Origin of the sequence: Streptomyces sp. NPDC097640 (assembly GCF_040302705.1) — a bacterium.
In the GTDB taxonomy this organism is placed as follows: Bacteria; Actinomycetota; Actinomycetes; order Streptomycetales; family Streptomycetaceae; genus Streptomyces.
Map to the genome: position 1 here is coordinate 1 of NZ_JBEOSB010000029.1, position 54,620 is coordinate 54,620.

Annotated in this window: 53 protein-coding genes (1 of these 53 running past the window's edge); 26 read left to right on the forward strand and 27 right to left on the reverse strand. The window is 72.8% G+C overall.

Going from position 1 to position 54,620, the window contains the following annotated elements; all coding sequences use genetic code 11:
• Positions 1–312 precede the first annotated feature (312 nt).
• From ABTY62_RS35785 to ABTY62_RS35800, 4 genes are all read right to left on the reverse strand, one after another.
• Complete coding sequence (locus tag ABTY62_RS35785) at positions 313–987, reverse strand: DUF4232 domain-containing protein (RefSeq protein WP_352133578.1); 675 nt, start codon at positions 985–987, stop codon at positions 313–315.
• A 387-nt stretch (positions 988–1,374) separates the two neighbouring features.
• Positions 1,375–1,506: a hypothetical protein gene (locus ABTY62_RS35790; RefSeq protein ID WP_352133579.1), complete on the reverse strand. Its 132-nt coding sequence runs from the start codon at positions 1,504–1,506 to the stop codon at positions 1,375–1,377.
• Positions 1,507–1,517: 11 nt separating this feature from the next.
• Positions 1,518–2,795, reverse strand: a complete 1,278-nt coding sequence (locus ABTY62_RS35795; protein WP_352133580.1) for a sensor histidine kinase — start codon at positions 2,793–2,795, stop codon at positions 1,518–1,520.
• Positions 2,792–3,448 carry a response regulator transcription factor gene (locus ABTY62_RS35800; protein WP_352133581.1) on the reverse strand — a complete coding sequence of 219 codons (657 nt, stop codon included), beginning with the start codon at positions 3,446–3,448 and terminating at the stop codon, positions 2,792–2,794. Before ABTY62_RS35800 ends, ABTY62_RS35795 begins: the two co-directional genes overlap by 4 nt.
• A gap of 169 nt (positions 3,449–3,617) precedes the next feature.
• On the opposite strand from ABTY62_RS35800, the gene ABTY62_RS35805 reads away from it, so the two are divergent.
• The 5 genes from ABTY62_RS35805 (at position 3,618) to ABTY62_RS35825 (ending at position 8,082) form a co-directional block, all read left to right on the forward strand.
• The gene (locus ABTY62_RS35805) at positions 3,618–4,166 is read left to right on the forward strand and encodes a hypothetical protein (protein WP_352133582.1); all 549 of its coding nucleotides are present in this window, start codon (positions 3,618–3,620) and stop codon (positions 4,164–4,166) included.
• Positions 4,166–5,338, forward strand: a complete 1,173-nt coding sequence (locus tag ABTY62_RS35810; protein WP_352133583.1) for a peptidoglycan-binding protein — start codon at positions 4,166–4,168, stop codon at positions 5,336–5,338. The genes ABTY62_RS35805 and ABTY62_RS35810 overlap by 1 nt, the downstream gene beginning before the upstream one ends.
• Complete coding sequence (locus ABTY62_RS35815) at positions 5,335–5,991, forward strand: ABC transporter ATP-binding protein (RefSeq protein ID WP_352133584.1); 657 nt, start codon at positions 5,335–5,337, stop codon at positions 5,989–5,991. Before ABTY62_RS35810 ends, ABTY62_RS35815 begins: the two co-directional genes overlap by 4 nt.
• Complete coding sequence (locus tag ABTY62_RS35820) at positions 5,991–7,259, forward strand: ABC transporter permease (RefSeq protein WP_352133585.1); 1,269 nt, start codon at positions 5,991–5,993, stop codon at positions 7,257–7,259. Before ABTY62_RS35815 ends, ABTY62_RS35820 begins: the two co-directional genes overlap by 1 nt.
• Before the next feature lie 130 nt (positions 7,260–7,389).
• Positions 7,390–8,082 carry a hypothetical protein gene (locus ABTY62_RS35825; protein WP_352133586.1) on the forward strand — a complete coding sequence of 231 codons (693 nt, stop codon included), beginning with the start codon at positions 7,390–7,392 and terminating at the stop codon, positions 8,080–8,082.
• A gap of 25 nt (positions 8,083–8,107) precedes the next feature.
• Here ABTY62_RS35825 and ABTY62_RS35830 read toward each other — a convergent pair whose 3' ends face one another.
• Complete coding sequence (locus ABTY62_RS35830) at positions 8,108–8,740, reverse strand: hypothetical protein (RefSeq protein ID WP_352133587.1); 633 nt, start codon at positions 8,738–8,740, stop codon at positions 8,108–8,110.
• A 106-nt stretch (positions 8,741–8,846) separates the two neighbouring features.
• On the opposite strand from ABTY62_RS35830, the gene ABTY62_RS35835 reads away from it, so the two are divergent.
• A complete protein-coding gene (locus ABTY62_RS35835) occupies positions 8,847–9,806 on the forward strand; it encodes a D-2-hydroxyacid dehydrogenase family protein (protein ID WP_352133588.1) in 960 nt (319 codons plus the stop codon).
• A 265-nt stretch (positions 9,807–10,071) separates the two neighbouring features.
• Here the strand turns inward: ABTY62_RS35835 and ABTY62_RS35840 are convergent, their stop codons facing one another.
• Genes ABTY62_RS35840 through ABTY62_RS35850 form a run of 3 tightly spaced genes read right to left on the reverse strand, consistent with a single transcriptional unit; the run spans position 10,072 to position 13,224 of the window.
• A complete protein-coding gene (locus ABTY62_RS35840) occupies positions 10,072–10,851 on the reverse strand; it encodes a hypothetical protein (protein ID WP_352133589.1) in 780 nt (259 codons plus the stop codon).
• Complete coding sequence (locus ABTY62_RS35845) at positions 10,844–12,301, reverse strand: ABC transporter permease subunit (protein ID WP_352133590.1); 1,458 nt, start codon at positions 12,299–12,301, stop codon at positions 10,844–10,846. The genes ABTY62_RS35840 and ABTY62_RS35845 overlap by 8 nt, the downstream gene beginning before the upstream one ends.
• Positions 12,298–13,224: an ABC transporter ATP-binding protein gene (locus ABTY62_RS35850; RefSeq protein ID WP_502997588.1), complete on the reverse strand. Its 927-nt coding sequence runs from the start codon at positions 13,222–13,224 to the stop codon at positions 12,298–12,300. Before ABTY62_RS35850 ends, ABTY62_RS35845 begins: the two co-directional genes overlap by 4 nt.
• A 132-nt stretch (positions 13,225–13,356) precedes the next feature.
• Here ABTY62_RS35850 and ABTY62_RS35855 point away from each other — a divergent pair, with 132 nt between their 5' ends.
• Together ABTY62_RS35855 and ABTY62_RS35860 are read left to right on the forward strand one after the other, a co-directional pair.
• On the forward strand, positions 13,357–14,622 hold the full coding sequence (locus ABTY62_RS35855; RefSeq protein WP_352133592.1) for a sensor histidine kinase: 1,266 nt from the start codon (positions 13,357–13,359) through the stop codon (positions 14,620–14,622).
• A complete protein-coding gene (locus tag ABTY62_RS35860; RefSeq protein ID WP_352133593.1) occupies positions 14,619–15,320 on the forward strand; it encodes a response regulator in 702 nt (233 codons plus the stop codon). The genes ABTY62_RS35855 and ABTY62_RS35860 overlap by 4 nt, the downstream gene beginning before the upstream one ends.
• 10 nt (positions 15,321–15,330) lie before the next feature.
• On the opposite strand, the gene ABTY62_RS35865 is transcribed toward ABTY62_RS35860, so the two are convergent.
• Positions 15,331–15,696: a PH domain-containing protein gene (locus ABTY62_RS35865; RefSeq protein ID WP_352133594.1), complete on the reverse strand. Its 366-nt coding sequence runs from the start codon at positions 15,694–15,696 to the stop codon at positions 15,331–15,333.
• Between the two features lie 111 nt (positions 15,697–15,807).
• On the opposite strand from ABTY62_RS35865, the gene ABTY62_RS35870 reads away from it, so the two are divergent.
• Entirely contained in the window at positions 15,808–16,278 is a 471-nt protein-coding gene (locus tag ABTY62_RS35870) for a GNAT family N-acetyltransferase (RefSeq protein WP_352133595.1), read from the forward strand.
• Between the two features lie 43 nt (positions 16,279–16,321).
• Here the strand turns inward: ABTY62_RS35870 and ABTY62_RS35875 are convergent, their stop codons facing one another.
• From ABTY62_RS35875 to ABTY62_RS35885, 3 genes are read right to left on the reverse strand one after another with little or no spacing between them, the layout of a single operon-like run.
• The gene (locus tag ABTY62_RS35875) at positions 16,322–17,767 is read right to left on the reverse strand and encodes a DUF1996 domain-containing protein (protein ID WP_352133712.1); all 1,446 of its coding nucleotides are present in this window, start codon (positions 17,765–17,767) and stop codon (positions 16,322–16,324) included.
• A gap of 48 nt (positions 17,768–17,815) precedes the next feature.
• Positions 17,816–18,502, reverse strand: coding sequence for a response regulator (locus tag ABTY62_RS35880; RefSeq protein ID WP_352133596.1), 687 nt, complete (start codon positions 18,500–18,502; stop codon positions 17,816–17,818).
• On the reverse strand, positions 18,499–19,842 hold the full coding sequence (locus ABTY62_RS35885; protein WP_352133597.1) for a sensor histidine kinase: 1,344 nt from the start codon (positions 19,840–19,842) through the stop codon (positions 18,499–18,501). The genes ABTY62_RS35880 and ABTY62_RS35885 overlap by 4 nt, the downstream gene beginning before the upstream one ends.
• 218 nt (positions 19,843–20,060) lie before the next feature.
• Here ABTY62_RS35885 and ABTY62_RS35890 point away from each other — a divergent pair, with 218 nt between their 5' ends.
• Both ABTY62_RS35890 and ABTY62_RS35895 read left to right on the forward strand, forming a co-directional pair.
• Positions 20,061–20,762 (forward strand): ABC transporter ATP-binding protein, encoded by a 702-nt coding sequence (locus ABTY62_RS35890; RefSeq protein ID WP_352133598.1) that lies wholly within the window; start codon positions 20,061–20,063, stop codon positions 20,760–20,762.
• Complete coding sequence (locus tag ABTY62_RS35895) at positions 20,759–23,146, forward strand: ABC transporter permease (protein WP_352133599.1); 2,388 nt, start codon at positions 20,759–20,761, stop codon at positions 23,144–23,146. Before ABTY62_RS35890 ends, ABTY62_RS35895 begins: the two co-directional genes overlap by 4 nt.
• A gap of 582 nt (positions 23,147–23,728) precedes the next feature.
• Here the strand turns inward: ABTY62_RS35895 and ABTY62_RS35900 are convergent.
• Positions 23,729–23,950, reverse strand: a complete 222-nt coding sequence (locus ABTY62_RS35900; RefSeq protein WP_352133600.1) for a hypothetical protein — start codon at positions 23,948–23,950, stop codon at positions 23,729–23,731.
• 282 nt (positions 23,951–24,232) lie between these two features.
• On the opposite strand from ABTY62_RS35900, the gene ABTY62_RS35905 reads away from it, so the two are divergent.
• Positions 24,233–25,084, forward strand: coding sequence for a helix-turn-helix domain-containing protein (locus ABTY62_RS35905; protein WP_352133713.1), 852 nt, complete (start codon positions 24,233–24,235; stop codon positions 25,082–25,084).
• An 11-nt stretch (positions 25,085–25,095) separates the two neighbouring features.
• The gene (locus ABTY62_RS35910; protein ID WP_352133601.1) at positions 25,096–25,290 is read left to right on the forward strand and encodes a DUF397 domain-containing protein; all 195 of its coding nucleotides are present in this window, start codon (positions 25,096–25,098) and stop codon (positions 25,288–25,290) included.
• 289 nt (positions 25,291–25,579) lie between these two features.
• Here the strand turns inward: ABTY62_RS35910 and ABTY62_RS35915 are convergent, their stop codons facing one another.
• The 6 genes from ABTY62_RS35915 to fxlM all read right to left on the reverse strand — a co-directional run bounded on the left by ABTY62_RS35915 (position 25,580) and on the right by fxlM (position 33,236).
• Entirely contained in the window at positions 25,580–26,638 is a 1,059-nt protein-coding gene (locus tag ABTY62_RS35915; RefSeq protein WP_352133602.1) for a hypothetical protein, read from the reverse strand.
• A 67-nt stretch (positions 26,639–26,705) separates the two neighbouring features.
• Entirely contained in the window at positions 26,706–27,536 is an 831-nt protein-coding gene (locus ABTY62_RS35920) for a thiopeptide-type bacteriocin biosynthesis protein (RefSeq protein ID WP_352133603.1), read from the reverse strand.
• 19 nt (positions 27,537–27,555) lie between these two features.
• Positions 27,556–28,800 carry a lanthionine synthetase C family protein gene (locus ABTY62_RS35925; protein WP_352133604.1) on the reverse strand — a complete coding sequence of 415 codons (1,245 nt, stop codon included), beginning with the start codon at positions 28,798–28,800 and terminating at the stop codon, positions 27,556–27,558.
• A complete protein-coding gene (locus ABTY62_RS35930; protein WP_352133605.1) occupies positions 28,797–31,706 on the reverse strand; it encodes a lantibiotic dehydratase in 2,910 nt (969 codons plus the stop codon). Before ABTY62_RS35930 ends, ABTY62_RS35925 begins: the two co-directional genes overlap by 4 nt.
• An 84-nt stretch (positions 31,707–31,790) precedes the next feature.
• Positions 31,791–31,964, reverse strand: coding sequence for an FxLD family lanthipeptide (locus tag ABTY62_RS35935; RefSeq protein WP_352133606.1), 174 nt, complete (start codon positions 31,962–31,964; stop codon positions 31,791–31,793).
• Positions 31,965–32,030: 66 nt separating this feature from the next.
• Positions 32,031–33,236, reverse strand: a complete 1,206-nt coding sequence (gene fxlM, locus ABTY62_RS35940; protein ID WP_352133607.1) for a methyltransferase, FxLD system — start codon at positions 33,234–33,236, stop codon at positions 32,031–32,033.
• Positions 33,237–33,484: 248 nt separating this feature from the next.
• Here fxlM and ABTY62_RS35945 point away from each other — a divergent pair, with 248 nt between their 5' ends.
• Together ABTY62_RS35945 and ABTY62_RS35950 are read left to right on the forward strand one after the other, a co-directional pair.
• Entirely contained in the window at positions 33,485–34,267 is a 783-nt protein-coding gene (locus ABTY62_RS35945; protein WP_352133608.1) for an aminotransferase class IV family protein, read from the forward strand.
• 3 nt (positions 34,268–34,270) lie between these two features.
• Positions 34,271–35,188 (forward strand): formylglycine-generating enzyme family protein, encoded by a 918-nt coding sequence (locus tag ABTY62_RS35950; RefSeq protein ID WP_352133609.1) that lies wholly within the window; start codon positions 34,271–34,273, stop codon positions 35,186–35,188.
• A 409-nt stretch (positions 35,189–35,597) separates the two neighbouring features.
• On the opposite strand, the gene ABTY62_RS35955 is transcribed toward ABTY62_RS35950, so the two are convergent.
• On the reverse strand, positions 35,598–36,776 hold the full coding sequence (locus ABTY62_RS35955; protein ID WP_502997584.1) for a serine/threonine-protein kinase: 1,179 nt from the start codon (positions 36,774–36,776) through the stop codon (positions 35,598–35,600).
• 154 nt (positions 36,777–36,930) lie between these two features.
• Between ABTY62_RS35955 and ABTY62_RS35960 the strand changes: the two genes are divergently transcribed.
• The 3 genes from ABTY62_RS35960 to ABTY62_RS35970 all read left to right on the forward strand — a co-directional run bounded on the left by ABTY62_RS35960 (position 36,931) and on the right by ABTY62_RS35970 (position 39,880).
• Complete coding sequence (locus ABTY62_RS35960) at positions 36,931–37,557, forward strand: TetR/AcrR family transcriptional regulator (protein ID WP_352133610.1); 627 nt, start codon at positions 36,931–36,933, stop codon at positions 37,555–37,557.
• A gap of 86 nt (positions 37,558–37,643) precedes the next feature.
• Complete coding sequence (locus ABTY62_RS35965) at positions 37,644–38,825, forward strand: acyltransferase family protein (RefSeq protein WP_352133611.1); 1,182 nt, start codon at positions 37,644–37,646, stop codon at positions 38,823–38,825.
• A gap of 104 nt (positions 38,826–38,929) precedes the next feature.
• Complete coding sequence (locus ABTY62_RS35970) at positions 38,930–39,880, forward strand: ion transporter (protein WP_352133612.1); 951 nt, start codon at positions 38,930–38,932, stop codon at positions 39,878–39,880.
• On the opposite strand, the gene ABTY62_RS35975 is transcribed toward ABTY62_RS35970, so the two are convergent.
• The 3 genes from ABTY62_RS35975 to ABTY62_RS35985 form a co-directional block, all read right to left on the reverse strand.
• Entirely contained in the window at positions 39,831–40,088 is a 258-nt protein-coding gene (locus tag ABTY62_RS35975) for a twin-arginine translocase TatA/TatE family subunit (protein ID WP_352133613.1), read from the reverse strand. The genes ABTY62_RS35970 and ABTY62_RS35975 overlap by 50 nt on opposite strands.
• Positions 40,089–40,148: 60 nt before the next feature.
• The gene (locus ABTY62_RS35980) at positions 40,149–41,036 is read right to left on the reverse strand and encodes a hypothetical protein (RefSeq protein ID WP_352133614.1); all 888 of its coding nucleotides are present in this window, start codon (positions 41,034–41,036) and stop codon (positions 40,149–40,151) included.
• Positions 41,037–41,154: 118 nt separating this feature from the next.
• The gene (locus ABTY62_RS35985; protein WP_352133615.1) at positions 41,155–41,730 is read right to left on the reverse strand and encodes a TerD family protein; all 576 of its coding nucleotides are present in this window, start codon (positions 41,728–41,730) and stop codon (positions 41,155–41,157) included.
• 139 nt (positions 41,731–41,869) lie between these two features.
• On the opposite strand from ABTY62_RS35985, the gene ABTY62_RS35990 reads away from it, so the two are divergent.
• Together ABTY62_RS35990 and ABTY62_RS35995 are read left to right on the forward strand one after the other, a co-directional pair.
• On the forward strand, positions 41,870–42,286 hold the full coding sequence (locus tag ABTY62_RS35990; protein ID WP_502997585.1) for a BlaI/MecI/CopY family transcriptional regulator: 417 nt from the start codon (positions 41,870–41,872) through the stop codon (positions 42,284–42,286).
• A 3-nt stretch (positions 42,287–42,289) separates the two neighbouring features.
• On the forward strand, positions 42,290–43,237 hold the full coding sequence (locus ABTY62_RS35995) for a M56 family metallopeptidase (protein ID WP_352133616.1): 948 nt from the start codon (positions 42,290–42,292) through the stop codon (positions 43,235–43,237).
• 33 nt (positions 43,238–43,270) lie between these two features.
• On the opposite strand, the gene ABTY62_RS36000 is transcribed toward ABTY62_RS35995, so the two are convergent.
• Both ABTY62_RS36000 and ABTY62_RS36005 read right to left on the reverse strand, forming a co-directional pair.
• Positions 43,271–43,726: a tellurite resistance TerB family protein gene (locus tag ABTY62_RS36000; protein WP_352133617.1), complete on the reverse strand. Its 456-nt coding sequence runs from the start codon at positions 43,724–43,726 to the stop codon at positions 43,271–43,273.
• 90 nt (positions 43,727–43,816) lie between these two features.
• Positions 43,817–44,851, reverse strand: coding sequence for a sporulation protein (locus ABTY62_RS36005; RefSeq protein ID WP_352133618.1), 1,035 nt, complete (start codon positions 44,849–44,851; stop codon positions 43,817–43,819).
• A gap of 280 nt (positions 44,852–45,131) precedes the next feature.
• Between ABTY62_RS36005 and ABTY62_RS36010 the strand changes: the two genes are divergently transcribed.
• Genes ABTY62_RS36010 through ABTY62_RS36020 form a run of 3 tightly spaced genes read left to right on the forward strand, consistent with a single transcriptional unit; the run spans position 45,132 to position 48,438 of the window.
• The gene (locus tag ABTY62_RS36010) at positions 45,132–46,535 is read left to right on the forward strand and encodes a hemolysin family protein (RefSeq protein WP_352133619.1); all 1,404 of its coding nucleotides are present in this window, start codon (positions 45,132–45,134) and stop codon (positions 46,533–46,535) included.
• Positions 46,532–47,554, forward strand: coding sequence for a hemolysin family protein (locus ABTY62_RS36015; protein ID WP_311728504.1), 1,023 nt, complete (start codon positions 46,532–46,534; stop codon positions 47,552–47,554). The genes ABTY62_RS36010 and ABTY62_RS36015 overlap by 4 nt, the downstream gene beginning before the upstream one ends.
• A gap of 47 nt (positions 47,555–47,601) precedes the next feature.
• Entirely contained in the window at positions 47,602–48,438 is an 837-nt protein-coding gene (locus tag ABTY62_RS36020) for a sulfite exporter TauE/SafE family protein (protein WP_352133620.1), read from the forward strand.
• Here the strand turns inward: ABTY62_RS36020 and ABTY62_RS36025 are convergent.
• Positions 48,413–50,635 carry a serine/threonine-protein kinase gene (locus tag ABTY62_RS36025; RefSeq protein ID WP_352133621.1) on the reverse strand — a complete coding sequence of 741 codons (2,223 nt, stop codon included), beginning with the start codon at positions 50,633–50,635 and terminating at the stop codon, positions 48,413–48,415. The two genes, ABTY62_RS36020 and ABTY62_RS36025, sit on opposite strands and share 26 nt — an antisense overlap.
• Positions 50,636–50,925: 290 nt before the next feature.
• On the opposite strand from ABTY62_RS36025, the gene ABTY62_RS36030 reads away from it, so the two are divergent.
• The 3 genes from ABTY62_RS36030 (at position 50,926) to ABTY62_RS36040 (ending at position 54,158) form a co-directional block, all read left to right on the forward strand.
• Positions 50,926–52,002, forward strand: a complete 1,077-nt coding sequence (locus tag ABTY62_RS36030; RefSeq protein WP_352133622.1) for an ABC transporter substrate-binding protein — start codon at positions 50,926–50,928, stop codon at positions 52,000–52,002.
• A gap of 78 nt (positions 52,003–52,080) precedes the next feature.
• Complete coding sequence (locus ABTY62_RS36035) at positions 52,081–53,079, forward strand: FecCD family ABC transporter permease (protein ID WP_352133623.1); 999 nt, start codon at positions 52,081–52,083, stop codon at positions 53,077–53,079.
• 14 nt (positions 53,080–53,093) lie between these two features.
• Positions 53,094–54,158: a FecCD family ABC transporter permease gene (locus ABTY62_RS36040; RefSeq protein ID WP_352133624.1), complete on the forward strand. Its 1,065-nt coding sequence runs from the start codon at positions 53,094–53,096 to the stop codon at positions 54,156–54,158.
• Here the strand turns inward: ABTY62_RS36040 and ABTY62_RS36045 are convergent.
• Positions 54,135–54,620, reverse strand: partial view of a hypothetical protein gene (locus tag ABTY62_RS36045; protein WP_352133625.1) — the 3' portion only. Its footprint extends 51 nt past the window's final position; 486 of the gene's 537 nt are visible here — the last part of the coding sequence; the start codon falls outside the window, past its right edge; its stop codon occupies positions 54,135–54,137. The two genes, ABTY62_RS36040 and ABTY62_RS36045, sit on opposite strands and share 24 nt — an antisense overlap.

The following is a 54,620-nucleotide window of genomic DNA, read 5'->3' on the forward strand; positions in this document are numbered from 1 at the left end:
CATGCCATTGCCGGCCGGGCTGCCGGTGAGCACCAGGTCGCCGGGCAGGAGCTGCGCCTCGGCGGCCGTCGCCGTGATCATGACGGGGGGCGCCCCGGGCCGGGACGACCGCTGTGTGGTGCCGCGGAAGCCTGTCCGATCACCGCGGTTTCACGGGTGCCGGGTCCAGGCGGGCCCGGCGAAGCGGGCCAGCGCGCGCTCGACTTGGGCGGCGGACTCCCGGAGGCTGCCGTCTCCCGTCACTACCGACGTGAAGGTCGCGGAGAAGTCCGCCTGGGTGAGCAGCCGGTTCTCGGGCGGACTTCGCGGTGCTCAGTTGGCTATGCCGACGGGGTGGACCTGGATCTTGTCGTCGTACGGGCCGGCCAGCTTCAGCGCATCCGCGGGCCACTCCAGGGACACGCTGTGGGTCTCGTTCGGCGGCGTCACGATGATGTTGGTCGGGGACGCGAGGCTGTCACCACTGAAGTCGACCTCGTAGGAGATGCTGAAGGTGGCGGTGTCACCGGGCTTCAGGTCGGTGATGCGGGGCTGCTCACCGCCGCGGTCGACAGGGGCGGACGTGCCGTCGATGTCCTTCAGGTCGACGCCCGCGAAGCCCGTCGCCGAGCAGGTCTTCGCGCCCTTGTTGGTCATCTGAACGGTGACCTCACCCACCTCCTGGTCGGGCGAGCTGTCCACAGCCTCCATGATCAGGTCGCTCGTGCGGCAGAACTTGCTCTTCCCCCCGCCGTTTGCCGCACCGTCGGCGGCGTCCTGCCCGCCGCCCGCCTCCGAGCCTCCCTTGTCCTTGGCGTCGGACCCCTGCGCACCGCCGGAGGAGCCCGAGGAGCTGCTGGACCCGGCCGGGGCCGTGTCGGCCGGGCCCGCGGACTTCGCGTCACCGTTGCAGGCCGTCAAGGTCAGCGCGGCGGCCGCGGTCAGGACCGCGGCGGCAACGCGGAAGGAGCGGCGGCTGGCGATGCGGGCGGTGGTGTTGGAGCGCATTTCGGGTCCCCCAAGGGCGGTTGGTGTCGTCGTCTGCTCGGTACGACAACCACTCTGGCCGGGCCCACTACCGCACCACTGCCGCCCCACTAACATCCCACTAACACGACAGTGACCAGGCGAAAGACGCCACCATGAGACGGCGAAGCGCCGGCGGCCGCCTTACGCGGACCGCCGGCTGGCGCGCGGCGAGCTCGGTCTGGCTGGCCGTGTATGTCTCCGGCCGCCGCCGTACGTCTCCGGGATGACATACGGCGGCGAGCCGGCGGCAGTGGAACCACCCCTCGTACAGCGCGACCACCATCGACAACGACATCGCGGTCCTGACGCTGCCCAGCCCCATCAGCGCCAAGCCCGCCCCCATCACCACCTCCAACGACACCGCGTCTACGGCTGAGGCCGCACCAGCTCCACCAGCCAGGACATCTCCTGCTCGGTCACGGCGACATCACCGGCGACGGCAAGGCCGACCTGGCGGGCGCCCTCGCCGTTCCAGACCGCGGCGGAGCCCTGCCGCACCGACGGGCCGGCTACGGGGCCTCGTCCGCCACCTCGGCCGCCTCCGCGTGGGCGGGCAGGGTGACCGTCACGGTCAGGCCGCCGCCCTCGCGGGGGCGGGCCGTGACGTCGCCGCCGTGGGCGCGGGCGATGGAGCGGACGATGGACAGGCCGAGGCCCGCGCCCTTGGCGGTGACCAGGCGGTCGGTGCCGAGGCGGCGGAAGGGCTCGAAGAGCGCGGGGAGCTCGTAACGGGGCACGGCCGGGCCGGTGTTGCCCACCTCGACCTCGACCCGGCCGTCGTCGCGGGCGCGGCAGGCGACCCGCACCCAGCCGCCCCCGTCCGGGGTGTTGTGGCGGATGCCGTTCTCGACGAGGTTGTGCACCAGCCGTTCGAGCAGCAGCGCGTCGCCGGTGGTGGGTGCCGGGGCGGTCTCCTGCTCCACCGTGATCCCGGCCCCTTCCGCCTCCGCCGCGGTCTGCCCGGCCACGTGGTCCACGATGTCGGACAGATCGACCGGCAGCCGCTCGGTGATCTCGTTCTCCGAACTGGCGAGCAGCAGCAGCCCGGTGATCAGCCGCTCATGGCGGGCGTTGATCTCCAGCAGGTTCTCGCCGAGCTGCCTGACGTCCTCGGAGGCGGTTCTGCGGTGCATGGCCACCTCGACCAGGGCCCGCCCGAGGGTGAGCGGGGTGCGCAGCTCGTGCGAGGCGTTGGCGACGAAGCGGCGCTGGCCGTCGAAGGACCGGTCGAGCCGTTCGACCATCGTGTCGAAGGTGTCGGCGAGGTCCTTGACCTCGTCCTCGGGCCCGCGCAGGGCGATCCGCTCATGCAGGCCGCGGTCGGCGGCCGGGGCGCTCGCGATACGGCGGGCGGTGTCGGTGACCCGGTGCAGCGGAGCCAGCACCCGGCCGGCGGCCAGCCAGCCGAAGCCGGCCGCCACGCCGCCGACGACCAGGAGGGCGAGCCCGCCCTGGGTGATGAGCGAGGTGGTGGCGGCGGCGTTCACCCGGTCGCGTTCATCCTTCACCCACTTCTGCGCCGACGTGTCGGTCAGGACATCGCCGTCCCCGGTGATCACCTCATTCCGGGGCGGGCCCGCGGCGGGGTCGTCGGTCTGCACGCTGCGGGCGTAGATCTTCAGGCCGCCGCCGCCGGCGAGCTGCTGGTTGAACAGCGCGTACGTGACGCCGAGCAGCACCACGCCGGCGGCGAGGAACAGCCCTCCGTAGATCAGGGTGAGCCGGGCCCGCAGGCTGATCCGGCGCGGCAGGAACCGGCGCGGCAGGAATGTCAGGCGGCGCTTCATGCGATCCGGTACCCCACGCCCGTGACGGTCTCGACGACCGGCGGCCCGCCGAGCTTGCGGCGCAGCTTCAGCACGGCCAGCCGTACCGCCCCGGTGAACGGGTCGGCGTGCTCGTCCCAGGCCTTCTCCAGCAGCTGTTCGGCGGAGACCGCGCTCCCGTCGGCCCGCAGCAGCTCGGTCAGCACGGCGAACTCCTTCTTCGACAGCGGTACGTAGCGCCCGTCCCGGAACACCTTGCGGCGGGCCGGGTCCAGGGTGATCCCGGCCCGGCGCAGCACCGGCGGCGCCGCCGGGCGGCTGCGGCGGCCCAGGGCCTGGACGCGGGCGGCGAGTTCGGCGAAGGCGAAGGGCTTGGTGAGGTAGTCGTCGGCGCCGAGGGTGAGCCCGGCGACGCGGTCGGCGACCTCGGCGGCGGCGGTGAGCATCAGCACCCGCGCCGTCGCCCCGGCCCCGGCCAGCTCGCGGCAGACGTCGTCGCCGTGCACCCCGGGGAGGTCCCGGTCCAGGACCACCACGTCGTAGTCGTTGACGGTCAGCCGCTCCAGCGCGGCGGTGCCGTCGTACGCGACGTCGACCGCGTGCGGCTCGTCGCGCAGCCACTCCGTGATCGCGTCGGCGAGCAGGGGTTCGTCCTCGACCACCAGCACCCGCATCCGTCCCCTCCCCTTCCTGCCAGCAGCCCCCTGCGGGCGAGGCCATCGTGCCCGGTCCGGTGTTTCCGCGCCGTTAGGAGCCACCCGCGGCCGCCGGAAACGTGGGGGAAACGCGGTCTGCTCTTGCATCCCTCTCGTACGTACCGATCGAGCAGAAGGAGACGACGCCATGAGCAGGCGGATCCTCGGCATGGCGGCGGCCGTGCCACTGGCGCTGACCCTCGCCCTGTCCCTGACCGGATGCGGCTCCGGCAGCGGCGGCGACGACAAGGTGGCCTCGGCCGACGGCGCGAAGAAGGACGACGGCGGCAGCTCGGCGCCGAGCATGGACCCGCAGGAGATGGGGGCCAAGTTCGCGCAGTGCATGCGCGAGCACGGCATCGACATGGAGGACCCGGAGCCCGGCCAGGGGATCAGGATCGACATCCCGCCCGGCACCGCGAAGGGGACGGTCGAGAAGGCCCAGGAGGCCTGCCGCGAGTACGACCCGGTGCAGAACGGGGGCGGCCGCAAGCCGGACGCGAAGGCGCAGGAGAGCATGCGCAAGTACGCCAAGTGCATGCGTGAGAAGGGTGTGGAGAACTTCCCGGACCCGCAGACGGGGGGCGGACTCCAGCTCGACGGCTCGGTCATGGACGACCCCGACTTCTCCAAGGCGGAGAAGGCCTGCAACAAGTACATCGGTGGCGGCGGCACTCTCAACCGGAACGACGGCTGATGAGGGACATCGCCGTGGACAGCGTGCGGGGCCGGGACTCGGACCGGGAGCCGCAGTCGGAGGCGGCGCGCACCTCGGTCCCGGAGCCCGCGCCGCGCCGCCGCAAGGGCCGCCGCCGCGGCATGAAGGCCGCCCTCGCCGTTCTGGTGCTGGTGGCGGGCGGCGCCGTCGCCGCCCTCGGCCCGGTCGGCCGCGGCTCGGGCGACAAGGCCGCGACCGAACTGCCGCCGAGCACCGCCGAGGTGACCCGCCGGACGCTCCAGGACACCCAGAGCGTCGACGGACAGCTCGGCTTCGGCCCGGCGACCACCCTGTCCGCCCGGCGGCCCGGCACGGTCACCGAGGCGCCCGAGGCGGGGGACCGGATCACCCGTGGTAAGGCGCTGTACGAGGCGGACGGGCGCCCCGTGACGCTGATGTACGGCTCGACGCCCGCGTACCGCGCACTGAAGACGGGCAGTGAGGGCGCGGACGTACGGCAGCTGGAGCGGAACCTCAGCGCACTCGGCTACTCGGGCTTCACGGTCGACGACGAGTACACGGCCACCACGGCCGAGGCGGTCCGCGCCTGGCAGGAGGACCTGGGCCTGCCGGAGACCGGGACCGTGGAGCTGGGGAGCGTGGTGTTCGCGCCCGGCGCGGTCCGCGTGGACAGCGTGGCGGCGCGCAAGGGCGACACGGTGGCCCCCGGCGGCAAGGTGCTGTCGTACACCGGCACCGATCAGGCCGTCACCGCCGAGCTCGACCCCGCCGACCAGCAGTTGGCGAAGGAGGGGAGGGACGTCGAGGTCGTGCTGCCGGGCGACCGGACCGTCAAGGGCACCGTCAAGGACGTCTCCACGGTGATCGAGCCGGGCAACGGGCAGGGGGAGGAGGCGAAGACGAAGGTCGAGGTGGTCGTCGCGCTGGGGGACGCGGCGGCCCGGAAGGCCGCCGAGGCCTACGCGCTGGCCGCCGTGCACGTCGACTTCACCTCCGAAACCCGTAAGGACGTGCTCACCGTGCCGGTCGGCGCCCTGCTGGCGCTCGCCGAGGGCGGCTTCGGCGTGGAGGTCGTCAAGGGCTCGACCAGCACGTACGTCCCGGTCACCACCGGCCTGTTCGCCGACGGCCGGGTGGAGATCTCCGGGAAGGGGATCTCCGAGGGCACGAAGGTGGGGGTACCGAAGTGATCTCTCTGACGGATGTCACCAAGACCCACCCGGGCGGGGTCACCGCGCTGGACGGCGTCAGCCTGGACATCGGGCATGGCGAACTCGTGGGCATCGTGGGCCCGTCCGGCTCCGGCAAGTCGACGATGCTCAACATCCTGGGCACCCTCGACCGGCTCACCAGCGGAAGCGTGCTCATCGACGGATACGACATCGGCGCACTCTCCGACGCCAAGGTCTCCGCGCTGCGGGCGACCCGCATCGGCTTCGTCTTCCAGCACTTCCACCTCGCCACCGGCACCTCGGCGCTGGACAACGTCGCCGACGGGCTCCTGTACTCCGGGCTGGCAGCGGGCGAACGGCGCCGCCGCGCCGCGCTGATGCTGAACCGGGTCGGCCTCGGCCACCGGGTGCACCACCATCCGCACGAGCTGTCCGGCGGCGAGCGCCAGCGCGTCGCCATCGCCCGCGCGGTGGTCGGCGAACCCGCGCTGCTGCTGGCCGACGAGCCGACCGGGGCGCTCGACTCCCACTCCGGGGCCGAGGTGATGCGGCTGCTGCGGGAGCTGCACGCCGCGGGCACCACCGTCGTGATCATCACGCATGACTGGGAGATCGCGGACAGCCTGCCCCGGCAGGTGCGGATGCGCGACGGGCGGACGGTGTCGGACTGATGGCCACGGACACACACCCGGAGCGTACGGAGCGTACGGATCGCCCCGGCCGTACGGACCGGCGGCGCGCCGACGCCCTCCGCCCCGCCCGGCTGCGCCCCCGCGACGTGGTCAAGGTCGGCGCGGTGGGCCTGCGCACCCGCCCCATGCGGGCCTTCCTCTCCGCGCTGGGCATCGCCATCGGCATCGCGGCGATGGTCGCGGTGGTCGGCATCTCGTCCTCCTCCCGCGCCGATCTCGACCGCACCCTCGCCGCGCTGGGCACCAACCTGCTCACCGCCTCGCCCGGTTCGACGATGTCCGGCGGCCAGGCCCGGCTCCCGGAGACCGCGGAGCAGATGGTGGCGCGGATCGGCCCGGTGCACTCGGTGTCGGCCGTCGGCAAGCTCCCCGGCGCGAAGGTCTACCGCACCGACAAGATCCCCGAGGCCGAGACCAACGGCATCGCCACCTACGCCGCCCGCACCAGCCTGCGCGCCGCCATCGGCGCCGAGCTGCGCAGCGGCACCTGGCTCAACGCCGCCACCAGCCGCTACCCGGCCGTCGTCCTCGGCGCCACCGCCGCGGAACGGCTGGGGATCGGGCAGGTCGGCCCCGACACCCAGGTCCTGATCGGCGGCCGGTGGTTCACCGTCGTCGGCGTCCTCGAACCCGCCCCGCTCGCCCCCGAGCTGGACACCGCGGCCCTCGTCGGCTGGGCCGAGGCCGAGGCCGAGCTGTACTTCGACGGGCGCCCCACCACGATCTACACCCGCTCCGAGGAGTCCGCGGTGGAGTCCGTGGCCTCCGTTCTGGGTGCCACCGCCAACCCCGAGGCGCCCGGCGAGGTCGAGGTCTCCCGCCCCTCCGACGCCCTCGCCGCCCAGCAGGCGGCGGGCGAGGCGTTCACCGGGCTGCTCCTCGGCCTCGGCGCGGTGGCGCTGCTCGTCGGCGGCGTCGGGGTGGCCAACACGATGGTCATCTCCGTGCTGGAACGCCGCGCGGAGATCGGGCTGCGCCGCTCCCTGGGCGCGACCCGGGGCCAGATCCGCGGCCAGTTCCTCGCGGAATCCCTGCTCCTGTCCGCCCTGGGGGGAGTTGGCGGGGCGCTCCTGGGCGCCGGGGTCACCGCCGGCTACGCGCTGTCGCAGGGCTGGCCCGTCGAGGTCCCGCCGTGGGCGCTGCTCGTCGGCCTGGCCGCGACCCTCGCCATCGGCGGCCTGGCCGGCCTCTACCCGGCGATCCGCGCCTCCCGGCTCTCCCCGACGGAGGCCCTGGCCACGCCCTGAACGGACATGCCGTGAACGGGCCGAGCCGCCCGCCCGGTGCCCACGCGGGGCCGGGCGGGCGGCTCACGGCCGTGTCGGTCCGGCATGGTTGGATGGCCGACTGGACGAGGTCCGGGGCAAGGAGGGGGCGTTGAACCTGTCACGGCGCTCGTACGCGCTGATCGCGGCGCTGGTCGTGGGCATGCTCACCCTGGTGTACATGGGCACCCGCGCCTCAGAGGACGCGGCTGGCGAAGGCGTACCGTGGCGCGCCGACGACCCCTGCATGAAGGACGCGCCCCACCCCGGGGTCTGGGATGAGAAGGAGCCACGGCTGCTCACGCTCAGCCACGGATACTCCTCGAAGTCCCCGATGGGTGGGGGCGACATGCACTTCACCATCGGGGCGAGCATCAACGTGGGCCGCCACCCGCTCGTCCTCCACACGCCCCTCGCACGCGGCGGGGTCTCGGTCCGCTTCTGCGCCCCGTACGGGAAGGGCGTGATGGCGGAGGCCAAGGGGCTGTCTCCGAAGTCCGTCGAGACACCCGCCGACAAGGACGGCGCGATACGCGTCACCCGCGAGGAGCCGCTGCACTTCATGGTCGAGCTGCCGCCCTCGGCGCTGCGGAACGGCTACTCGATGTCCGACCTCATGGACTCCACCCCACCCCGTAGCAACGACGCGGCCGACTATCCGGTCCTTGTGCTGACCGTCTCCGACCCCGGCCTGGACGCCCCGCTGGTGGCGGTCTCCTTCAAGCCGGACCCCACCCCCACCGCGCAGGCGCTCGGCGCGTCGCCGGCCGTACGGAGGGTGATGGCCGCGCGGCGGCCGGGGTGACCCCGGCCGGGCGCGCGGGCATGCCTCAGGACTTGGCGTCCTCGGGCTCAGCCTTCTCGGGCTTGGCGTCCTCCGGCTTGGCCTTCTCGGGCTTGGCGTCCTCGAAGTAGGCGTCCAGAACCGCGTCGAGTTCCGTCGTCCACTCCTTGAGCACCTTCTTGGACGACGCCGCGACATCGGCCGTGTACCAGCGGCGGGCGGTCGTGTAGACGGTGACGGAGAACCGGCGTCCGAACCGCGGGGTGTCGATCTCGACCGCGCCGATCTCGCTCCAGTCGAACTCGGCCGTCTCGCCGTCCAGCCGGAGGGTGACGCCGCCGCGGCGTGCGGCGATCGAGCCGCGGTGGTCGGAGGCCTCGAAGACGGGGCCGCCGGCCTCGTCCTCATCCTCGTCGGCCGTCTCTTCGTCCGCGTCGGCGTCCGCGGTCTCGGCCTCGGCGTCGGCTTTGGTCTCGGCCTCCGCTTCGGCTTCGGCTTCCGCGTCGGCTTCCGTCCCAGCCTCGGCTTCGGCGTCCTCGAGTGGCTCTTCTGCCTTCTCCGCCTTCTCCTTCGGGGGTTCCTCCTCCGCTGGGCGTGGGGCCGTGAGGCCGGGGATGTACGCCGGATCGAACCCGGCGGCGGGCACGGGCGGGGTGCTCGGTCCTATGCGCTGCTCCACGGCGGGCAGTATGGCCGATAAACCTGTGCCGGGAACAGTCTCACCGGCCGTGCCCGGACAACGAAACGGACAAGATGACGCGGAGAGCCGCGGTAAGGGAGCGGGGATGAAGCTGCGCTGTGCGGTGCTCGACGACTTCCAGGGGGCGGCCCTGACCAGTGCAGACTGGGCCCCCGTCCTGGACCGGGTGGAGGTCGTGAGCTTCACCCGGCACTTCGGCACCGAGGACGAGCTGGCCGCGGCTCTGGCCGACTTCGACTTCGTCGTCACCCTTCGGGAGCGCGTCGCCTTCCCCGGCTCGCTGTTCGCCCGGCTGCCGAGGCTGAAGCTGCTGATCGCCTCCGGCATGCGGAACTCGGTCATCGACTACGCGGCGGCCGAGCGCCACGGCGTGACGGTCTGCGGCACGGCCAGCTCCCAGGCCCCGCCGGTCGAGCTGACCTGGGCGCTGATCCTCGGCCTGGCCCGGGGCCTGGTCGCCGAGAACACCGCGCTGCGCACGGGCGGGCCCTGGCAGAGCACGGTCGGGGCGGATCTGCACGGCCGCCGGCTGGGGCTGCTGGGCCTGGGGAAGATCGGCAGCCGGGTGGCCGCGATCGGGCTGGCCTTTGGGATGGAGGTGACGGCCTGGAGCCAGAACCTGACGAGGCGGCGGGCCGACGAGGTGGGCGTGGCGCTCGCCGGTTCCAAGGAGGAGCTGCTGGCCTCCAGCGACGTGGTCTCCGTCCACCTCGCGCTGAGCGACCGCACCCGCGGTCTGCTGGGCGCGCCCGAACTGGCCCTGCTCAAGCCGACCGCGTACCTCGTCAACACGTCCCGGGCCGCCATCGTCGACCAGGACGCGCTGATCGACGCCCTGCGGCGGGGCGCGTTCGCCGGGGCGGGGGTCGATGTCTTCGACGTCGAGCCGCTCCCGGCGGACCACCCCATGCGCACGGTGCCCCGGCTGCTGGCCACCCCGCACCTGGGCTATGTCTCCCGGGACAACTACCGCAGGTACTACGGGGAGGCCGTCGAGGACATCCAGGCCTTCCTCGCCGGCTCCCCCGTACGCGTCCTGGGGTAGGCCGTGTCCGGCGGCCAGGCGGCGGAGCCGCACATTGGTGCTGTTCCCCACCCCGCCCCTTCCCTCAACCGGGGCTTCGCCCCAGACCCCGGGCGCCAGGGGCGAAGCTCCCCCACGCGGCGGAGCCGCACATCGACAGGGGCCGGGAAGGGGCGGGGTGGGGGCTGCGTCGGTTTGCTGCTCCGCAGCGTGGCCGCCGCAGGCGTCAAGATCCGCCGGACACCCCCTGGGCGCCACCAGCCCGCTCCGCGCCCACCCGCCCCCCTCACGCGTCGCGGAAGCGCAGCGCCGCCCAGCCCAGGGCCACCGCCGCCCCCGCCCAGGCGGCGAGGACGCCGAGGCCCGTCCAGGGGGCGAGGGGGGCGGTGCCGGTGCCCGGGAGGGTGGTCTGGACGGCGAGTCCGGCGCTCATCGGCGAGACCTTCTGCACCACATGAAGCGCGTGCGCGGACATCGGGACGACCTTCGTGGCCAGAAACGGCCCGTACAGCAGGGCCGCCGTGACCCCGGAGGCGACCCCGCCGTGGCGGAGCACCGCGGCCACCCCGGCGCCCAGCAGCGCGACCAGCGCCAGGTACAGCAGGGTGCCGGCGGCCGCCCGCCACACCGCCGGGTCGGACAGGGCGGCCGCGCCGTAGCCCTGCCCGGCCGACACGGCCCGCCCGGCCAGCAGCGACCCGAGCACCCCGGGGGCGCCGGCGCCGAGCACCGCCGCGGCGACGACGGCGGCCTTCGCGGCGAGGACGCCGGTCCGTCCCGGGTGCGCGGCCAGGGTCGTACGGATCACTCTCGGCTGGTACTCGGAGGCGACCAGCGCCACCCCGACCGCGACGGCGGCGAGTTGCGCGAAGTAGACGCCCGACAGGGCGAGCGCCGCCGGGTCCGCCGGGGTGGCGCGGGGGCGCCCCTGGCCCGCGGCGGTGAGCGCGGTCGCGCCCGCCATGACCGCGGCCAGGGCCGCCAGCGTCCACAGCTGGGACGGCACCGTGCACAGCTTGGTCCACTCGGCGCGCAGGGTCCGCCCCGCGCGCCGCGCCTCACGCATCACGCCTGCTCTGCGCCCAGAACGCGGCGCCGAGCGCCACCGCCGTGTATCCGCACAGGACGGCGAAGCCGCCCCAGGGGCCGGCCGGGTCGCCGAGCAGGTGCATGGTCTGGCGGATGGCCAGCCCCGCGATCGGCGTGGCCCGGTTGACCCAGTTGTTGACGTCGACCGAGCTGACCTGGGCGACGATCGGCACCACCAGGAACACCCCGAAGAGCAGGATCACCGCCCCCGCCGTACGGCGCAGCAGCACGCCGACGCCGAGCGAGAACAGCGCGACCAGGGCCAGCGTGGCCGCCGTGCCGACGACCGCGCGCAGCACCGTCGGGTCGCTGAGGGAGGGGTCGGGGTGGATCGGCGGGCCCATGCCGTTGCGGCGCTGGATCGGCCGGGTGAGGAGGAGGGCGGTGACGGCCGCGGCGAGCCCGGTGACGAAGACGGTGCCCGCCAGCACGACGGCCTTGGCGGCCAGCACCCGGGCGCGGCGCGGGGAGGCGCCGAACGTCGTGCGGATCGTGCCGGTCCGGTACTCGGAGGTCATGGCGAGCACGCCCAGCGCGATGGCCGCGATCATCCCGAACTGCGCCCCGGAGAGGCTGTCCTTGACCCGGTCGAAGCCGTGGAGTTCGCTGCCGACGCCCGCGATCCCGATGCGGCCGAGGTCGCCGCTGCCGGTGACGGTGAAGGTGTCCCCGGCGCGCCGCAGGGTGCCGGGGCTCTCGGACGCGGTGCGGATCTCGGCGGGCGGGCCATTGGTCACGGGTGCCTCGGCCACGTCCGTCAACGTCCAGTCGTCCGGCGCGGAAGCCCCCGCCGGGGCCAGAGTGACGTGGTCGAACACGGCCTGGCCGGTGGTGGGGCGGAAGCCGCCCACGATCTCGCCGGGGCCCACCAGCCGCTCGTGCATGCGCCCGTGGGAGGCCACGAACAGCCCCGCCTGGGCCCGCGCCGGCAGTGCGCCGGCGGTGAGCGTGCCGACCTTCCGCCAGGCGCGGCCGTCGGCGGACTCGTACCCGGTGATCTCGCGCCCCGCGCGGGTCAGCCGCAGCCAGACCGGGGCGGCCGTGTCGCCGTCGCCGTCGCCGGTGGCCTCGGTCTTCGCGTCGGCCAGCATCCGTACGCCGTGGTCGGGGGTGACCATCAGGGCGACGTACGAGGAGCCACTGGCTGTGGACGCCTTGATGACGACGCCGGACTTGGCCCAGGGGGCGCTGTCCTTCTGCCGTGCGACGCGCGCGGTGACGCTGCCGTCGCCGCTGAGTTCGCGGTGCACGAAGCTGAAGTGGTCGACGGTCTGCGGGGCGTCGTTGGCGTTGCCGTGGCCGCCCTGCGCGGAGAGATAGCCGATGAGCACGGTGAAGGAGAAGACGGCGAGCAGGGCGACGGCGGTGCTGCGCACCGACATCAGCTTCGTCCACTCGGCCCGGACGGCCCGGACGGCGCGGATCACGAGGCCTCCTTCTTCGCCGCGAACTCGCCCGCACCCCGGGTCAGTTCCAGATAGGCCTCCTCCAGCGAGGCGCGGTGTTCGGACACTTCGGAGAACGACAGCCCGCCCTGGGTGAGCAGGGCCACCACCCGCTCGGCGGGCAGCCCGTCCACGGTGAGCCGGTCGGGCCCCAGGACCGCCACCTCGGCCCCGGCCCCGGCCAGCGCCGTCACCGCCTCCGCGCGGCGCGGGGTGCGCAGCGTGACGCGGCCCCGGGACGCGGCGGCCAGCAGCGACGCCACATCGGTGTCCGCGAGCAGCCGGCCGCGGCCTATGACGATCAGGTGGTCGGCGGTGTCCTCCAGCTCGCTCATCAGGTGGCTGGAGACCAGCACGGTGCGCCCCTCGGCGGCCAGCGAGCGCAGAAAGCCGCGGATCCACTGGATGCCCTCGGGGTCGAGCCCGTTGACCGGCTCGTCCAGGATCAGCACCGGCGGATCGCCCAGCAGCGCCGCCGCGATGCCGAGCCGCTGCCGCATGCCGAGCGAGAAGCCCCCGGCCCGGCGCCGCGCGGCGGAGGCGAGGCCGACCAGTTCCAGCACCTCGTCGACGCGCCGGGCGGGCAGGCCGTTGTACCGGGCCAGCCACAGCAGATGGCTGCGCGCCCGGCGGCCGGGGTGGACGGCCTCGGCGTCCAGGAGCGCCCCGACGACCTTCAGGGGCTCGCGCAGCGAGGCGTACGGGCGGCCGCCGACCAGGGCGGTGCCCCCGTCCGGGGCGTCGAGCCCCATCACCATCCGCATGGTCGTCGACTTTCCCGCGCCGTTGGGCCCGACGAAGCCGGTGACCAGGCCGGGCCGCACCGTGAACGTCAGCCCGTCCACGGCCGCCGTGGGCCCGTAGCGCTTCCGCAGGTCACGGGCCTCGATCGGGAGGCCCTTCATGGTTGTTGCCATGTCCAGGGACGCTACGCAGCCGGGGGCGGCGGGCCGTCACGCCCGCGGGGAGTCTTTCCGGGCCGCGCATCCCCCGCGCGGGTGACGGCAGGGCGCGCCGACCGCCGCATAATGACCGGCGTGACGTGGAGAAAGCCCCGGACCGGTGCGGCGGATGCGGCAGGTGCGGCCGGTTCGGCGGCGCGTGCCGGTGCGGCGCGTGCCGCGGCCGGGCGCGGGGCGGCGGCGGTACGGCGGCTCGGCCGCGCCCCGGATCTGCCGCTCGTGGCGGCCGCGGTGCTGTGTGCCGCCGGGCTGCTCCAGGCCGTCGCGGAGATCGACGAACGCAACCGCGCCGACATCCCGCTCACCCTGGCCCTGGCCCTCGGTTCGACCGCGCCGCTCGCCTTCGCCCGCACCCATCTGCTGCCCGCGGCCGCGGCGGTGACGGCCTCGGTCCTGCTGACCCCGCTGAGCGACCGGCTGCCCTGTGTGGCCGCGCTGCCCGCCCTGGCCGTGCTGCTCCATCTCACCGGGCTGCGCGGCTCGCCGCGCACCGCGCTGCTGTTCGCCGTCCCCTTCGTGGCGTACGCGGTGGGCCCGGCCCCCTCGGCGGCGGGCGGCAAGCCGCTCGGCGTGGCGCTGCTGGCGGGCGCCGCGGCCGCGCTCGCGGCCGGGGCGGCGCGGCGGGCCGGCGGGGAGGCTGCCGCGCGGTCCGCGGCCGACTGGGAGTACGCGCACACCGTGCTGGAGCACGCGGCGCGCGGCGAGCGGGCCCGGATCGCCCGGGAGCTCCACGACGTCGTCGCCCACCACATCTCCACCCTGTCCGTGCAGGCCGAGACCGCCCGGCTGACCACCCCCGGGCTGCCGCCGCTGGGCGCCGAGCGGCTGCTGGCGATCGGCGAGACGGCCCGGCAGGCGCTCACCGAAATGCGCCGCCTGCTGGGCGTGTTGCGCGACGACGCGTCGTCCGGCCCGCCCACCCGCCGGCCGCAGCCCGGCCTCGACCAGCTGCTCACCCTGGTCGACGAGGCCCGCGACACCGCGGGCGGCGGCGTCCGGCTCGTCGTACGCGGCCGGATCGCCCCCCTGGAGCCCGGCCTGGAGCTCACCGCCTACCGCGTCGTCCAGGAGGCCCTGACCAACGCCCGGCGGCACGCCCCCGGCGCGCCGGTCGACGTCGAACTCCACTACGCGGAGGGCGCGCTGCGCGTCACCGTACGCGACATCGGCCCCGCCACCGGGCCCATGAGCCCCGGCCCGGCCCCCGGCGGCGGCCACGGCCTGCTCGGCATGCGCGAGCGCGTCGCCATGGCCGGCGGCACCCTGCGCACCGGGCACGGCCCGGCGGGCGGCTTCGTCGTCGCGGCCGAACTGCCGCTGCGGGCGGTGGCGGCCGCATGACCGTACGCATCGTCATCGCCGACGACCAGGACGTGGTGCGGGCCGGGTTCGGCGCGCTGCTGGACACCCAGCCCGACCTGACCGTCGTCGGCAGCGCGGCGGACGGCGCGGCGGCGGTCGGGATCTGCCGCGAGACGCGCCCCGACGTCGTCCTCATGGATGTGCGCATGCCGGTCCTGGACGGCATCGAGGCCACCCGCCGCATCGTCGCCGGGGCGGCGGGGGCCGGGGCGGGCCGTGGCCCGCGCATCGTCATGCTGACCACCTTCGACCTCGACGAGTACGTCTACGACGCCCTGGCCGCCGGCGCCAGCGGCTTCCTCCTCAAGGACATGGCCGCCGAGCGGCTCTTCGAGGCCGTGCGCGTGGTCGCCGCCGGGGAGGCCCTGCTCGCCCCGACCGTCACCCGCCGCCTCATCGGCGAGTTCGTCCGGCTCCGCCCCCACACCGCCGGGCCCACCCCGCTCGCCCTCCTGACCCCGCGCGAGACCGAGGTGCTCCGCCTCATCGCGGAGGGCCTCTCCAACGCCGAGATCGCCGCCCGCCTCACGGTGAGCGCCGAGACCGTCAAGACCCACGTCAGCCGGGTCCTGGCGAAGCTGGGCGCCCGCGACCGGGCCCAAGCGGTGATGCTGGCGTACGAGTTCGGGCTGGTCGTGCCGCGTTCGGGCGGGCCACGCCATGGATCTGTCCCGTGAGACGGCGTCGCTACTTCGCCACGAACTGCGTCAGGATCGCCTGCACCTCGTAGATGTCGACACCCTTGGTGAAGGTCTTCTCGATCGGGGTGGCGTTGCTCGAGATCCAGATCTTGAGCTCCGCGTCGAGGTCGAAGTGGCCGGCGGTCTCCACCGCGAAGTGGGTGATGCTCTTGTACGGGACCGAGTGGTACTCCACCTTCTTGCCGGTGATTCCCTGCTTGTCGACGAAGATCAGCCGACGGTCGGTGAAGAGGATGGTGTCGCGTATCAGCTGGTACGCGGCCCGCACCTGCTCGCCCTGCCCCAGCAGCCGCTCGTAGTCCCGCTGCGCCGACGCCGGGTCGACGGTGTGCGCGTTGCCGAAAAGTGCCATGACAGCCCCCATTTGTCGTCGTTGTGCGATCTCCGTATGTATATCGCCTCCTGGGAGGGGAGCGAAGTAAGCGGACTGAGATACTCCGGCCATGGACGACGGGATGACGGGATGACGGGGAACGGGACGCCACCGGGCTGGGCGCTGCGCTCCGCGGCGGTAGCGGACGTCGAGGCCGTCGCGGAGTTGCGGGCCGCGGTCATGCGGGCGGATCTGGAACGGCTCGGACGCTACGACGAGCACCGGGTGCGGCAGCGGCTGCGGGACTCGTTCTCCACGGAGTACACGTCGATCATCATGGTCGGCCGTGAGCTCGCGGGATGTGTCACGCTCCGGCCCGCCGACGGCAGGCAGTGGCTGGAGCACTTCTACCTGGCGCCGCACCAGCAGGGCCGCGGGCTCGGCTCCGCCGTCCTGCGCACCGTGCTGGAGCGGACCGACGCGCAGGGTGCGGCCGTGGCGCTGAAGGTCCTCCAGGGCAGCGCCGCCCGTCGGCTCTACGAGCGCCACGGATTCGTCATGGAAGCCCAGGACCCGATCGACGTCCTCATGGTGCGCTCGCCGTCCGAGCGGGAAACGTAAAGGACCCGGCAGGGGGGGGCGTCCCCCCTGCCGGGTCAGTGGGTCAGCCGCACTTGCGGCCGCTGTTGATGCAGCTCACGGCCTGCTTCATCAGCTTCTGCGACATCACGTTGATGAAGTCGCCATGGTCCGTACCCGGCTTGTGCAGCTGCTCGGGGAAGCTGTCCACGGCGAAGTTCCGGGCGCCGGGGGCGAGCTTGTAGGTGATCCGCTGGACCAGCTGCGGAATGGCCTTGAACCCCTTCTGGCACGAGCCGTCGGCGGCGGCGAAGGCCACGTGCGTACGGTGGTTCGCGCTGTCCGCGTTCTTGCCGTCCCAGCAGCTCTGGAAGTTGAACGTCCGCACCACGTTGCTGCCCTTCGGGCAGATCGGGTACTTGTCCTTCAGCTGGCGGTTCTCGAAACCGGTGCAGCTCCAGGACGCGTTGGCGTTGGCCGTGCCGTTGGTGAACGCCTTGGCGTCACCGGTGATGATGCGCAGGAACTTGGGCATCTCCACGACCTTGGAGACCGGGCTGCCCTTGAAGGTGAGCTGTACGGAGGTGGGCCGCAGGATGCGTCCCACGTTGCCCTCCGTGCCGCCGCCCGGGGCGCCCGCGTCGAACTCCTTCGTGCCGTCCTGGAGCCGCAGGACCGGCCAGTAGTGGGTGGACCGGTCGCCGTTGGTGCAGGTGGTCCCGGCGGATTCGAGGGTTTGGTTGGACGCGAAGGCGTCGGTCTTCTTGTTGCCGACGTAGTCGTGCATGTGGTGGGCGCCGTTGCTCACGCCGGGGGCCACGATGACGTTGTCGGAGTTGAAGTGCTTGTTCTCGTTGCGCCCGCAGCGCGAGGAGAAGGTGCCCTTGGAGCCCTTGCCCTGCACGCGGGGGGCCTTGACGTTGGGCTTGACCTTGCGGATGTCCACGAAGTCCGCCCGCTGGGGGCCGGACTGCTGCTGACCGCCCGCGGCCGGGGCCGCGCCCCCCGCCGCGGGGGTGTTCGGCGCCGCGGTCTGGGCGCCGGCGGCGGCCACGGCGGCCGCTTCGTCCTGCTTGACCGTGCAGGACGCGAGCGAGTCCAGGCCGGACGGGCGGGCCTTGACCTTCTCGATCTCCGTGGCGATGCGGTCCAGGGTCTGCCGCCGCTCGGAGTTCAGCGGGTCGAGCACGCGGGTGCGCACCGACTCCTGGTCGGTCTTGCCGCCCTGGTCCACGAGCCGCTGGTAGGCGGTCGCGACCTGGCTGTCCATCTTGGCCAGCTGGTCGTTCACGGCGGGCCGCGCCTGCTGTGGCACGTCCGACAGGCCGGTCGCGACATCGGGGCACTTGATGGTCATCCCGGCCCGCGCGGCGGCCTGCTGCGCGGGGGTCTCCTTGGCGGCCGACGCGTTGTTGTCGGTCATCAGGAGCGCTCCGCCCCCGACGGCCAACGCCGTCGCACCGACCACGGACATCGCGATCACTCGGGACCGCTTATGTCTCTTCCTGTTTTTCACCGGGCCGCCCCTCATCGGTTGTCGTCGCATACCGAAGAGATACGTAAGCGGGGGCGGTTCTTCTCAGTGGGTGTCCGCGTCCCGCCGTCCACCCGGGCTGACCAGCCCGGTTTCATAGGCGACGACCACGGCCTGGACGCGGTCGCGGAGCCCGAGTTTGGCGAGGATGCGGGCGACATGGGTCTTGACGGTCGCCTCCGACAGATGGAGCCGGGCGGCGAGTTCGGCGTTGCTGAGCCCCTGCGCCAGCAGCCGCAGGACCTCCGCCTCGCGCGGGGTCAGCGCGGCCAGGTCGCGGTGGAGCGCGGCGGTGTCGGGGTCCCGGCGGGCGTAGCGCTCCACGAGGCGGCGGGTGATGGCCGGGGCCAGCAGCGCGTCGCCGGAGCGGACCATGCGGACGGCGGCGACCAGATGCTCGGGCGTGACGTCCTTGAGGAGGAAGCCGCTGGCCCCGGCGGACAGCGCCGCGTAGACGAAGTGGTCGAGGTCGAACGTGGTGAGGATGATCACGCGGGGCTCGCCGGGGCCGCCGGTCAGGATGCGCCGGGTGGCCTCCAGGCCGTCCATCTCCGGCATCCGGATGTCCATCAGCACCACATCGGGCCGGGTGCGCCGGACCGCCTCGACGGCCTCGCCCCCGTCCGCCACCGCGGCGACCACGTCGATGCCGTCGGCCGCCAGGATCATGGTGAAGCCCGTACGGACGAGCGCCTGATCGTCGGCGACCACCACGCGCAGCGGCCCGGTCACCTGTCCTCCAAGGGGATTACTGCTTCGACGCGGTAGCCGCCACCGGGGCGCGGCCCGGTGTGCAGAGCCCCACCGTAGACGGACAGCCGCTCGCGCAGGCCGATCAGCCCGCGCCCGCCGCCGGCCGCCGCGGACGCGCTCGGGGTGCCGCCGGTGTCGGTGACCTCCACCCGCAGCCGGTCGTCGCCGTACGCGACGGTGACCGCCGCGGTCGATCCGGCGGCGTGCTTCACGGCGTTGGTCAGCGCCTCCTGCACCACGCGGTACGCGGCCAGGCCGACCCCGGACGGGACGGGGCGCGGTGTCCCGGACACGGTCAGCCCGACCGGCAGCCCGGCCTCCCGCACCCGGGCGACCAGCGCGTCCAGCTGGCCCAGGCCCGGCTGCGGTGCGAGGTCCGGGGTGGCGGTTCCGCCGGTGCCGGTGGTGTCTTCGTCCATCGTCAGCAGGCCCATCGCGTGCCGCAGTTCGGCCATCGCCGCCCGGCCGCTCGCCTCCACCGCGAGCAGCGCCTCGCGGGCCCGGTCGGGGGTGGTCGCCATGACCTTGCGGGCGGCCCCGGCCTGGATGACCATCACGCTGACGTTGTGCGTCACCACGTCGTGCAACTCGCGGGCGATACGGGCGCGTTCCTGCTCGGCGGCGCGGCGCAGCTCCTCGGCCCGCTCCCGTTCCAGCGCGGACATCCGCGCGTCGCTCTCGCCCGCCCGCAGTTTCCAGGTGCGCAGCCCGTTGGCCGCCACCACGATCGGCACCAGGATCAGCAGCGGGATGTACTCGTTCTGGACGACGGGCAGCGTGCCGTCGGCGAGCCTGCTCAGCGCGAACACCGCCACCGGCAGACTCGCCAGCGTGGCCACCCGGTAAGGGCTGTACGCCGCGGCGCCGTAGGCGGCGATCACGCAGGCGTACGAGGTGATCCTGGGGGTGCTCGTCGGCGTCAGCGCGACCGCGACCGTCACGATCCACAGTACGGCGAGCGGATACCGGCGGCGCAGCGCGAGCGGCGCCGAGGCGGCGACCGCCAAGGCCACCGGGAGGAGCCAGCCCGCCAGCCAGCCCGGGCCCGGGGGCGGCCCGTCCGGGAGCGGCGGCGGCACAGGTGGGGGCGCGGGTTCGGACGGCTCGGCAGGGACCCACGGGTCGACCACGCCCTCGACGGCCGTCCGGACCCGCCCGTCCCAGTGCTCCACGGCGTACTGGACGCTGGCGATGCCCAGGGCCAGCGCCAGCGCCACGTCGAAGACCAGGCTTCGGCGGGTGGGGAGGGGCAGCGGGCCGGTCGCGCGCTTCAGCAACTCGATCAGTTCGCGCAGCCGGGCCGGCAACGGCACGTTCATCACCGGCTCATTCTCGCCACCGGACCAGGCCCGGAACATCCTCCCACCGGTCTTCGGAGCAGCCCGCCCGTACATCGCTCGCCTACATCGCGGGGATGACACCGGCCGCCCTCATCCCGGCGCGGTACCGGAAATGCCCCGGCCGGGCGACGTGCCCCGGATACGCCCGCGCCTAGCGTCCAACCGCGTCAGACGCGTACGTATCGAGGGAGACGAGCATGACCACGCCGGTGATCGAACTGCGGGATGTGAGCCGCGGATACGACGGGGGGCCGCCCGCGCTGGACGACGTGTCGCTGACCGTGCGCGCCGGGGAGGCCGTCGCGATCCTCGGGCCGTCCGGCAGCGGCAAGTCCACGCTGCTCAACCTGGTCGCGGGCCTGGACCGGCCGGACTCCGGCACCGTCACCGTCGACGGCGTGCGCGTGGACACCCTGGGCGAGGCGGCCTCGGCGCGCTTCCGGCGCGCCAAGATCGGCATGGTCTTCCAGTTCTTCAACCTGCTCGACGACCTGACCGTCGCGGACAACGTCGCCCTGCCCGCGCGGATGGCGGGCCGGTCGCGCGGCGCCGCCCAGCGCCGCGCCGCCGAACTGCTCCAGTCGCTCGGCGTCGACCGGCACGCCGACGCCTACCCGGGGCGGCTGTCCGGCGGCGAGCGGCAGCGCGTCGCGGTCGCCCGGGCCCTGGTCAACCGCCCCGCGCTGCTGCTGGCCGACGAGCCGACCGGCGCGCTGGACACGGCTGCGGGCGAGGCCGTCCGCGATCTGCTCACCGAGCTCAACGCCGCTGGGCAGACGGTGGTGTTGGTGACCCATGACCTCGCGCTGGCGCGGTCCTGTACGACGCGTACGGTCCGGCTGGTCGACGGCCGGATCGCGGCGGAGGGGCACCCCGCCGTGGCGGAGGAGGCCCGATGAGCGCCCTGGGCCGGGTCGTGCGCTCGGGGGCGCGCCGCCGCCGGGTGCAGAACGCCGTGATCGGGCTGGCCACCACGATGGCGGTGACCGCCGCCGTCATGTGCGCCTCGCTGCTCGTGGCCTCCAACGCGCCGTTCGCCGACGCCTTCGCCAAGCAGCACGGCGCGCATCTGTCGGTGCGGTACGACGCGGCCAAGGCCACGGCCGCGCAGCTGGCCGGGTCCGCGGACGCCCGCGGGGTCACGGCGGCGGCCGGGCCCTTCCCGACCGCGTCGGTCACCCCGAGCCTCGACGGCGAGGAGCTGGTGCCGATGTCGGTCGTCGGCCGCGCCGATCCCGGCCGCGATCCGGTCGACCGCGTCACCCTGACCGAGGGCGTCTGGGCCACCCGGCCCGGCCAGATCGTGCTGTCGCCCGGGGCCGGCGCTCCCCCCGTGCTGGGCCTGAAGCTCAGCTTCCCCGATCTGCCCGGCGACCCGACGCTGACGGTGGTCGGCGTGGCCCGCTCGGTCAGCCGCACCGCAGACGCCTGGGTGGCCCCCTCCCGGATCGCCTCGCTGACCGCGCCCAACGCGCGGGCGGGCTATCAGATGCTCTACCGCTTCGCCGACGCGGACACCGGCGCCCGGATCGCCGCGGGGCGGGCGGCGGTGACGGCGGCGGTGCCGGCCGGGGCGCGGGTCGGCGACCAGTCCTGGCTCGCCGTCAAACGGGAGGCCGAGCAGGAGACCGCGGTGTTCGTGCCGTTCCTCGTCGCCTTCGGCGTGCTCGGGCTGGTCATGGCCGTGCTGATCGTGGGCAATGTGGTGGCGGGCGCGGTCGGCGGCGGGCTGCGGCGGATCGGCGTCCTCAAGGCGCTCGGGTTCACCCCCGCCCAGGTCGTACGGGCCTATATGGCCCAGGCCCTGATCCCGGCGGCGTTCGGCACCGTGGTCGGCGTCGTCGCGGGCACCCTCCTGACCCGTCCGGTCCTGTCCGAGGCCGAAGAGGCCTACGGAACCGCCGGGTTGATCATCACCCCGTGGGTCGTGGCAGCGGTGGCCGCCGGGGCGCTCGGCCTGGTGGCGGCGACCGCGTGGGCGAGCGCGGCGCGGGCCGGGCGGCTGCGGGCCGTCGACGCGCTCGCCGTCGGCCGCGCCGCGCGCCCCGGCCGCGGCCGGGCGGTGGTCCGGCTGACCGGGCGGCTCCCGCTGCCCCGGCCGCTGGGCCTCGGCCTGGCCCGCCCCTTCGCCCGCCCCGCCCGCGCCGCCGCGATGGTCGCGGCCGTCGCCTTCGGGGCCACCGCCGTCACCTTCGCGGTGGGCCTGGCCGCCTCGCTGAACCGGGTGCAGGACGCCAGGGAGCACGACAGGGCCGATGTCACCGTCGACCCCAAGGCGGCGGCCCTCGGACCGGACGGAGCCCCCGGACCGAATGGCGGTCGCGGCCCGCACCGCAGGGGCCCGGGCGGCCCGCCGCGGATCACGGCCGACCCCGCCGCGATCACCGCGGCGATCAAGGCCCAGCCGGGGACCCGCGCGTACTACGCCACCGCCGCCACCCAGGTGACCATCGCCGGGCTGACCGGCTCCGCCGAGCTCCACACCTTCGCCGGGGACGCCACCTGGGCCAACTACCGGAACGTCTCCGGCAGATGGTTCGAGAAGCCCGGCGAGGCCGTCGTACCGACCCAGTTCCTCGCCGCCACCGGCACCCGGCTCGGGGACACCGTCGCCCTGAACCACGCCGGCAAGACGGTCCGGGTCCGGATCGTGGGGGAGGTCTTCGACCCCCGGAACCAGGGCATGAACGTCCTCACCGACGCCGCGACGCTCGCCCCCGCGAGCACCCCCGCCGACAGCTACCGCATCACCCTCAAGCCCGGCACGGACGCGGCCGCTTACGTCACCGCCCTGAACTCCGCGCTCGGCTCGCTGGACGTCACAGCGCGCACCGGCCCCTCCGGGGGCGAGAGCGAGGTGATCCTCGTCCTCGACGCGCTGGCCGCCCTCCTCACCCTGATGCTCGTCGCCGTCGCGGGTCTTGGCGTGCTCAACGCGGTCGTCCTCGACACCCGCGAACGCGTCCACGACCTCGGCGTCCACAAGGCGCTCGGCATGACCCCACGGCAGACCGTCGCGATGGTCATCGCCTCGGTCGTCGTGGTGGGGGTTGCGGGCGGCGCCCTCGGCGTCCCGGCGGGCCTGGCCCTGCACGCGGCGATCGTCCCCGCCATGGGCGAGAGCGCCGGACTCACCCTCCCCACCGCGGCCATCGACGTCTACACCCCGCCCGAGCTGCTCCTGCTCGGCCTCGGCGGCCTGCTGATCGCCGTCACCGGCGCCCTCCTCCCCGCGAGCTGGGCCGCCCGGACCCGCACGGCCACGGCGCTGCGCACGGAGTAGCCCGGGAGACCAGGCAATTCAGGACGCCAGCCCCTGCCGGCCAGGAGACGGGCGATGAGCCGTTGGATGTCAGAATGAGTGGGGCCCCGCCGCGATTCGAGCGTGGCGGGGCCCTTCGTACTATCGGCGAGAGGTGAGCAGTAAGCCGAGCAGGAATGCGGTAACGGCGGATCCGGCACACCAGAGGGTTGTCAGGAGACCGTCGGTCGTGACGCCGGCGCGCGTGGCCGTCCAGGTGGGTGCCGTTCGTGCTCCTTGCCACCGGGAGAGCATGCGACTCCGGACGCGTCGGCGCGGGGGGAGCAGTCGTGGCGCCCGGTGTTGGCCGGGACCAGGGATGCAAAGTCCGACGACGGCGAGCAGGAGCAGGAGCGTTGCCCCGCCCGCACTGACGGGTCCTAGCAGGGCGGCTGTGTTCCCCTCGATCATTCCTCGGCCTCCTTCAGGGCGGCCGGATCGTAAGCGATGAGTCCGACCACATCGGCGAGCCGGTAGGTCAGGTCACGGGCCGGCGAGTGTCGAGCCACAAGGCTGCTTGCGGCCCGTCGCCGATGCGCGTGACGTGGACGCGGTGGGCTGCGGTCATGCGTCGCCTCCCCTTGCCCCCGTTGCGCCGTCGGCCGGCCGCAGGTCGCCGTAAATGCTGTGCCACCGGCGCTCGACGTCGTCGGGGTGGTCCGGGTCGGCGAGACAGATCCATGCTCCCGGTTCGGGGTGATGCGTGATGATGCCAGTCCGGTTGTGGCGGGTGTCGTACACGGTGTCGTCTTCGGCGAACGAGTGGGGACTGCTCATGCTGGTCATCTGGGTGGTTCCTTCCTCTGGTCGGGGCAGTGCCGGCGGCTGCCCTCCGTTCTCTATCTCGCGCGGTTGCCGTGCCTGGCCTCGCCACTCGCGTGCCAGGGGTCAACTGGCATGCGCGCAGCTGCACTTGGACGCTTACCGGCGGTGCCGCGTCGTGCTGTCGGAACTGTAGGACACACAGGTGCGGTTTCTCAACAGTGAGAAACCGCACTGTGTCTCGATCGGGTGGTCTTGCTGTGGCACAGTGGTTCGCGACGTCGATGCATGGGAGAAAGGGGCGTGATGGCGTCCGCGAGACAGCCGACAGCACGCCAGGCGCGACTGGGTGCGGAGCTGCGGAAGTTGCGTGAAGCCGCGGGCATGTCAGGAACGGAAGCCGCCGCATTTCTCGGTGGTGAGCGCTCCTTGATCAGTCACGTGGAGGCGGGGCGATGGGGAATTAAGCCGGAGCGGGTTCAATTCCTCGCCTCTCACTACGCGGCAACTGATCAGGATCTCATCCATGCGCTCACCGCGATGGCGCGGGAGCGCCGCAACGGATGGTGGGAGAAGTACCGTGGCGTGCTTCCGCCCGCCATGCTGGACCTGTCGGAGCTTGAGCACCACGCGGCACGTCTGAGAACTGCGCAGGCGCTTTTGATTCCCGGCATCTTCCAGATCGACGAATACGCGCGAGCGGTCTTCTCGTCATCCAGCCCGGGAATCAGTGATGATGAGTTGAATGTGCGAGTAGCGCATCGCGTGTCGCGTCGTGGAATTTTCGAGCGAGAGTCTCCGACGCCGTATGAAGCGATCATCCATGAGGCGGCGCTGCACATCAACTACGGAAGCCGGGGGATCGCGCGGAAGCAGCTTGAGTACCTCTTGAGTATCACCGAATGGCCGAGTGTCGAGATCCGAGTGATCCCATTTGACCTCGAGGCGTTTATTGGACTCACGCCGCAACTTTTTTACTCCGACGGTCCACTCTCGCAATTGGATACCGTGGTCGTCGAGAGTGCGCACGATATTATCTTTTTGGATGCGCGAGCTCAGCTCGACAAGTACCGGGCTCTTTTTGCGGCGTTCGAAAAGGTCTCGCTTGATGTTGATGGGTCGAGGAAAATAATTCACCGCATTCTCGGGGAAAAGTGAGATTCCATATCATGGCCGAAGGAATAATCTGGCAGAAGTCCTCTTTCTCTCAGGGCACGGGCGAATGCGTTGAACTCGCCGCCACCGCCGACGGAGTCCTGATGCGAGAGAGCGATGAGCCGCAGCAGATCATCAGGACGACTCAGGCAAAGCTGCGGGCGTTCGTCCAGGGCGTCAAGGCGGGAGAGTTCGATCATCTGATCTGATCGCACCCTAGTGACGGAGGAAGTGCCGGGATGGCGGCGGTGCACCACGACAGCGACAGCGAGGCCTGCGCACACCTGAAGGCGTTGCATACCTGTGCGTTTCGCCCGCAGGTCGTCGCCGAGGCCGGAGGGTGGTCGGCGTTCATCCCAGGGCTGCCGATAGCGGGGGACGGCGCTACATTCGACGAGCTGGCGGACGCCGTGCGTGAATACGCGGAGGACTGGCAGGACCACCTGGCCGATGCCCCCAACCACGCGGACAATTGGGGGCTCGTCCGGCTCGTCGGCATCAGTGACGACGCCCGGCTACGGGACCGGCTCCTCGGAGCCGTCCATGGTCGACACTCTGGCGAATGACGCGGTCGCTCGTGCGCAGTGAGGACGCGAGTTGGTCGCGCAGCTCACTGGGGAGTGTCTTGGCTTCGAGTGCGCAGGCGTGGACAAGGGCTCGGCAGTTCTGCGCCTCCCGGTCGGTGGCGAGGGCAGTGAACAGCGGGTGCGCCAAGGTTTCCCGGGCGGCGTAGCCGTCGGTCGTCTTTATCGTCCGGCGGTGCAGCTCCGCAACCACCAGGTGTGCGGCCGGGTCCTTGACCGAGCCGATCATGTCCAGCACTGCGAGCCCGAGCCTCGTGTCGAAGACGGCCATGTCGTCCCTGTCCGGGCGTTCGAGGTACGTGGTCACCAGATTCTGGAGGGAGCGCCGCCAGGCCCGCCCCGATATGCGGCGGCACAGGACTGTCAGGCAGTCTGTGACGGCGCCTTCCCATGCCTCTCCGGGCACTGTGCGGGTCAGGAGACTGTTGGCGCCGAGGGTGTTTCCGATCGCGAGGGCGGCGAGGACGGCGACTTGGCGGCCGTCGAGCATGCGCTGTCCGACGCCCCGGTGAGCCTCGACGTGGGCGAGCGCTTCGGCCCAGCGGCCGGCAGCGGTCAGGGCGCGTGTGCCGTCGGCGAGGAGGACGCTCCACAGCCAGGCGCGGACCTCCCGGCGCTCGTCGTCGCTCGCCACGAGGTCAGCGGGTACGGCGATGTCCTCGACCTGGGCGGGGCTGCCGGTGGTGACGGCGTCGAACAGCGTCAGGAGGCGTTGGTGGCAGTCGTCGGCCTGTCCGGCGCGGAGTTGGAGGCGCGCGAGGTTGACGACGGGTTCGAGTGCGCGGATCGCGGCCCTGCCAGGCAGGGGGGCGGCGTGCAGGTAGGCGGCCGCGTGCTGGTGGCACATCGCGCGGGCGGTGTCCGGGGCGCCTACGTCGGAGGCGATCAGCGCAGCGTGGTTGTAGACCGTGGAGGCCATGCCCGGGTCGCCCAGGCTCGCCGCGGTGTCGGCGAGTCCGACCAGGGCGTGCACCCGCTGAGGCAGGGGGAGGCAGGCAGGGCGGGGTCGTGCGATGAGCGGAAAGCGCTGGGCTATGGCGTCAGGGGGTTTCCACACGGTCCGCAGCGGTCCTTTCGGCGGTGGGGTCGGGGCCGAAGATGACGGTCTTGGCGGCGGCCGCGAGGGTGGCCTGCGTGGCGTAGGGCAGGCCGATCCGGTTCCAGGCGAAGATCACGTGATGGGCAAGGACGTCACGCAGGCCGCGGTGTAGCTGCCCGGAAGATGTGAGGTGGGCCAGTTCCCGTCCGGCGTCGGTGTAGGCGTGTGCCCATCCCGCAGCGTGGGCCAGTGGTCCGCCCGTGCGCATCAGGTCCTCCGGGTTCACGGAGATCAGCCGGTGCACGGCGGCGTGCAGTCGATCGCGGCCGTTCCGTTCGGTACCGGGGGGAAGTGCGCGATGCGCGCCGACGCGTGCCCAGACGTCTCCCTGCTCGTACCAGTCCAGTCCGGCGGAGCGCATCAGGAGGCTGCACAGCATGAGGGACGTCTCGCGCCGGTGTTTACCGATGTCGCCTTGGAGGCGGTCCAGAAGGCTGCGGCTGTCGCGGTGGAAGAGGCGGTGAGCTGATTCCATGGATGCGGCGCCGCCGAAGGCGTGCACCTCGGGTTCGTAGATGGTCTTCGACCACTCGCTGATGTACCCGTCGGCGATCAGCCGCTCCATGCCTTGGCCGATGCGGTCCTCCGCGTCGGCGACAGGCCGGTAGCGCACGCGCCAGCATGGGCGCTTGCGAACGAGGAACCACGCGGCGAGCGCGCCTTCGTCCTCTGCGGTGCGCAGGAGTGGTGCGAGTTGGGCCAGGGCGACTATCTCGGCGCGTTCCCAGTCCGGGAACGCGATGTTGGCCTGGCACCAGGTGGGTGACTTCATGAGGCGGTCTCCGGGGTGTTCACGCCAGGGCGAGAAAGGTGTCCCAGTGCGGTACGGGCGGGCTGCCCGTGGCGAGGGTGTGCAGGGCGAGGGCCGCTCCGGCGGCTCCGTCGAGGAGTTCCGGGTCGTGGCGGTCCTGGTCGAGCGCCATGATCAGGCGTTTGGCCAGGTTCGGCAGCTCCGCAGTGATCTCGGTGTTCCCCGTCTCGGTGGCCATCCGCCACGCGGCGTGCAGCAGTCCGGCCGTGCCGTGGCACAGCCCGATCTCGGGGAGCTTGTCCAGTTGGAGCGGGTCCCGCAGGGTCGCGAGGATCGCGTTCTCGGCGGCCTGTACCCGTGCCGGGTCGCGGAGGGCGAGTCCAGCCAACTGCTGGGCGCGGGCGGTTCCGCTGACGCCGTAGCACCAGGAGGGCCGGGGGCGAAGGTCGGGATGCACATGCCCGTCGGTGGCCTGCTCCATCGAGATCAGGCCCGGCCACCAAGGGCCGGTCTCGTCACCTTGGCGCCACCGGTCGGTCCAGGCACAGATCCGTTCGACCGCGTCGGCTATACCGGGTACGGCCAGGTCGCGCAGCAGAGCCAGGGACAGCACGGACAAGGCGGAGCTGATGCCGTGGGCGAGCCCGAAGTTCCCGTGTCCCTGGGAGTAGTCGGCGCTGGGTGCACCTGTAGGCGCGACGTTCGTCCACCACGGCGGCAGACCGGCCGGATCGGGCAGAGACTCGGTCAGGCGCACCAGATAGGACAGGACGCCACCGGTGATCTCGTGGTGCGGGTGTCGGCTCAGGTGGTAGGCGCCCAGCCCGGACAGGCCCTGGATCAGGTCGAACTCTTCCATGAGGGGCCGCTCGGCGTGGTCGATGCGCAGGTGGGCCTGGGCCAGGCGGGTCCGGGTGACGGTGAGGGTCGCCTCGTCCAGGCGCTCCAGGACACGCAGGTACCGGCCCGATGCGCTGGCCGCGCGGTGCGTGATGAATGCGAGGGCCGGAGCGCCGAAGTACAAGTTTGCGTTGGCCGCTGCGCTCACTTCGCCGTGCACGGCCGTGGCCAGCCAGGTGTGCGCGGTGTCCCAGTCGCCGCGGCCGGTCCGGGCGCGCTCGATGTGCAGCAGGGCGATGCCCGAGGCTCCTCCGGCGAGAGACTGGGGCCACGAGCGGCCGCCGTCCGGTCGGCCGCCCGGCCACACGGTGCGGGGGTCGGCCAGGGTGTGGGCCAGTTGGTCGGCGGTCGACAGCGCGGCGGGGGCGGGTGCTGTCGTGGTCACGGTGTCCTCCTTGCTCGTGCCGTCCAGCTCAGGGCGGCGGCTCTGGCCAGGTGCAGGTGGGCGCGCTCCTCTGGCAGGCCCGGCCCGCGCATCCGGACGTGGTGGAGATGCAGGAGGTCCGGGATCACATCCTGCGGGTGCAGCGTCCCTGCGTCCTCCAACGCACGGCGGTAGGCGGCCAGCGCTGCACGGCGTGCGGACCAGGCCGCGGTGACGTTCGTGTCCAGGCTCGGAGGGTCGGTGTTCACCAGGTCGACGGCCTGGCGGTAGACGGCGCGGGGCGGCGCCGTCGCGTCCGTGCGGGTGTGCTGGATCAGCCAGTGCATGGCCTCGGCGTCATCCCCGAGCAGGCCGGTAGCGATGTCCACCATGCTCGCGGCGGTCATCGCGCGGGCGTCGGGTGCGTTGTTCCCAGCCTGCCCGGCGAGTTGAGCCAGAACGGCGGCGGTGTCGGCAGCGAAGAACTCCTCCGCCGCGTCCAATGCTGCGGGGCCGCCGAAGCGCGCGATCTCCGGGCAGTAGGTTTCCACACCGGCGTGGGTGATCAGACCTCTGTGCCGAAGCTGCCGGGTCCACTCGCCAACCTTCTCGATAGCAGAGCCGAGTGTGCCGGGTGTGCAGGTCAGGCGGACGCGGAGGTGGTCCCCAGGGTCTTGGTAGCGGACGAACCACCACCGTGGTCCTCCCAGTTCGTCCAGCAGAGTCGGCAGGTGCCGGGTCAGGAGAGGGTTCTGCCGGTCGCGGTGCCCGTGGAGCTGGAGGTAGATGTGGTTGTCGCAGCCGGGCAGATGGCCGTGTGCGCGGCCGACGACGTGGTCTGAGCTTCGTACGGGGGCGATGGCCTGGTCTGCGGCGGCCAGGGGGATGACGACCTCGTGAGCGCGGCCGCCGGTCCATCCCAGGTCTCCGGGCTCCGGCGCGGGGCGCAGGGTCACAGTGCCGTCGCGGTCCAGGTGCGTGCGCAACAGGGCTCGGTGCGAGGGCTCCGCCAGCTCCAGGGCCATGCATTGGTCGGCCTCGCTCAGGTACACCCGTTCGGGCAGATGAACGTCACGGCGCCATTGGGCCAGGGCGTCGTCCCACTGCGGCCACAGTGCCGAAGCGCCGGGCAGGTCGTCGCTGGTGAGGAGCCAGCGGGCCGGAGACAGGATCGTGCGCCCATAGCGCAGTGCGGGGAGGAATGACAGGTTGGAGGCGGCGCTGCCCCACATGAACCCGGTGCACGGGACGGCCAGCGCGACAGGTGCCTCGGTCAGGAACCGGGCCAGCGGATGCGTGTGATGGCCCAGATCCACCGCGTTCAGCAGCAGCGTGTGCACCGGGCGGCGGTGGGAGATCGAGACCAGGTGCAGCCGTTCGGCGTCGGCTGTCACCGCCAGATCCGTCATGGGAATGAGGCTCGTGCTCGAGCCTTGGTAGTCGCCGAGTGAGATCACCAGCTCTGTCGCCTGGGGGGCTCGTGCGACGTTCTCGGCGCGTGCGTACAGCGGGGTAGAGCTGATCTGCGCGACGAGCGCGTCCCGGTGCACGCCTGGCAGTGCGGCGTACACCTCGGTCATGCGACTGCGGTCCTCGGCGTTCAGCATGCTCAGGAAGCGGCCGGTGGTCGCTCCGGCCGAGCGCGCCACCCCAGCGACGTGCAGCATGAACTCGCCCTGCTGGAGCGCGGATACGCTCGCGGCGTGGATACGGACGGTCATCTCGGTGGTCGGCTGCACCGGGTGGCCAGGATCCGTGGTGGCCAGTTCCTCGAGCGCTGGATCGTCGAGCTCGACTTCGAGGTGGCGCCGCATCCCGGCGGTGTGGGCGAGTTTGATGAGTCGGCTGTCGCGGTCGGGCAGCGGGGACGGCGTCGACGTGGTGGTGGAGCCGAGGTAGCCGGGCGGGTATCCGAGCGCGTCGATGGCGTCCATGACGGGTACGACCGCCCTCGACCCGTACCGCTCAAGGAACCGGCTGTGCCATGTGGCCCATCCGGTCAACGCCGCACGGGGCGCGAGGCGGGTGAGTGCCTTGGCTGCCGCTGCCGCCTCCCGGGCCACCGTCTCCGTGACGACAAGATCCCAGTCCACCCGCAGGTCGAAGTCGGGTTTGGGGGGCTTGCGCAGCTCTGCTGCCTCAGCGGGGGCGAGATGCTGCATGTGGGTGAGGAGGGCGGCGAGCGGGGCGGTGGCCGTCATCGCCGGGCGGAGACTGGTGATCAGGAATCGTTGTCCGACCAGGCCCGCGAGTAGCTTCTGGATCGCGGCGGGCGGCGCAGTCGGGAAACTGGTGGAGAGCTTTGCGGCGAGGTCGCTCCATAGGATCGGGGTCCGCGCACCATCGAGGGCTTCGCGGACCGGTCCGGTCACGCGTATCTGCACATGTTCGGGAGCGCTGTCGCGCGCGCCGCGTGGGCGGTGCTCGATCACCACATATCCGTCGCGCTCGATGGCGAGGCTGGAGGCGAGCAGCATCAGATGGGGCCGCAGCTCGCTGTGTTCCTCGAAGCGGTCGATGAGGGCTGTGATCCATGCCGCGTTCGGCCTGGCGGCAACCTGGTGCCCGGTGCCCACCCGCAGCGCGGGGGCGGCGCCTACGCGCGCGGCCGCGACCCCGGCGAACAGACCGAACGGGGTGGCGCGCGTCCGGGCGCGCAGCAGGTAGCGCAGCACGGCGAGCACCGTGCGGCGCACGGCGGGGTCCGGCAGTGACTGGCCGGCACAGACCTGGTTCACCCGACTCGCGAGGTCCGGGCTGGCGGCTGTGATGGCGGCCGCGAAGTCCTCCGTCTGCCAGGTCTGGTGAAGCCACGCCCGCCACGACACCGTGTTCGCGGACGGGCCGGTCAGCTCCGGCCAGACCACCTGACGGTCGGGACTCCACGCGGACGCCCGGATCACCGCTGCATCAACGTAGCGATACACACACTCTCCTGTGGCCGCGCGGTGCTCGGCCGCGCCCGTGGGCCAGGCGCGGCCGGGCATCGCGATCAACGTGGCCTGGTGCTGCTACGGGCAGCTCACGCACGCGGTCGCGCACGTGGAGTTGCAGCCGTCGCTCGTCAGGCGGATGAGCTGGTCTGCGGCGGGGCCGCCTTCGACGATGGTGATGTCCAGGTCGAAGTCAGCTGCCTCAGCGGCCGGCTGCGCGGGCGCAACCGGGCGCTCCAGTTGAACGGTCATACATGCCTCCTTGAGCATTGGGCAGATGGTGCAAGGTCCCGGGGCCCGGGTACGGGCTCCGGAGTCTTAGCCCCAGGTCACCGTGACGATGCCGTGCCGTCGCAGGACGGCGCCCTGGGGAAGAGGAGCGGGAGCGGGACCCGGCAGGTACCGGAAGGTCGCGGCGCCCCGGCGGCGGTGGTTCTGGGCCCAGCGGCGGAGCAGGGCCGCGTACTGGTCCGCGAGAACGTCGGCCTGCGGGCCGTGGGCGATCACGCCGCTCTCGAAGCCGCCGGTGTCCTGGTTCTCCCGGCGGGTGCGGTAGGCGATGCTGTCCCTGCTCACCAGGGCGGGTACGCCTTTGAGGGCGGACGCTTCCACGAGCCCGCTGTCGACGATGCCCTGTGCCGCGTGCAGGCGAGCGGGGCTCGGCAGGTTGAGCGTGAGGTACAGCTCCAGTTCGTCAGGCAGGTCGTACGCCGCCCCGGACCAGCGCGCCAGCCTGGGGGTGTCCAGGGCGTGGTTCAGCGATCGGGCGTCCAGGGGCACCCGTACGTCGTCGGTCCGCAGCGCGACGCCGTCCCTCAGCATCGCCTTGCGCTCCTCGGCGGCGCCTTCGCCCTGCATGGGCACGAAGTGCGCCAGGCAGTAGGAGCGGCTGAGCAGGCCCTCGCCGCCGCGGTCGAAGGCGATCGAGCGGGTCGTGCCGCGCACCGTCAGCGGGACAACGAGCCTGCCCTTCTCCGCGAGCCCGCTGATCCACGACCGGGGAATGTCCCACGCGGCCGCGGTGACGATGATCCGATCGTACGGGGCACCGTCGGGGACGCCAGTCTCGCCGTCGGCCAGGACCGTCTTCACCTGGGCGTATCCGGCATCGTCCAGGCACAGACGGGCGCGGTCGACGATGTCACGGTCGATGTCGACCGTGGTGACCGACCCGTCGCTGCCCACGAGTTCCTGGATGAGCGCGGCGTTGTAGCCGCCGGAGCCGATCTCCAGGACCCTCATGCCGGGCTCGACGTCGGTCTGCTCCAGCATCACGGCCTGGAGGTGGGCGGCGGACATAACGCTGATGTCCAAACCGTGCTCGTCCTTCTTGACCGGCACGGTGCGGTGGAGGTCGTAGGCGAGTTCCAGGGGTGCGTCCGGTGCGAACCGGTGCCGAGGCACTGCGGCGAAGGCAGCGGCGACAGACTCGGACGTGATCGCGTCCTGGTCACGGAGTGCGCGGACCATGTCCGCACGCAGCGTGTCGGGATCGCGAACAGTCGAGTCATCAAGAGCAGTCATCCGATTACCTACTTCTGTTGGGAGATTGGTGCTTGCGGGAGCCCAACCCGGGTTCGTGGTCAGCGAGGACGCTAGCCAGGGCGCCATCTCGCGACACGCCCCGCCACGGCGATCACCAAGCGTATTCGATTGATTACCAGAGAACGCCCTGCGGCAGCGGCTTGGGGATGACTTCTCAGTGACGTTGACCCGTCAGTAACGACGGCTGGGGTGCCGCCGAAGCGGGCTGTCCTGACATGCTGGGCCGCATGGTGACGCTCGACGGAACGCCCGTGTCCGCAGACGACTTGCTCCCTCTGGCCCTGACCAACGTCGGCCACTTCACGTCGATGCGCGTGGGCGAGGACGGCACGATCCGGGGTCTCTCGCTGCACATGGAACGCCTCGTGCGGGACTGCAAGATCGTGTGGGGCGCGGACCTGGATACCGGACGCGTCCGCGAATACGTCCGCCAGGGTCTGGAGGGACAGAACCGCCCGTGCGTCGTTCGCGTCACGATCTACGACCCGAAGGTCGAGATGGGACACCCGGCGTCCGCCGACGAGCCGCATGTCATGGTGTCTGTGCGCGGCGCCGGTGCGCTGCCCCCCGGACCGCTGCGCGTCATGAGCGTGCCGTACGAGCGCGACCTGCCCGAGGTGAAGCACATCGGCCTCTTCGGCGCCCTGCACGCCCGCCGCACGGCACAGCTCGCAGGCTTCGGTGACGCGCTGTTCGTGGGCCGCGATGGGCTCGTCAGTGAGGGCGGCACCTGGAACGTGGGGTTCGTCGACGGCGGCGGCACCGTGGTGTGGCCGCAGGCTCCCGTGTTGCCTGGCGTCACCATGGCGATGCTCCAGCAGCACGCTGAGTACAGGGTCGCCACCGTCACCCTGGAGCAGGCCAAGGGCATGGCGGCCGCCTTCGCCACGAACACCAGCATCGGCGTCAGGTATCTGTCCGCGATCGACGAAACCGAACTCCCCACCGAGCACCCGGTCCTGAGCGAGCTCCAAGAGACGTACCTGTCGATCGCCGGCGAGAGCCTGTAGCTCATGACGAGGGTGCTCAGGTGGACAGGTCGGGAGTCCTTACTCCTGCGCAATGCCTTGCGCAAGTCCGGTAATGCGTTCGCCGAACTGGTCGGCGTGAGCATGCGTCAAGTCCGCAGGTGGGAGGGGCGGGGCGAGACCATTGAACTCAATCCCGACAATCAGGCGGCCCTCGACACCGTTCTCGCGCAGGCCGACCGCGCCGCACAACAGCGGTTCGCGGCGCTCCTCACGGAGCGGGCCGCCGCTGAGCACGACGAGCGCGTCGAGGATCTGCTTCGGTCGGACTCGCGTACCCGCAAGCACCCCGTTGACGGGAAGGTGATGACCCTCGTCGAGGAGGGCATCTACCTCTCCGGCCCCGACAACCGTTCGGTGTGGCTGGACTCATTCCTTATCGACGTCTACCCGACGACGAACGAGGACTACGCGAAGTTCGTAGCGGCCACTGGCTACCGGGCACCACCGCACTGGCCCGGCGGCCGCTGCCCTTGCACCCTGGCTACCCACCCGGTGGTGTGGGTGACGTGGCACGATGCCACCGCCTACGTCCGATGGGCCGACAAGGCACTGCCCACCGGCCGGCAGTGGGAGAAAGCGGCCCGTGGCCCGAAGGGCCGGCCTTACCCGTGGGGCGTCGAACCCACGGCAGCGAAGTGCAACGTTGCCGAGGCGGGCATAGACGCGACCACACCTGTCTCCCGGTACCAGTCCGGCGTCAGCCCGTACGGTGTCTTCGACCTGTGCGGCAACGTGTGGGAGTGGTGCTCCACCGAGGAAGAGCCCGGCAACGGCCGGTACGAGCTGAAGGGCAGTGCCTTCACCTCGCCGTTCGATCGGGCCGCGCCGTCACTGCAGAACGCGGCCGCCGCCGTCATGAAGGACAACGACACCGGGTTTCGCTGCGTCAGTCTGCCGTGAGGGAAGCCCTCAGTCAGAGACACCTGCGGCACCCGGTTCACCGACCGGAGGCCGGGGTGGGCCGCACGGCCGCGCCCGCCCCTGCCCCGGGGCTGCCCGGTCAGCCCGTCGTGCCCTCAGCAACAGCAGGCCTTGTCCCCACGATCATGCGCTCATGCGGCACAGCGTCACGGCGAGAAGATCGACGCACGCCCCGAGGCCAGCGGCCCGGCGCCCCCGGCTATCGCTTCTGGGCCCGGTAGCGCTTGAGCAGCGCGGTGATCTTCGTCTGGTCCGCGTCGCCGTTCAGCTCGCCGAGCAGCTCGTCCGGGCAGAGTTCGTGTGATCGCCCCACCACCGGCGCGCCCGGTTGTCCCAGATGCGGTAGCCGCCCGGCACGCCTCGGGCGACGTACCGCCGTCTACTCCGTCTACTCGCGCGGGGAGCTGGTCGTCGGGGACGTCGGGTCGTTCGGGCTGTCCGCAGAGCTGTCGTCGGTCGAGAACCAGGCGATGCCGATCAGGACCGCGGCGATGAAGGCCACGACCCCGGCGATCGCGCTCGCCACCCTCGGACGGCGCCGGACGAGGGCGCGGGCGCCGAGCCGCTGCGCGGGGGCCTGCCGGCGGCCACGGTCCGGGCGCGGGGCGGGGGTGGGAGCGGGAGCGGGGGCGGCCTGCGGCAGGCGGTACGTGGCGACGGAGGGCGGCTCGGGCGCCCCGGCACCCGCTCCGGGCCGGGCGGCCGCCTGGGCGCGCGGCGGCGGGCCCTGCATGGGCGTGGGCGCGGGCGCGGGGGTCGGCTCCGGCATGGGCTCCGGGTGGCCCTGCCAGGCGCCCGAGCCGAACCAGTCGGCCACCTGCTGCGCGGCGGGGCGGTCCTCGGGCTGCTTCGCGAGCATCCCGAGCAGAAAGTTCTCGAACGCGGGCGGCAGCTGGAAGCCCCGGCTGCGCGGCGGCACCGGCGGGGCGTCGATGTGCTGGGCGAGCGTGGCGGCGGAGGTGTCGGCCTGGAACGGCGGGGCGCCGGTGAGCAGTTGGTAGAGCAGACAGCCGAGCGAGTACACGTCGGAGGCCGGGCTCGCGGGCCGCCCCAGGGCCCGCTCGGGGGCCAGGTAGAGGCTGGTGCCGATGATCTGCCCCGCCGTGGTGAGCGCGGTGGCCGGGTCGTCGACGAACCGGGCGATCCCGAAGTCGCCGATCTTGACCGTGCCGTCGGCGTCGGACATCAGGTTGCCCGGCTTGATGTCCCGGTGGACGATCCCCGTACGGTGCGCGGACGCCAGCCCGGCGGCCGCCTGGGCGGCGATGACGGCCACCCGCTCGGCGCGGAGCGCGCCCTGGGAGGTCAGCTCCTGGGCCAGGCTCTGGCCTTCGACCAGCTCCATCACCAGATAGAAGCGGCCGTCGCGGGCCCCGAAGTCGAACACCCCCACGATGTTGGGGTGGCTCAGCCGGGCCGCCGTCTGTGCCTCCAGCCGGAAGCGGGCCGCCGCCTGCGAGCCGGGGTCGTCCCCGAGCAGCAGCTTGACGGCCACCGTCCGTCTCAGCACCTCGTCGGTGGCTCGCCAGACCTCGCCCATACCGCCGCGGCCAATGGGTGTCTCCAACCGGTACCGATCCGCCACCAGCACGTGTGCACAACCTCGATCCTGATCGACCCTGAGCAATCCAAGACGCCGACGGACAGCAGCACCGTACGAGGAGGTAGGTGGTGGGGGGACCGCGACAGATTCAGGGTACCGACGCGGATAGCCTCCTGGTATGCGAGCGGTGGACAGAACGGACCTGACGGGGCGGGCGCGGCTGCGGGAGGCGGCGCTGGAACTCTTCGCGGAGCGTGGGTTCGAGGCGACGTCCACGCGGGCCGTGGCGGCCGCCGCCGGGCTCTCCCCGGCGCTGGTGACCCGCCACTTCGGCTCGAAGCAGGGGCTGCGGGCGGCGGTGGACGAGTACGTGCTCGGCCGGATCGGCGAGGCGCTGGGCGGCCTCGACGCGGAGGGTGCCGACGGCGGTGCGCTGATGGCCTCGCTGGGCGAGGTCTCGGCGCGGCTGTTCGGGGCCGATCCGGTGCTGCGCGGCTATCTGCGGCAGGCGCTGCTGGAGGACAGCGAGGCGAGCGCGGCGCTGTTCGGGCGGCTGCTGCGGGGGGCGCGGCGGGAGCTGGAGCGGCTGCGGGAGGCCTCCGGCCAGGCTGCCACGGGCCCGCGGGCGGACGAGGAGTGGGCGCCGTTCCAGCTGCTGTGCCTGATCCTCGGGCCGCTGCTGCTGGAGCGGGTCATGCAACCGAACGTCGGCGACCCGATGTTCGCCCCCGAGGTGCTGGCCCGCCGCAGCGCGGCCAACCAACGCCTGCTGCTCCACGGCCTGTTCGGCCTCGACGGCGCATAGGCCCTGGCCGCCGGGGGCTGGCCCGAGGGCCGATACGGGGGACAGCCCTACCGCGCGAGTGTGCACGTGTACACCATTCTCAACACATGGACACCAAGCCTTCCGCTCCACCCTCCCGGCTCGCCTGGCTGGACAACCTCCGCATCGCCGTGACCGTCCTCGTCGTGGTCCACCACGCCGCCCAGGCGTACGGCCCCGACGACTGGTGGTACGTCGAGGGGCGGCCGCGCTCGGGGGCGCCGGCCGCGCTCTCGGCGCTGGACGGGACGTTCGCGATGAGCCTGTTCTTCTTCGTCTCGGCCTACTTCGTGCCCACCTCGTACGAACGCCACGGCGCCCGCGCGTTCCTGACGTCCCGGCTGCGGCGGCTCGGCATCCCGCTGGTCGCCGGGGCGCTGACGATCGTCCCGGGGCTGATGTACACGTACTACGTCCACTACCGCGGCTACGCGCCGATCTCCTTCCCCCGCTACTTCACCGACGTGTATCTGGGGCTGGGCGAGAAGCCGGCCGACTGGAGCGGCCCGTCCTGGCCGGATCTCCAGTTCGCGCACCTGTGGTTCATCCAGAACCTGCTGGCCTACAGCGCCCTGTATCTGCTGTGCCGGCAGGCCGCCCGGCTGCTGCGCCGACGGCGGCGTGAGGACCACGGCGCCGCGCGGGTGCCGGGGCACGGCGCGCTGGCGCTGCTGACCGTCGGGCTCGCGGCGGCCACCTACGCCGTGCGGCTGCGCTACCCGCTCGACTCCTGGGTGCCCTTTCTGGACTTCCTCCAGGTGGAGCCCGCACGGCTGCCGCTCCAGGCGAGTTTCTTCGTGCTCGGCGCGGTGGCCCACCGCTACGGCTGGCTGGAGCGCTTCCCCGCCCGGACCGGCCTGATCTGGCTGGCGGGCGGGCTCGGCGGGGCGGCCCTGCTGTTCGCCGTCGGCCCGGACGCCGACTGGTTCGCGCCGGGCGGCGTCGGCTGGCGGTCCGCGCTGTGGTCGCTGTACGAGAGCGGCCTGTGCGTGGCGCTGTGCGTCGGGCTGCTCACGCTGTTCCGCGAGCGGTGCGCGGGCTCGGGGCGGCTGCGCAGCGAGCTGGCGGCCGGTTCGTACGCCGTCTACGTCATCCATCTGCCGATCGTCGTGGCCGTGCAGTTCGCGCTGGGGGGCGATGTCCTGCCGGCGCTCGTCGCCTGGCTCCTGACGGCCGTTCTCGCGCTGGGCGCGGCGTTCCCGGCCGCCGCCGGGCTGCGCCGGCTGCCGGGGTTCCGCTCGGTGCTGTGACGCCGCTCCCAGGCGGCCCGTCGGCCCGCCGTACGCCCTCTCCACCCCGTAAGATCAACTCAGTTGAAGGGTGAACGGCGGGCAGCGCAGAGTTGGAACGTGACATGGCGGACCAGACCGTCGCACTCAAGGTGCGCACCTTCGCGGAGCGCTCCCGCCGGGTCGTCGACTCGCGCTGGTTCGGGGTGCTGGTCTTCGGCATCATCATGGCCAACGCCGCCGTCCTCGGCGTCGAGACGTACGGCGGGGCCGTCGAGCGCTGGCACACCGAGCTGAAGGCCCTGGAACACGTCTTCCTGGCCTTCTTCACCGCCGAGATCCTGTTACGCGCGGCCGCCCACGCCGACCGGCCCCGGGACTTCCTCCGCGACCCGTGGAACCTGTTCGACGTGGTGGTCGTGGTGCTCGCGTTCCTGCCCATCGCGCGCGAGAACGCGACGGTGCTGCGGCTGCTGCGGCTGGCCCGGGTGCTGCGGGCCGCGCGGTTCCTGCCGCAGGTGCGGATCGTGATCACGGCCGTCGGCAAGAGCCTCCCGGGCACGCTGAGCTTTCTGCTGGTCGGCACCCTGCTGCTGTATGTGTACGCCATGGTCGGCTGGGTGTTCTTCGCCGACGACGACCCGGAGCACTACGGCTCGATCGGGCGGTCCGGGCTGACCCTGTTCCTGCTCATCACCCTGGACGGGCTGGGCGACGCGGTGCGCGCGGGGCTCGAGATCTCCCGCTGGACCATCGTCTACTTCGCGTCGTTCGTGCTGCTGGGGTCCTTTGTGCTGGTGAACCTGCTCATCGGCGTGGTGATCAGCTCCCTTGAGGAGGCCCGCGCGATGGAGGAGGAGCAGACGAACGGGCGGCACGCGGCCGCGCGGCCCGCCGCGCCGCCGGAGGGGGAGGCGCTGCGGGAGCGGATCGCGGCCGCCCGCCGGGCGCTCGACGATCTGGAGGCCGGTCTGGAGGCCGGTCTGGAGGCCGGCTCGGGGGCCGGCCTGGAGAACCGGGACGGGGTCAGCGCGGAGCGGTGCCGCTGCCGGGATCGTTCTCCGTCCGGGACTTGATGACGTCGCCGGGCTCGGCGCGGATGACACGGTTGCCGGATCCGTCCTGGGTGACGGACGGCGTCTCGTCGGACTTCATCGCCTTGGACTCGCTCTTGAGGATGCGGGCCGACTTGCCCATGGAGCGGACCAGGTCCGGGAGTTTCTTGGCCCCGAGGACGACGATGACGACGATCAGGAGCAGTGACAGTTCGCTTATGCCGAGCATCGGTGCCTGCTTTCTCTGTGGGGTGGTGGGCTTGCGCTGGGGTGCGGGTGGCCGCCGCCGTCAGTCTTCCCCCGACGAGCGTCGCACGGAGAAGTCCGGGCTCGCATAGTCGGGGCTGGAGAAGTCAGGGCTCGCGTAGTCGGGTTTGGCGCGATCGGGCTTCGCGCGGTCGGGTGTCGCGTAGTCCGGGCTCGCGTAGTCGGGGCTGGCGTAATCGGGGCTGGCGAAGTCGGGGGCCGCGAAGTCCGGGCTGGAGTAGCCGAGGCGCGGGCGGCGGGCGGGTTCCGCGGTCCGCGCGGGGCCGTTCCGGGGCAGCCGCTCGCGCAGATACGGCAGCACGCCGCGTTCGAGGAGGGCCCGCCGCCAGGTGCCGCGCGCCGCGGCCACCCGTTCGTACTGCCGCTCGGGTGGCGTGGTGCGGTGCCGTGCGGCGGTGGTGAACAGCCAGACGGCGCCGGAGACGGTGGTGACGGCCGCGATGACGGCGGTGGTCCAGGCGGCGGTCAGCAGGGTGTCGGCGAGCCGCTCCTGGGAGTCGCTGAGCCCCATGAGGTAGCCGAGCAGCAGGAAGACCGCGGTCGCGGTGGTGGCCAGCACCGGCGTCAGAACGGCCAGCGCGGGCAGCAGCCCACGCCCGCCCGGCCCGTTCCCGCGCGCGGGTCGGGGCGCGGCCCCGGTGTCCTCCTCGGTGGTTTCTCCGGAGAGTGCCGAGGGGCGGGCCGCCGCGCGCAGCTGGACGTAGTCGCGGTACTCGGCCGCGGCCGCCGCCGCGATGGAGGCGGCGTCCGCCAGGGCCTGGGAATGCAGCGCTTCGAGGCCCGGGCCCCCGGCGGAGCCGTTCCGCAGGGCCGCGCGGATCTCCGCGGTGTTCAGCGCCTGGCGCAGCACCTCCTCGAAGTCGGATCTGTCCTCCCGCTGCAAGGCCTGCGTCGCGTTCGGGCCGGTCATGTCCGTCCCCTCGATGAGTTGGAGCCGGCCGGTGGCGCCGCTGCCGGGCCGGGGCACCCGAGGGCCCGGCCCGGCAGCGGCGGCGGTGCCGGTGGCAAGGCCGGCGGCAGGGGCCGTGTCAGATGCTCACGCCGAAGTCGGAGGCGATGCCCGCCAGGCCCGAGGCGTAGCCCTGTCCGACGGCGCGGAACTTCCACTCCGCGCCGTGGCGGTAGAGCTCGCCGAAGACCATGGCGGTCTCGGTCGCCGCGTCCTCGCTCAGGTCGTAGCGGGCGAGTTCGGCGCCGTCGGCCTGGTTCACCACGCGGATGAACGCGTTGCGGACCTGGCCGAAGCTCTGGCCGCGGGACTCGGCGTCGTGGATCGAGACCGGGAAGACGATCTTGGCGACATCGGCGGGCACGCCGGCCAGGTTGACCTTGATGCTCTCGTCGTCGCCGTCGCCCTCGCCGGTGAGGTTGTCACCGGTGTGCTCGACCGAACCGTCGGGGCTGGTGAGGTTGTTGTAGAAGATGAAGTGCTGGTTGGAGGGGACCTTTCCGGACTCGTCGACGAGCAGGGCGCTGGCGTCCAGGTCGTAGTCGGTGCCCGTCGTCGTCCGAACGTCCCAGCCGAGGCCGACCAGGACCGCGGTCAGACCCGGCGCCTCCTTGCTGAGCGAGACGTTGCCGCCTTTGGACAGGGAAACTCCCACGATCTCCTCCTGTGTTTCGGTTGGCCCGGAGCCGGGCCCGGACTCAAAATCTACAACACTGTAGAAGAATCGTGGGGGGCTGTTCGAAGCCGCCGAGGATGTACGGTCCTGTGGCGGCGCAGCGGAGAGAGGAGACGGTGTGAGGGACGACCCCTTGAACCCGGACGAGCACGGCCCCCGCCAGCGTTCTCGGCGGCGCGGGCAGGGCGAGCTGGAGGCACAGGTCCTGGACGTGCTGTGCCGGGCGGGCGGCCCGGTCACGGCGGCCTGGGTGCAGGAGCGGCTCGAGGGCGACCTGGCGTACACGACGGTGATGACGATCCTGTCCCGGCTGCACACCAAACAGGCCGTGGCGCGGGAGCGGGTGGGCCGGGCGTTCGTCTGGCGGGCCGAGGCGGACGAGGCGGGCCTGGCCGCGCTGCGGATGCGCCGGGTGCTGGACGGCCAGGACGACCGGGAGGCCGTGCTGGCGAGTTTTGTGACGGGGTTGTCGGCGGACGACGAGCGGCTGCTGCGGGACCTGCTGAGCGAGGCCGCGGAGGAGCCGGAGGACTGACCCATGGGCTTGTTCGTCTTCCTCCCCCTGATGCTGCCGCTGACGGCGCTGCCGATCGCGCGCCTGGCCGAGCAGCATCTGCATCCGCGGGCCGCCACCCGACTGCTGTCGCTGGTCGGGGGCGTGCTCGCGCTGTGCTCCACGCTGTGCCTGGTGCTGCTGGTCGTCGTCGGCACGGCCCAGCTGCCGGGCAATCCGCTCCCGGACGGCTGGTCCGACCCCGAGGTGCGGGCCGCGGTGCCGTACGACGAGGTGGCCGGGAAGGCCGCGATCGGCGCGCTGGCCGTGGTGGCCGCCGGCTGTACGGGCACCCTGGTGCGGCATGTGACGGTGCGGCGGCGGGCCCAGGCCGCGCTGGCCGGTATGCCGGAGTCGCCGGTCGCGGTGCTGCCCGACGGCAAGGCGTACGCGTATGCCCTGCCGGGCGGGCCCGGCGCGTGCCGCGACCGGGGGCGGGTCGTGGTGTCCACCGCGATGCTGGACTGTCTGAACGCGCGCGAGCGGCAGGCGCTGATCGCCCATGAGCGGGCCCATCTGACCGGACGGCATCATCGCTACCTTCTGGTGGCCCAGCTGGCGGCGCGGGCGAACCCCCTGCTGTACGCGCTCCAGGGCGCGGTGGCCTACTGCGCGGAGCGGTGGGCCGACGAGGACGCGGCCGGGGCGGTGGGGGACCGCAGGGTGATGGCGCGGGCGGTCGGCAAGGCGGCGCTGGTCTCGCAGGGCACGCCCGCCCCCACGCTGGCCGGATTCGCCGCCCCCGGGCCGGTGCCCCGGCGGGTGGCGGCGCTGCTGGGCCCGGTGCCGCCGGCCCGGTGGTGGCCGCCGGTGGCCACGGCGGCGGGGCTGGCCGCCTGGATCGCGGCGGCCGGGACCGCCGCGTCCGCGCTGTCCTCGGCGAACGCGGCGGTGGCGCTGTTCCTCGTCCTCCATGCGGCCACCCCGCTGTGAGCGGCGGGCCGCCTGTGGCGCCTACCGGTCGAATTACAGGTCGAACTCGGCCGGCGGCAGCTCCAGGGCGAAGCAGGCCTCACGCACGACGGCCTGCTCGGTCTTGTCGAAGTCGCCGTCCGCGCCGCCGATGACGATGCCGATCTGGATGACGGCCCGTGCCTCGGCGGGCTTCTTCTTCGCCTTGGCGACCTCCTGGAGGAGGCTCACCTTGCCGAATTCGAAGTCGGCCATGAGCTTGTTGAGGTAGTCGTTGAAGCGGCGCTGGAGGTCGTCCGCGGGGAAGTTCTGCAACACCTCGTTGGTGCCGATGAGCTGGGCGACGCGCTGCCGCTCGGACGGGTCGACGCTGCCGTCGGCCGCCGCGACCAGGGCGCACATCGCCATGCTCGCGTCGCGGAACGCCCCGCTCTTGAGGTCGTTCTTCTTCGCGACGAGCTGGGTCTGCATCGTCTGGGCGGAATCCTTGATGCGATCCCACAGGGCCATGAGAACTCCGTACGTGTGTTGTCTCTACAGTGTTGTAAAAGCTAGCAGGGGTGTTTGGCGTGGGTTGTGGCGGCCGGTCCGGCCGTGGACTCAGTCTTCCTCTTCGTCCTCGAAAGCGTCACCGATCTCGTCGACGACCTCGGCCGCGACCATGCCGCCGACGATGCCGACCGCGACCCCCGCCGCGACGCCCGCGACCACGGCGCCGGTGCTGGGGCCGGAGCGGCGGTGGCCGTCGTGCCCGTGGCTGTCGTGCCCGTGCTCGCCGTGTCCGTAACCCCCGTGACCCCCGTGACCGTGGCCATACCCGTCCTGGTGGCCGTAACCCTGCCCGTAGGGCGCGCCGTGCGAGCCGCGGCTGTCGACCATCTGCCGCACCCAGGCGTCGACCTCGGCCGTCCAGTCGCGGTGCTCGGCCCCCTCGTGGCCGACGGTGAAGCGGTTGAGGGCGTCATGGCCGCCGGAGAACAGCCCGCCGCGCTTGTCGGCCTCCAGGACGACCTCCATGCCGCCGGGGTGGGCGAGGAAGGTGACCTCGATCTCGTTGACCGCGTGGGCGTACTGCGGGGCGGGGCTGAGCTCGATCTCCTGGTAGAACGGCAGCGTCTGCCCGGTGCCGCCGATGTGCCCCAGCTCCAGATCCGCCGACTTGAAGCCGAAGCCGAGCCGGCCGAACGCCTCCAGGATGGCCTCCTGCGCGGGCAGCGGGCCCACGGTCAGCTGGTCCAGGTCGCCCTTGTCCTTGGCGCCCGCCACCGCGAGCTCGGTGCGCACGCCCATGATGATGCCCAGCGGCTGTCCGTACAGCTCGGTGACGGGCGTCTCCCACGGGACGTGGACGGAGAACGGCACGCTCATGTGCTCCCCCTCGGCGAGCCGGAACCCGCCGCCGACCGTGAAGCGGTCGAAGGCGACGACGCCCTCGCTCTCCCCGTCCTCGTGCTCGGCCTCGACCCGGGCCACCAGCTCCAGGGTGATCTGCTCGATCTGGAAGTCCGAGGACCCACCCTTGAGGTGGACCTGCCCGCTCAGCACGCCACCCGGACGGACCGGCCCACCCTCGAGGACCGTGTCCACGGTGGGGCCGCCGACACCGAGCGAGCCGAGCAGTCGTTTGAACACCATCGCGGCGTTCACTCCTTCACAAGTATTCTGGTCCCCGTTGTTTCTCTACACGCATGTAGAAGCATAGAGCGGGCGCCGTCCCCCGGGAATGCTTTACCATCTCTTTACGCTGAATGAGGGACGATCCCTCCCCAAGTCATGAGGCCGCACGCGGCCCACCGAGCGAAGAACGCACCCGAGCGAAGAAAAGGAGCGGCGGACCCGCCATGGGTGAACCTCCCAGTACCGGCCGTGCCATACCCCTGCTGCGGCATTCGAGCGACGCGCGGGGGGTGGCACGGTGACCGAGGTCCTGCTGCTCCTCCTGGCCCTGCTCCTCACCCTGGCCTGCGCGGTCTTCGTGGCCGCCGAGTTCTCGCTGACCACCGTCGAGCGCGGTGAGCTGGAGCGCGCCGTCGAGGCGGGCGAGCGCGGCGCCGAGGGCGCGCTGGCGGCGGTGCGCCGGCTGACCTTCCAGCTGTCCGGCGCCCAGCTGGGCATCACCGTCACCTCCCTGGTGATCGGCATGCTCGCCGAGCCGTCCCTGGCCGCGCTGCTGCGCGGCCCGCTGAGCGCCGCCGGCCTGGGCGGGGCCGCCTCCTCGGTGGCCACCGTGCTGGGCGTGGCCCTGTCCACCGTGGTGCTGATGGTGGTCGGCGAGCTGGTCCCCAAGAACTGGGCCATCTCCCGCCCGCTGGCCGTGGCCAAGGTCGTGGCCGGCCCCCAGCGCGGCTTCACCGCCGCCTTCTCGCCGTTCATCCGCCACCTCAACAACGCCGCCAACCGGTTCGTACGCCGTCTCGGCCTGGAGCCCGCGGAGGAGCTGGCCGGCGCCCGCACCCCGCAGGAGCTGGTGGCCCTGGCCCGCCACTCCGCCGCGCAGGGGGCCATCGAGCCGGACTCGGCCGAGCTGTTCGTCCGCACGCTCCACCTGGGCGAGCTGACCGCCGAGAACGTGATGACCCCGCGCGTGGACGTCCGGGCCCTGGAGGCCCACGCCACGGCCACCGACGCCGCGAACCTCACCTTCGCCACCGGCCTGTCCCGCTTCCCCGTCTACCGCGACAGCCTCGACGAGGTCATCGGCACCGTCCACATCCGCGACGTCCTCGCCCTGGACGCCGCCAAGCGCGCCGCCACCCCCGTCACCGACCTGATCACCCCGCCGCTGCTGGTGCCCGACACCCTGCCCGTCGGCACCCTGCTCCAGCGCCTGCGCGCCGAGCGCGTCATGGCGGTGGTCATCGACGAGTACGGCGGGACCGCCGGGGTGGCCACCGTCGAGGACATCGTCGAGGAGGTCATCGGCGAGGTCCGCGACGAGCACGACCCCCTCAACCCGCCCGACCTGCTGCCCGCGCCGCCCAGCGACGACGGCCGCGCCGTCTGGGAGGCCGACGGCGGCGTCCGCCTCGACGAGCTGGCCGCCCTCGGCCTCGCCGCGCCCGACGGCCCGTACGAGACCCTGGCCGGGCTGCTCGCCACCCGCCTGGCGCGCATCCCCGCCGAAGGCGACACCGTCCACCTGGACGGCTGGGAGCTGACCGTCCTCGACGTCGACCACCACCGCGCCGACCGCGTCACCATCACCGCCCCGGCGACCGCCGCCGGCGAGCTCGCCACGGACGAGGTCGCCGACGAGGTCACCGACAAGATCACCGACAAGGTCACAGACAAGATCACCGTCAAGGAGGAGGCCCGATGACCGTCCTACAGCTGGCCATCGGCGCCTTCACCCTGCTCACCAACGCCTTCTTCGTCGGCGCCGAGTTCGCCCTGATCTCCGTGCGCCGCAGCCAGATCGAACCCGCCGCGCAGGCGGGCGGGCGGCGCGCCCGCACCGTGCTGTGGGCGCTGGAGCACCTGTCCGCCCTGCTGGCCACCGCCCAGCTGGGCATCACCATCTCCTCGCTGGTCCTGGGCGCGGTCGCCGAACCGGCCATCGCGCATCTGCTGGAGCCCGGCTTCGACGCGGTGCACGTCCCCGAGGGCCTGGTGCACCCGATCGCCTTCGTGGTCGCCCTGACCGCGGCCACCTATGCGCACATGCTCATCGGCGAGATGGTCCCCAAGAACATCGCCCTCGCCGCGCCCGAGCGCACCGCGCTGCTGCTCGGCCCGCCCCTGGTGGCCGTCACCCGCGCGCTGCGCCCCGTCGTCTTCGGCATCAACGCCTTCGCCAACACGCTGCTGCGGCTGCTGAAGGTCGAGCCCAAGGACGAGGTCGAGTCCGTCTTCACCGACGCCGAGCTGATCCGGCTGGTCCGCGACTCCAGCGACGCGGGCCTGCTGGACCCCACCGGCAGCGAGCGGCTGCGCGACGCCCTGGAGCTGGGCACCCGCCGGGTCGGCGACATCCTGGTGCCGCTGGACGAGATGGTCACCGTCGGCCCCGAGGTCACCCCCGACCAGCTGGAGCGCGCCGCGGCCGCCTCCGGCTACTCCCGGCTGCCGGTCCTCGCCCCGGCCGGGGCGGTGCTCGGCTATCTGCACATCAAGGACACCCTCGGGGCGACCGACCGCGACAAGCCCTTCCCGGGCACCGCGCTGCACGCCGTCACCCGGGTGCGCGCCGACACCCCGCTGGACGACACCCTCACCGCGATGCGCGCCGCGGGCACCCACCTGGCGGCGGTCACCGGTGACGGCGGGGCCGTGCTCGGCTTCGTCACGATGACGGATGTCCTGGACGAGCTGGTGGGCCCGGAGCCGTCGGCCGTCTGAGCGTGTGGGTCGTCTAAGTATGTGGACACTGTCTTGCATACGAGACAGTGAGTCTGGAGGATGAGCCGACGGCACACGCGGGCACGGTCGGCAGGAGCGGGGAACTGGAGATGGGAATCGGCTCCTCGGCACTGCTGGTGTCGGCCGGCGTGGCCTCTGGGCTCGCCGGCTCGATCGCCGGTCTGGCCTCGCTGTTCAGCTACCCGGCGCTGCTCGCGGCGGGGCTGCCGCCGGTGGCGGCCAATGTGACCAACACGGTCGCGCTGTTCTCCAACACGGTGGGCACCGCGGCCGGGTCCCGGACCGAACTGCGCGGTCAGCGCGACCGCCTGCTGCGGCTCGCGGTCCTCTCCGCGCTCGGCGGCGCGGTGGGGGCCGCGCTGCTGCTCTCCACCCCGTCCTCGGCCTTCGAGGCCGTCGTGCCGTGGCTCATCGCGCTCGGCTCGGTGCTGATCCTGGTCCGCGACCCGCTGCGCCGCCTGGTGACCTCGCGGGCGCAGGCCCTCGGATCGGCCGCCCGCCCCACGCTCCCCATCGCCGCCGCGGTCCTGCTGGTCGGCCTGTACGGCGGCTACTTCGGCGCGGCCTCCGGCGTGCTGATGCTGGCGGTGCTCTCGCTCACCGCCGCCGCGGGCGAGCCGCTCCCGGTCACCAACGCGGTCAAGAACATCGCCACCGGCGCGGCCAACATCACCGCCGCGGTGGCCTACGCCTTCGTCGCGCCCGTGCACTGGGGCGCCGCCGTGGCGCTCGGCGTCGGCGCGCTCCTGGGCAGCTGGGTGGGCCCCGTGATCGTACGGCGGCTGCCCGAGACCCCCCTGCGCATCGCCATAGCCCTGGCCGGCCTGGGCCTCGCGGTCAGCCTTTGGTACCAGGGGACGTGACCTGCCCGGACGCGGACGGCTGGCCCGACGGCCGGTCCGCGCGTACGGCGAACGCCGTGTACCCGGCCGTGGCCACGATCTCGTCCTTGACGAGCATCACGCTCGGCGGGACGGCAACCCCCCCGACCCCGACGTCGTTCAGCGCGGTGATGCGCCACGCCTCCGCCCCGGTCCTGGTGTTCAGCGCCAGCAACCGGCCGAAGCGGTTGGAGAAGTACAGCTGTCCGTACTTCTCGGACCTCACCGGCGCGGACAGGCTCTCGACGTCCGTCGACCTCCGCCACAGCCTCCGGCCGGTGTCCGCGGACACGGCGCTGACCGTCCCGTTGTCCTGGACGAAGTAGACGACGCCGTTCAGCACGGTGGCCGAGCCGTACATGGTGTGGGACAGCGCGGTCCGCTCGGTCTCGCCGGTGCTCGGGTCCACGCGGATCAGGGCGTTGTACGGCCGCACGTACCCCTCGTCGTACACGTCTTTCGCGGTCTGCGGCACGAGGAACACGGGCTGGTCGCGGAAGGCGCCGAGGAGCAGCGACTTCTTGGGGAGGGTGGCGAGTTCGTGCGGGGTGCCGTCGTCAGGGTCGAGGCGCAGCAGGGTGTAGGGGCCCTCGACGGCCAGGCCGGAATCGTCGAGGGGTGAGCAGAGGGCGTACGGGACGCCGCCCAGCACCGTCGGATCGCAGAACTTCCCCGCGAGCGCCGGCGACCGCCACAGCTGCCGACCCGACGTCCCGTACGCGATGAACTCCTGTTCCCCGTCCGCCAGCGTCAGCACCCCGCCGGGGAACAGGACCGCCGATCCGGACCCGCTCATCCGCTGCGCCCACCGCTGTTCCTTGGTGTCGGCGTCCAGCGCCACCACCTGCCGACTCCGCCCCCCCGACTCCCGGTAGGCGTAGACGACCCCGTCGCGCACCCCGATCGGCCGCGCCTGCTGCGGGATGTTGCCCCACCGCCACCGGACGTGACCGGTGGCGGCGTCCATCGCGGCGACGGTGAAGCCCGTTCCGCCGCAGTACAGGGTGGTGGCGTCGGACACACACCCGGACTTCTGGTAGCCCAGCTGGGGGCCGGACGCGGCGACGCTCAGCGACGTGCGCCAGGGGCGCCAGCCCTTGGGCAGCGCCGCGGATGCCGTGGACGCCGTGGGCTGCGTCGTGTCCGGCGAGGGCGAGTCCGTCGCGAACATCACCGCCGCGACGGTCAGCCCGGCGAGGGCCAGGGTCGCGCCGACGACCGTGAGGATCAGCCGCCCGCGGCGCCGCCGCCCGGTGGCGGCCTTGCCGGGGGGCGGGGGCGGGGGCGGGGGCGGCGGGGCCTGGAGGGCGCCTTCGGCGTCCGGGCCCTCGGCGTTCGGCCTTCTGACGGTCGAGCGGTCCGCGGCGGGGAAGTCGGGCAGCGCGTCGAGCATGCGGTGCAGCTCGGTCAGATCGGGCCGCTTCGCCGGGTCCTTGTCCAGGCAGCGCTCGGCGATCGCCGCGAGCGGCCCGGGGACCCCGGCCAGCGTCGGGTGCTCGTACATCACCTGATAGCCCGACACATACGGGCTGTCGGAGTCGAACGGCGCGGTGCCCGTGACCGCGTACACCAGCAGCGACCCCAGCGAGAACACGTCCGAGGCCGCGGTGACCCCCCGGGGCGTGCGCAGTTGCTCGGGCGACATGAAGGGCGGCGTGCCCAGCACCCTCCCGACGGTGACGGTGAGCGTCTGGTTGTCGGCGGCGCGCGAGATGCCGAAGTCGATGACGCGCGGACCGTCCCCGGCCATCAGGATGTTGGAGGGCTTCAGGTCCCGGTGCACCACCCCGACCTTGTGGATGTCGCGCAGCGCCTCGACGAGACCGAGCCCCAGCCGCCGCAGGTCCCGCCCGCCCAGCGGGCCCTTCTCGCGTACGACCTCGCTCAGGGTGGGGCCGGGCACGTACAGCGTGGCCATCCAGGGCCGCGCGGCGTCCGGATCGGCGTCCACCACCGGGGCGGTGAACGCCCCGCTCACCTTGCGGGCCGCCGCGACCTCCTGCCGGAAGCGGGTCCGGAACTCCTCGTCCTGCGCGTACTGTTCGTGCACGAGCTTGACCGCGACCTGCCGCCCCGAGTCCGAGCGCCCGAGATAGACGACGCCCATGCCGCCCGCGCCGAGCCGGTCGGTGAGGGTGTAGCCGCTTATGGATTCAGGGTCCCCGGCGCTCAGCGGCATCGCTCGCCCATCCTCTTTCTCCCGTTTCGTCCCGCCCGAACGGCTTTGCCAGGCAACCAGGTTAGGGCCGGCGGGCCCGCGTGGCCGGTCGGCCACGCCCGAACCGCCGACGTGCCGCGTCAGTGAGGCGTTAGTGAGACGTTAGCCCACTGCGCTTGGCCGGGGGTCACCCCCTGTTCGGACAGGCTCCCCACTGAGACCTCTGGTGCCGTGCCGACCCCACCCACCCCGCGAAACGGCTGGTGGTGCACGTTAAGGTAAGCCTTACCTAATACGAGGAGGGGTTTGTTGTGCGTGTGCGCAGAGCCGGGGCCAGGGCCCTGCCGGCCGCGGCCGTGACCATGGCCGTGGCCGTCGTGGGCGGACTGCTCGCCGGGTGCTCCACGGGCGGTGGCGGCGCGGACGGCACCGACAAGGGATCCCGCAACCTGGTGGCCGGCGCGTCGACCGGCCCGACGGCCGCCCCCAGCAGACTGGCCCCCGGCATGGGCGCCGAGGAGCCGGACGGCACCTTCCCGCGCACCGTCAAGCACGTCGGCGGCACCACCGAGGTCAAGAAGGCCCCCGCCCGGATCGCCGTCCTGAGCACCGGGCAGCTGGACGACCTGCTGACCCTCGGCGTCACCCCGACCGCCGCCACCCGCGCCGAGAACGGCGGGCTGGTCCCCGGTTATCTGCGGACCGCGTTCCCGGACCGGCGCGAGCGGCTGGCCGGGATGACCGACATCGGCACGCGCAACGCGCCGAACCTGGAGGCCCTCTCCGCGGCCCGCCCGGATCTGATCCTGGCCAACGCCAGCCTCAAGGCGCTCTATCCGAAGCTGTCGAAGATCGCCCCCACCGTGCTGACCCAGGGCCAGGGCATCAACTGGAAGCGCGACCTGCTGCTGGTCGGCGCCGCCGTCGGCAAGGGCGAGCGGGCGCGGAAAGTCCTGGACGCCTACGAGAAGAAGGCCGCCGGGGACGGTGTGTCCGGCGCGACCGGCGCGGCCGGCGTATCCATGGTTCGCTTCACCGCCGACCGGACCCGGATGTTCGGCGTCTCCTCCTTCACCGGATCCATCGCCGTGGACATGGGCCTGTCCCGGCCCGCGTCCCAGCGGTTCCGGGCGATCTCACAGGACATCAGCGCCGAGCGGATCGACATCGCCGACGGCGGCTGGATCTTCTACTCGGTGCAGGGCGACCCGGTGAAGACGGACGCCGGCAGCGTGCTGGCCGGGCCGCTGTGGAAGTCGCTCAAGGCGGTCAAGGCCGGACACGCGGTCCGGGTCGACGACGACGCCTGGTACCTCAACGCCGGTCCCACCGCCGCCCGTCTGGTCGCCGACGAACTGGCCGACTCGCTCGGCGGCACGTCCAAGTAGCGCCCAGTGGCCCCTCCTCTCCGTACCCGGCCCGTGCGTACCAGGCCCGTCCGTACCCGGCCCGTCCGTACCCGGCCCGTGCGTACCCGCCTCGGGTGGCTGCTCGCCGCGGGCGCGCTCACCCTCGCCGCGGTCACCGCCAGCCTCGCCGTCGGCACCCGCCCGATCCCCCCGGCCACCGTCTGGGACGCCCTGCTGCACGGCGGCGCCACCCGCGACGCGCTGGTCGTACGGACCCTGCGGGTGCCGCGCGCCGCGGTCGGGGTCACCGCCGGGGCCGCGCTCGGCCTGGCGGGCGCCGCGCTCCAGGCCATCACCCGCAACCCGCTCGCCGACCCGGGCATCCTCGGGCTCAGCCAGGGCGCCTCGGCCGGGGTCGTGCTGGCCATCGTGTCCGGGCTGGCCAGTGGCTTCAACGGCTATGTCTGGTACGCCTTCGGCGGGGCGATCGCCGCCGCCTGCCTGGTGTACCTGGTGGCGCTGCGCAGCCGGGGCGGGGCCACGCCCGTCAAGCTGGCGCTCGCCGGGACGGCGCTGTCCGCGATGGTGGCCGGCGCCACCTCCGTCCTGCTGACCGCGGACTCCGCGACCCTGGACCAGTACCGCTTCTGGCAGGTGGGCTCCCTCAGCGGGCGCGACAGCGGCACCGTCACCCAGATGCTGCCGTTCCTGGCCGTCGGCGCCCTGATCGTCGTCGCCCGCGCCCGCGGCCTGGACGCGCTCCTCCTCGGCGACGAGACCGCCCGCGCGCAGGGCCACCGCGTGGGGCTGATCCGCGTCACGGCGGCGCTCGGCGCGGCCCTGCTGACCGCCGCCGCCGTGGCCGCCGCGGGCCCGGTCGCCTTCGTCGGCCTGGCCGCGCCCCATCTCGCCCGCCGCCTCGCCCGGGGCAGCGGCGGCGGCTACGGCTTCGTCCTCCCGCTGTCCGCGCTGCTCGGCGCGAGCCTGCTGCTGGCCGCCGATGTCGCGGGCCGCGTGGTGCTCGCCCCGGCGGAGGTCCCGGCCGGGGTGATGACGGCGCTGGTGGGGGCGCCGGTGCTGGTGGCGCTCGTACGACGCAGGGGCGTGGCGGGGTGAGCGGGGAGAGCGGGGTGAGCGCGGCACCGGGGACGCGCCGCGACCCGGGGCCCGGCCGGGCGAGCGGAACGCTCGTGCTGCGCCGCGGCCCGTACTCGATCACCCTGCACCGCCGCTCGCTGCTGGTCGCCGCCGTCCTGCTGGTGCTGCTGGCGGGCGCGCTGGCCGCGGCGGCCTGCGTCGGCCAGCCGTTCGTCCCGCCCGGCGAGGTCTGGCGGATCCTGCGCGGCGAACCCAGCCGGGACGCGCTCGTGGTCGGCGAACTCCGCGTCCCCCGGGCCGTGCTGGGCGCCCTGGCCGGCGCCGCGCTCGGGCTGTCCGGAGCGCTCATCCAGAGCGTCACCCGCAACCCGCTGGCCAGCCCCGACGTCATCGGCGTCAGCCACGGCGCGGCGGCCGCCAACGTGACCGCGCTCGCCACCGGCCTGGTCACCTCGCCCGGCGCCCTCCCGTTGGTCTCCGCCGTCGGCGGGCTCGCCGCGGCCGCCCTCGTCTACGTACTCGCCTGGCGCGGCGGAACGGCGCACTCGGGCCGGTTCGTGCTGACCGGGACGGGGATCGGGGTGGCGCTCTCCGCGCTCGTGCAGCTGTACGCGAGCGAGAGCGAGCCGTCCCAGGCCGAGCAGGTCAAGCTCTGGCTGACCGGCAGTCTCAACGGCCGCGGCTGGGCGGAGGCCGAGCCGCTCGCGCTGGCCCTGCTGCTGGCGCTGCCCGCGCTGGTGGTCGCCGCCCGCGCGCTGCGGGTGACCGGGCTCGACCCCGACACCGCCGCCGGGCTCGGCGTCCCGGTGGCCCGCGTCCGCCTCGGGCTCACCGCCCTCGGTGCCCTGCTCGCCGCGGCGGCCGTGGCGGCGGCGGGCCCGATCGGCTTCATCGCCCTCACCGCCCCCCAGCTCTCCCGCCGCCTCACCCGCACCCCCCACCTCCCCCTCGCCACCTCGGCCCTCACCGGCTCCGTCACCCTCGTCCTCGCCGACCTGGCCGCCCGCACCGCGCTGCCCCCGCTGGAGATCCCGGCGGGCGCCCTGACCGCGGCGGTCGGGGGCCCGTACTTCCTATGGCTCCTGACCCGCCGCTGAATGGCAGAAGCGGCAGCCGTCCCAGTACGGCAGGGCGCTCAGCACCCGGTGCGGTACGCACGAGGCGACCGCGGCTCCGTCCGGCCCGGGGAAGACACCGTCACCATGGCGTCGTACGGCCTCGGCCGGCTCGAACGCCTCGACGCCGAACGCCGAGACCATGGCCCTGAACCGCCGCAGATACCCCTCCGCGAACGGCGGCTCGTACCCCAGCTCGTCCCAGCGGTGCCGGCGCAGCGCGAGGTCGACGACGCGCACCACGAAGCCCTTGGCGCGGGCCCGCTCGGCGGGGGCCGTCCCCCAGTCGATCTCCTCCAGGTCGAACCCGACGGCGCCCCGCCCCATGACGCTCTGGTCCTGAAGGGCCAGGAGGGCGGCGAAGCGGAAGTCCCACGCGTCGCGCGCGAGATCGGAGACGGCGAGCGTCAGGACGTCGAGGAAGACATCCGTCCCCCCGTTGGA

What these genes read in the sequence shown, in the direction of transcription:
- ABTY62_RS35785 (WP_352133578.1), bottom strand. Translation starts at nt 987, where the DNA reads ATGCGCTCCAACACCACCGCCCGCATCGCCAGCCGCCGCTCCTTCCGC.
- ABTY62_RS35795 (WP_352133580.1), bottom strand. Translation starts at nt 2,795, where the DNA reads ATGAAGCGCCGCCTGACATTCCTGCCGCGCCGGTTCCTGCCGCGCCGG.
- ABTY62_RS35800 (WP_352133581.1), bottom strand. Translation starts at nt 3,448, where the DNA reads ATGCGGGTGCTGGTGGTCGAGGACGAACCCCTGCTCGCCGACGCGATC.
- ABTY62_RS35805 (WP_352133582.1), top strand. Translation starts at nt 3,618, where the DNA reads ATGAGCAGGCGGATCCTCGGCATGGCGGCGGCCGTGCCACTGGCGCTG.
- ABTY62_RS35810 (WP_352133583.1), top strand. Translation starts at nt 4,166, where the DNA reads ATGAGGGACATCGCCGTGGACAGCGTGCGGGGCCGGGACTCGGACCGG.
- ABTY62_RS35820 (WP_352133585.1), top strand. Translation starts at nt 5,991, where the DNA reads ATGGCCACGGACACACACCCGGAGCGTACGGAGCGTACGGATCGCCCC.
- ABTY62_RS35835 (WP_352133588.1), top strand. Translation starts at nt 8,847, where the DNA reads ATGAAGCTGCGCTGTGCGGTGCTCGACGACTTCCAGGGGGCGGCCCTG.
- ABTY62_RS35840 (WP_352133589.1), bottom strand. Translation starts at nt 10,851, where the DNA reads ATGCGTGAGGCGCGGCGCGCGGGGCGGACCCTGCGCGCCGAGTGGACC.
- ABTY62_RS35850 (WP_502997588.1), bottom strand. Translation starts at nt 13,224, where the DNA reads ATGAAGGGCCTCCCGATCGAGGCCCGTGACCTGCGGAAGCGCTACGGG.
- ABTY62_RS35860 (WP_352133593.1), top strand. Translation starts at nt 14,619, where the DNA reads ATGACCGTACGCATCGTCATCGCCGACGACCAGGACGTGGTGCGGGCC.
- ABTY62_RS35865 (WP_352133594.1), bottom strand. Translation starts at nt 15,696, where the DNA reads ATGGCACTTTTCGGCAACGCGCACACCGTCGACCCGGCGTCGGCGCAG.
- ABTY62_RS35870 (WP_352133595.1), top strand. Translation starts at nt 15,808, where the DNA reads ATGACGGGGAACGGGACGCCACCGGGCTGGGCGCTGCGCTCCGCGGCG.
- ABTY62_RS35875 (WP_352133712.1), bottom strand. Translation starts at nt 17,767, where the DNA reads ATGAGGGGCGGCCCGGTGAAAAACAGGAAGAGACATAAGCGGTCCCGA.
- ABTY62_RS35885 (WP_352133597.1), bottom strand. Translation starts at nt 19,842, where the DNA reads ATGAACGTGCCGTTGCCGGCCCGGCTGCGCGAACTGATCGAGTTGCTG.
- ABTY62_RS35890 (WP_352133598.1), top strand. Translation starts at nt 20,061, where the DNA reads ATGACCACGCCGGTGATCGAACTGCGGGATGTGAGCCGCGGATACGAC.
- ABTY62_RS35895 (WP_352133599.1), top strand. Translation starts at nt 20,759, where the DNA reads ATGAGCGCCCTGGGCCGGGTCGTGCGCTCGGGGGCGCGCCGCCGCCGG.
- ABTY62_RS35900 (WP_352133600.1), bottom strand. Translation starts at nt 23,950, where the DNA reads ATGACCAGCATGAGCAGTCCCCACTCGTTCGCCGAAGACGACACCGTG.
- ABTY62_RS35905 (WP_352133713.1), top strand. Translation starts at nt 24,233, where the DNA reads ATGGCGTCCGCGAGACAGCCGACAGCACGCCAGGCGCGACTGGGTGCG.
- ABTY62_RS35910 (WP_352133601.1), top strand. Translation starts at nt 25,096, where the DNA reads ATGGCCGAAGGAATAATCTGGCAGAAGTCCTCTTTCTCTCAGGGCACG.
- ABTY62_RS35920 (WP_352133603.1), bottom strand. Translation starts at nt 27,536, where the DNA reads ATGAAGTCACCCACCTGGTGCCAGGCCAACATCGCGTTCCCGGACTGG.
- ABTY62_RS35935 (WP_352133606.1), bottom strand. Translation starts at nt 31,964, where the DNA reads ATGACCGTTCAACTGGAGCGCCCGGTTGCGCCCGCGCAGCCGGCCGCT.
- fxlM (WP_352133607.1), bottom strand. Translation starts at nt 33,236, where the DNA reads ATGACTGCTCTTGATGACTCGACTGTTCGCGATCCCGACACGCTGCGT.
- ABTY62_RS35945 (WP_352133608.1), top strand. Translation starts at nt 33,485, where the DNA reads ATGGTGACGCTCGACGGAACGCCCGTGTCCGCAGACGACTTGCTCCCT.
- ABTY62_RS35950 (WP_352133609.1), top strand. Translation starts at nt 34,271, where the DNA reads ATGACGAGGGTGCTCAGGTGGACAGGTCGGGAGTCCTTACTCCTGCGC.
- ABTY62_RS35960 (WP_352133610.1), top strand. Translation starts at nt 36,931, where the DNA reads ATGCGAGCGGTGGACAGAACGGACCTGACGGGGCGGGCGCGGCTGCGG.
- ABTY62_RS35965 (WP_352133611.1), top strand. Translation starts at nt 37,644, where the DNA reads ATGGACACCAAGCCTTCCGCTCCACCCTCCCGGCTCGCCTGGCTGGAC.
- ABTY62_RS35970 (WP_352133612.1), top strand. Translation starts at nt 38,930, where the DNA reads ATGGCGGACCAGACCGTCGCACTCAAGGTGCGCACCTTCGCGGAGCGC.
- ABTY62_RS35975 (WP_352133613.1), bottom strand. Translation starts at nt 40,088, where the DNA reads ATGCTCGGCATAAGCGAACTGTCACTGCTCCTGATCGTCGTCATCGTC.
- ABTY62_RS35980 (WP_352133614.1), bottom strand. Translation starts at nt 41,036, where the DNA reads ATGACCGGCCCGAACGCGACGCAGGCCTTGCAGCGGGAGGACAGATCC.
- ABTY62_RS35995 (WP_352133616.1), top strand. Translation starts at nt 42,290, where the DNA reads ATGGGCTTGTTCGTCTTCCTCCCCCTGATGCTGCCGCTGACGGCGCTG.
- ABTY62_RS36000 (WP_352133617.1), bottom strand. Translation starts at nt 43,726, where the DNA reads ATGGCCCTGTGGGATCGCATCAAGGATTCCGCCCAGACGATGCAGACC.
- ABTY62_RS36005 (WP_352133618.1), bottom strand. Translation starts at nt 44,851, where the DNA reads ATGGTGTTCAAACGACTGCTCGGCTCGCTCGGTGTCGGCGGCCCCACC.
- ABTY62_RS36015 (WP_311728504.1), top strand. Translation starts at nt 46,532, where the DNA reads ATGACCGTCCTACAGCTGGCCATCGGCGCCTTCACCCTGCTCACCAAC.
- ABTY62_RS36025 (WP_352133621.1), bottom strand. Translation starts at nt 50,635, where the DNA reads ATGCCGCTGAGCGCCGGGGACCCTGAATCCATAAGCGGCTACACCCTC.